The 57,671-nt window shown below is 60.4% G+C and carries 48 protein-coding genes and 1 riboswitch (2 of these 49 only partly in view); of the genes, 17 read left to right on the top strand and 31 right to left on the bottom strand.

Annotation, left to right across the window (positions count from 1 at the left end):
- The 3 genes in view from JK208_RS07605 to rpe are tightly spaced (at most 25 nt apart) and all read right to left on the bottom strand, a layout consistent with a single transcriptional unit that may run on beyond the window.
- Positions 1-282, bottom strand: the start of a protein-coding gene (locus JK208_RS07605; RefSeq protein ID WP_211575209.1) for a glycosyltransferase family 4 protein. The gene continues 864 nt to the left of window position 1, outside the view; only the first 282 of its 1,146 coding nucleotides appear in the window; it begins with the start codon at positions 280-282; its stop codon lies off the left edge, out of view.
- A 25-nt stretch (positions 283-307) separates the two neighbouring features.
- Positions 308-1,963 carry a heparinase II/III family protein gene (locus tag JK208_RS07600; RefSeq protein ID WP_211575208.1) on the bottom strand — a complete coding sequence of 552 codons (1,656 nt, stop codon included), beginning with the start codon at positions 1,961-1,963 and terminating at the stop codon, positions 308-310.
- The gene (rpe, locus tag JK208_RS07595; protein ID WP_099285643.1) at positions 1,960-2,637 is read right to left on the bottom strand and encodes a ribulose-phosphate 3-epimerase; all 678 of its coding nucleotides are present in this window, start codon (positions 2,635-2,637) and stop codon (positions 1,960-1,962) included. Before rpe ends, JK208_RS07600 begins: the two co-directional genes overlap by 4 nt.
- A gap of 156 nt (positions 2,638-2,793) precedes the next feature.
- Here rpe and JK208_RS07590 point away from each other — a divergent pair, with 156 nt between their 5' ends.
- On the top strand, positions 2,794-4,053 hold the full coding sequence (locus JK208_RS07590) for an AGE family epimerase/isomerase (RefSeq protein WP_211575207.1): 1,260 nt from the start codon (positions 2,794-2,796) through the stop codon (positions 4,051-4,053).
- A gap of 1 nt (position 4,054) precedes the next feature.
- On the opposite strand, the gene JK208_RS07585 is transcribed toward JK208_RS07590, so the two are convergent.
- The 3 genes from JK208_RS07585 to JK208_RS07575 form a co-directional block, all read right to left on the bottom strand.
- A complete protein-coding gene (locus JK208_RS07585) occupies positions 4,055-4,630 on the bottom strand; it encodes a YdcF family protein (protein ID WP_211575206.1) in 576 nt (191 codons plus the stop codon).
- Positions 4,630-5,868 carry an MFS transporter gene (locus JK208_RS07580; RefSeq protein ID WP_211575205.1) on the bottom strand — a complete coding sequence of 413 codons (1,239 nt, stop codon included), beginning with the start codon at positions 5,866-5,868 and terminating at the stop codon, positions 4,630-4,632. The genes JK208_RS07585 and JK208_RS07580 overlap by 1 nt, the downstream gene beginning before the upstream one ends.
- Before the next feature lie 128 nt (positions 5,869-5,996).
- Positions 5,997-7,424, bottom strand: coding sequence for a methyl-accepting chemotaxis protein (locus JK208_RS07575; RefSeq protein ID WP_211575204.1), 1,428 nt, complete (start codon positions 7,422-7,424; stop codon positions 5,997-5,999).
- A gap of 187 nt (positions 7,425-7,611) precedes the next feature.
- A riboswitch (TPP riboswitch) is annotated at positions 7,612-7,741 on the top strand.
- Positions 7,742-7,833: 92 nt separating this feature from the next.
- On the opposite strand from JK208_RS07575, the gene JK208_RS07570 reads away from it, so the two are divergent.
- Genes JK208_RS07570 through pnuC form a run of 3 tightly spaced genes read left to right on the top strand, consistent with a single transcriptional unit; the run spans position 7,834 to position 11,989 of the window.
- Positions 7,834-10,260, top strand: a complete 2,427-nt coding sequence (locus tag JK208_RS07570) for a TonB-dependent receptor (RefSeq protein ID WP_211575203.1) — start codon at positions 7,834-7,836, stop codon at positions 10,258-10,260.
- Positions 10,261-10,262: 2 nt separating this feature from the next.
- Positions 10,263-11,417 (top strand): phosphotransferase enzyme family protein, encoded by a 1,155-nt coding sequence (locus tag JK208_RS07565; protein ID WP_211575202.1) that lies wholly within the window; start codon positions 10,263-10,265, stop codon positions 11,415-11,417.
- On the top strand, positions 11,408-11,989 hold the full coding sequence (pnuC, locus tag JK208_RS07560; protein WP_211575201.1) for a nicotinamide riboside transporter PnuC: 582 nt from the start codon (positions 11,408-11,410) through the stop codon (positions 11,987-11,989). The genes JK208_RS07565 and pnuC overlap by 10 nt, the downstream gene beginning before the upstream one ends.
- Before the next feature lie 49 nt (positions 11,990-12,038).
- Here the strand turns inward: pnuC and JK208_RS07555 are convergent, their stop codons facing one another.
- The 4 genes from JK208_RS07555 to JK208_RS07540 are packed head-to-tail and all read right to left on the bottom strand — an operon-like array spanning position 12,039 to position 18,256.
- Positions 12,039-12,386 (bottom strand): hypothetical protein, encoded by a 348-nt coding sequence (locus JK208_RS07555; protein ID WP_211575200.1) that lies wholly within the window; start codon positions 12,384-12,386, stop codon positions 12,039-12,041.
- 12 nt (positions 12,387-12,398) lie between these two features.
- The gene (locus tag JK208_RS07550) at positions 12,399-13,865 is read right to left on the bottom strand and encodes an efflux transporter outer membrane subunit (protein WP_211575199.1); all 1,467 of its coding nucleotides are present in this window, start codon (positions 13,863-13,865) and stop codon (positions 12,399-12,401) included.
- Complete coding sequence (locus JK208_RS07545; protein ID WP_283092413.1) at positions 13,862-17,038, bottom strand: efflux RND transporter permease subunit; 3,177 nt, start codon at positions 17,036-17,038, stop codon at positions 13,862-13,864. The genes JK208_RS07550 and JK208_RS07545 overlap by 4 nt, the downstream gene beginning before the upstream one ends.
- Before the next feature lie 6 nt (positions 17,039-17,044).
- Positions 17,045-18,256, bottom strand: a complete 1,212-nt coding sequence (locus JK208_RS07540; protein WP_211575198.1) for an efflux RND transporter periplasmic adaptor subunit — start codon at positions 18,254-18,256, stop codon at positions 17,045-17,047.
- 114 nt (positions 18,257-18,370) lie between these two features.
- On the opposite strand from JK208_RS07540, the gene JK208_RS07535 reads away from it, so the two are divergent.
- On the top strand, positions 18,371-19,051 hold the full coding sequence (locus tag JK208_RS07535; protein ID WP_249201995.1) for a TetR/AcrR family transcriptional regulator: 681 nt from the start codon (positions 18,371-18,373) through the stop codon (positions 19,049-19,051).
- Here the strand turns inward: JK208_RS07535 and JK208_RS07530 are convergent.
- From JK208_RS07530 to JK208_RS07510, 5 genes are read right to left on the bottom strand one after another with little or no spacing between them, the layout of a single operon-like run.
- Entirely contained in the window at positions 19,048-21,597 is a 2,550-nt protein-coding gene (locus tag JK208_RS07530) for a lipopolysaccharide assembly protein LapB (protein ID WP_211575196.1), read from the bottom strand. The genes JK208_RS07535 and JK208_RS07530 overlap by 4 nt on opposite strands.
- Complete coding sequence (locus JK208_RS07525) at positions 21,594-22,316, bottom strand: MotE family protein (RefSeq protein WP_211575195.1); 723 nt, start codon at positions 22,314-22,316, stop codon at positions 21,594-21,596. The genes JK208_RS07530 and JK208_RS07525 overlap by 4 nt, the downstream gene beginning before the upstream one ends.
- A 7-nt stretch (positions 22,317-22,323) precedes the next feature.
- Positions 22,324-22,812: a DUF6468 domain-containing protein gene (locus JK208_RS07520; protein WP_211575194.1), complete on the bottom strand. Its 489-nt coding sequence runs from the start codon at positions 22,810-22,812 to the stop codon at positions 22,324-22,326.
- 14 nt (positions 22,813-22,826) lie between these two features.
- The gene (fliM, locus tag JK208_RS07515; protein ID WP_211575193.1) at positions 22,827-23,930 is read right to left on the bottom strand and encodes a flagellar motor switch protein FliM; all 1,104 of its coding nucleotides are present in this window, start codon (positions 23,928-23,930) and stop codon (positions 22,827-22,829) included.
- On the bottom strand, positions 23,927-24,400 hold the full coding sequence (locus JK208_RS07510; RefSeq protein WP_194261257.1) for a flagellar basal body-associated FliL family protein: 474 nt from the start codon (positions 24,398-24,400) through the stop codon (positions 23,927-23,929). The genes fliM and JK208_RS07510 overlap by 4 nt, the downstream gene beginning before the upstream one ends.
- Positions 24,401-24,463: 63 nt before the next feature.
- On the opposite strand from JK208_RS07510, the gene JK208_RS07505 reads away from it, so the two are divergent.
- Both JK208_RS07505 and JK208_RS07500 read left to right on the top strand, forming a co-directional pair.
- Positions 24,464-25,687: a transglycosylase SLT domain-containing protein gene (locus tag JK208_RS07505; RefSeq protein WP_211575192.1), complete on the top strand. Its 1,224-nt coding sequence runs from the start codon at positions 24,464-24,466 to the stop codon at positions 25,685-25,687.
- 192 nt (positions 25,688-25,879) lie between these two features.
- Positions 25,880-27,298 carry an amino acid permease gene (locus tag JK208_RS07500; RefSeq protein WP_211575191.1) on the top strand — a complete coding sequence of 473 codons (1,419 nt, stop codon included), beginning with the start codon at positions 25,880-25,882 and terminating at the stop codon, positions 27,296-27,298.
- A gap of 81 nt (positions 27,299-27,379) precedes the next feature.
- Here JK208_RS07500 and JK208_RS07495 read toward each other — a convergent pair whose 3' ends face one another.
- The 7 genes from JK208_RS07495 to pstC are packed head-to-tail and all read right to left on the bottom strand — an operon-like array spanning position 27,380 to position 34,955.
- A complete protein-coding gene (locus JK208_RS07495; RefSeq protein WP_349291970.1) occupies positions 27,380-29,488 on the bottom strand; it encodes a prolyl oligopeptidase family serine peptidase in 2,109 nt (702 codons plus the stop codon).
- Between the two features lie 31 nt (positions 29,489-29,519).
- On the bottom strand, positions 29,520-30,815 hold the full coding sequence (locus tag JK208_RS07490) for an ATP-binding protein (protein ID WP_349291969.1): 1,296 nt from the start codon (positions 30,813-30,815) through the stop codon (positions 29,520-29,522).
- 3 nt (positions 30,816-30,818) lie between these two features.
- Positions 30,819-31,541, bottom strand: coding sequence for a response regulator (locus JK208_RS07485; RefSeq protein ID WP_099285662.1), 723 nt, complete (start codon positions 31,539-31,541; stop codon positions 30,819-30,821).
- Positions 31,538-32,272, bottom strand: coding sequence for a phosphate signaling complex protein PhoU (gene phoU / locus JK208_RS07480; RefSeq protein ID WP_194261254.1), 735 nt, complete (start codon positions 32,270-32,272; stop codon positions 31,538-31,540). Before phoU ends, JK208_RS07485 begins: the two co-directional genes overlap by 4 nt.
- 6 nt (positions 32,273-32,278) lie before the next feature.
- Positions 32,279-33,085, bottom strand: a complete 807-nt coding sequence (gene pstB / locus JK208_RS07475) for a phosphate ABC transporter ATP-binding protein PstB (RefSeq protein ID WP_235993280.1) — start codon at positions 33,083-33,085, stop codon at positions 32,279-32,281.
- Positions 33,086-33,105: 20 nt separating this feature from the next.
- A complete protein-coding gene (pstA, locus tag JK208_RS07470) occupies positions 33,106-33,978 on the bottom strand; it encodes a phosphate ABC transporter permease PstA (RefSeq protein WP_211575190.1) in 873 nt (290 codons plus the stop codon).
- Positions 33,975-34,955, bottom strand: a complete 981-nt coding sequence (gene pstC, locus JK208_RS07465; protein WP_211575189.1) for a phosphate ABC transporter permease subunit PstC — start codon at positions 34,953-34,955, stop codon at positions 33,975-33,977. Before pstC ends, pstA begins: the two co-directional genes overlap by 4 nt.
- 365 nt (positions 34,956-35,320) lie before the next feature.
- On the opposite strand from pstC, the gene dps reads away from it, so the two are divergent.
- On the top strand, positions 35,321-35,860 hold the full coding sequence (dps, locus tag JK208_RS07460; protein WP_194261251.1) for a DNA starvation/stationary phase protection protein Dps: 540 nt from the start codon (positions 35,321-35,323) through the stop codon (positions 35,858-35,860).
- Positions 35,861-35,923: 63 nt separating this feature from the next.
- Here dps and JK208_RS07455 read toward each other — a convergent pair whose 3' ends face one another.
- From JK208_RS07455 to JK208_RS07420, 8 genes are all read right to left on the bottom strand, one after another.
- A complete protein-coding gene (locus JK208_RS07455) occupies positions 35,924-36,283 on the bottom strand; it encodes a hypothetical protein (protein WP_249201994.1) in 360 nt (119 codons plus the stop codon).
- Positions 36,273-37,520, bottom strand: coding sequence for a glycosyltransferase family 4 protein (locus JK208_RS07450; protein WP_211575187.1), 1,248 nt, complete (start codon positions 37,518-37,520; stop codon positions 36,273-36,275). Before JK208_RS07450 ends, JK208_RS07455 begins: the two co-directional genes overlap by 11 nt.
- A 133-nt stretch (positions 37,521-37,653) precedes the next feature.
- Positions 37,654-38,655 carry a hypothetical protein gene (locus JK208_RS07445; protein WP_211575186.1) on the bottom strand — a complete coding sequence of 334 codons (1,002 nt, stop codon included), beginning with the start codon at positions 38,653-38,655 and terminating at the stop codon, positions 37,654-37,656.
- 183 nt (positions 38,656-38,838) lie between these two features.
- Complete coding sequence (locus JK208_RS07440; RefSeq protein ID WP_349291968.1) at positions 38,839-41,802, bottom strand: glycosyltransferase; 2,964 nt, start codon at positions 41,800-41,802, stop codon at positions 38,839-38,841.
- 5 nt (positions 41,803-41,807) lie between these two features.
- On the bottom strand, positions 41,808-43,580 hold the full coding sequence (locus tag JK208_RS07435) for a tetratricopeptide repeat protein (protein ID WP_211575185.1): 1,773 nt from the start codon (positions 43,578-43,580) through the stop codon (positions 41,808-41,810).
- Positions 43,581-43,674: 94 nt separating this feature from the next.
- Complete coding sequence (locus JK208_RS07430) at positions 43,675-45,138, bottom strand: HlyD family type I secretion periplasmic adaptor subunit (RefSeq protein ID WP_194261246.1); 1,464 nt, start codon at positions 45,136-45,138, stop codon at positions 43,675-43,677.
- 2 nt (positions 45,139-45,140) lie between these two features.
- Complete coding sequence (locus tag JK208_RS07425) at positions 45,141-47,291, bottom strand: peptidase domain-containing ABC transporter (RefSeq protein WP_194261348.1); 2,151 nt, start codon at positions 47,289-47,291, stop codon at positions 45,141-45,143.
- A gap of 316 nt (positions 47,292-47,607) precedes the next feature.
- Positions 47,608-48,381, bottom strand: coding sequence for an SDR family oxidoreductase (locus JK208_RS07420; protein WP_211575184.1), 774 nt, complete (start codon positions 48,379-48,381; stop codon positions 47,608-47,610).
- A gap of 120 nt (positions 48,382-48,501) precedes the next feature.
- Between JK208_RS07420 and JK208_RS07415 the strand changes: the two genes are divergently transcribed.
- The gene (locus tag JK208_RS07415) at positions 48,502-49,419 is read left to right on the top strand and encodes a LysR family transcriptional regulator (protein WP_211575183.1); all 918 of its coding nucleotides are present in this window, start codon (positions 48,502-48,504) and stop codon (positions 49,417-49,419) included.
- A gap of 79 nt (positions 49,420-49,498) precedes the next feature.
- Positions 49,499-50,953, top strand: coding sequence for a YdiU family protein (locus JK208_RS07410; protein ID WP_211575182.1), 1,455 nt, complete (start codon positions 49,499-49,501; stop codon positions 50,951-50,953).
- An 18-nt stretch (positions 50,954-50,971) separates the two neighbouring features.
- On the opposite strand, the gene JK208_RS07405 is transcribed toward JK208_RS07410, so the two are convergent.
- A complete protein-coding gene (locus JK208_RS07405) occupies positions 50,972-51,178 on the bottom strand; it encodes a hypothetical protein (RefSeq protein WP_099285674.1) in 207 nt (68 codons plus the stop codon).
- A gap of 221 nt (positions 51,179-51,399) precedes the next feature.
- Here JK208_RS07405 and JK208_RS07400 point away from each other — a divergent pair, with 221 nt between their 5' ends.
- The 7 genes from JK208_RS07400 to mdoH all read left to right on the top strand — a co-directional run.
- The gene (locus JK208_RS07400; protein WP_249201993.1) at positions 51,400-52,665 is read left to right on the top strand and encodes an adenosylmethionine--8-amino-7-oxononanoate transaminase; all 1,266 of its coding nucleotides are present in this window, start codon (positions 51,400-51,402) and stop codon (positions 52,663-52,665) included.
- Positions 52,662-53,840: an 8-amino-7-oxononanoate synthase gene (locus JK208_RS07395; protein WP_211575181.1), complete on the top strand. Its 1,179-nt coding sequence runs from the start codon at positions 52,662-52,664 to the stop codon at positions 53,838-53,840. The genes JK208_RS07400 and JK208_RS07395 overlap by 4 nt, the downstream gene beginning before the upstream one ends.
- Positions 53,837-54,463 (top strand): biotin synthase, encoded by a 627-nt coding sequence (locus JK208_RS07390; RefSeq protein ID WP_211575180.1) that lies wholly within the window; start codon positions 53,837-53,839, stop codon positions 54,461-54,463. Before JK208_RS07395 ends, JK208_RS07390 begins: the two co-directional genes overlap by 4 nt.
- Positions 54,450-55,244 carry a methyltransferase domain-containing protein gene (locus tag JK208_RS07385; RefSeq protein ID WP_211575179.1) on the top strand — a complete coding sequence of 265 codons (795 nt, stop codon included), beginning with the start codon at positions 54,450-54,452 and terminating at the stop codon, positions 55,242-55,244. Before JK208_RS07390 ends, JK208_RS07385 begins: the two co-directional genes overlap by 14 nt.
- The gene (gene bioD, locus JK208_RS07380; RefSeq protein ID WP_249201992.1) at positions 55,241-55,906 is read left to right on the top strand and encodes a dethiobiotin synthase; all 666 of its coding nucleotides are present in this window, start codon (positions 55,241-55,243) and stop codon (positions 55,904-55,906) included. Before JK208_RS07385 ends, bioD begins: the two co-directional genes overlap by 4 nt.
- Before the next feature lie 162 nt (positions 55,907-56,068).
- Positions 56,069-57,649, top strand: a complete 1,581-nt coding sequence (locus JK208_RS07375) for a glucan biosynthesis protein (RefSeq protein WP_211575178.1) — start codon at positions 56,069-56,071, stop codon at positions 57,647-57,649.
- Positions 57,625-57,671: the 5' end (the start) of a glucans biosynthesis glucosyltransferase MdoH gene (gene mdoH / locus JK208_RS07370; protein ID WP_211575177.1), read on the top strand. The gene runs 2,140 nt beyond the window's last position; 47 of the gene's 2,187 nt are visible here — the first part of the coding sequence; it begins with the start codon at positions 57,625-57,627; the stop codon falls past the right edge of the window. The genes JK208_RS07375 and mdoH overlap by 25 nt, the downstream gene beginning before the upstream one ends.

Here is a 57,671-nt window from a genome sequence, read left to right as displayed (position 1 = left end):
CAGAATGCCGCTGATGGGCATATGGCCATGCACCAGATCCGGCTTTTCACGTCGGATCAGACGCAGCAGCGCGACAAAAGCGCGATACTGGGCAACCGGCGACAGCGATCGCGCCATGGGCACAGCATGCACCGTAAAGCCCTCGGCCCGTACGACATCTAGGTGGCTCCCTTCGGCGCAGGCCCCCTGAACATCATGCCCGGCCTCGCGCAGTTCCCGCATCAGCGGCAGCAGAAACTGCCTGAGTGCAAAATCCACATTCGTGATTTCAAGGATCTTCACGCCGACACCCTGGACACAAAACGGCTTATTCCGGAATACGTTCGAGCAACCATGTCACGCTCTGATGGGTCCGTTTGACCGGCTTCTGCGCTGCGGGTTTTTCAGACTCGGGAGTGCTGTCGCCCTCAGGCGGGGCCGCAACCTCGGCAACCGACTGCGGCGTAATGATGATCTGGCGGCAGGTTTCGCGTTCTCCACGCCCCAGATACACGTCGTTTTCCAGACGTACGACACCGTCGCGCTGCCTGAAACGCCAGATCGTCCCGCCGACCTGAAGAATGATGTCCTCGTCATCCTGCGTCACCGTCACATCCGGGTGGATATGAAAACGGATGGCGAAATCAATGTTGCGTTCGCCGTCGATCAGTTCCTGCCCGCGCAGATCCTCACCATCAGCACCGAAATACAGACGCCGCGTCCATTTCGCCCCCAGAGGCGCGTGATAACCGTCATGCGACAGGTCCAGCCAGTGCGCGTTTCCGTCCGTCTGATGGTCGCAGGAGACAGTGACGGGACGGCGCGTCATACCGCCATCAGGTCCGAAATCCGCGGACGACAGACCATCCGCGACGAGAACCGTATGGGCTGCACTGCTCCGCATGGCGTCACGCCACGCCCCGATCACGGCACTGCCGCAATTGACGAACAGACGGTGCCGCTGATGCGAGAACTCGAAAGACAGCGTTCCGGCATGGGCGGTTGTATCGAAACCCGCCGGAGCAGGTGGTCCGCTATCGACAATCAACAGCGATTTCCCGAGCGCAAGCCGCGTAAAGCGGCCCTGCGGCATGGCAGGCGCGATCAGCTTCTGGCGCGATCCCTGCGCCAGAACATCCTCCACCGCCGCACTGTGCCGTTCGTTCGCCCCGTTGAAGACCGCAAGCCCCCCATCTCCGTGCCGCATGGCCCGCAAAACAGGGCAGACCTTGTCCAGAGCCCGGTCGATAAACGGCGGCACACTCGCATGGGCCGTGCGGAACATGACGGACATTTCCGCCAGCTCACGCGCCACCAGAAATTGCGCCTCAGGACTACGCTCAATCACGGTCCCATCCGCGAGAACGAGGCGCTCCAGCTCCGCCGGTAGATAACGCAGAAAGCGGGACATGAATCCCGTCTGCTCCGGCATCGCCATCGCCGCGGCCAGAAGCCCCCGAAAGGCCATCAACCCACGCGCGCCCTGCGGCGGCAGCGGCAGAAGGGCCGCAATGGTGCGCCCCTCCACCAGCATCCGCTCCATCAAACGCTGCTGAAGTCGCGGATCAGCGGATGCCAGACAGAACTCATGGTTCGACAGCCACGACGCCAGACGCGATCCCGTCACACAGGCGTCGCGGACCAGAGGATCGGTCGGCGGGTGCGCCAGCCAGTCACTAACGAGTCCGCGCGCAGTCAGGCGTGCCCTGTCGCTCCCGAGCGTCCGCAGGTCCCGCAGCCAGCCGAACCCATGCAGCCATTCCCGCGCCGGTTCAGGCCAAGGGCCCCGCTCCCAGTTGCCGCTGGGCAGAACATAATCGTGCCGGTCGAAACGGAACTTCCCGCCAATCAGGCGCGCACCCTGCTCCGCATCTCCTTTCCAGGGATCACGGAACACATGCACCGGCCCTTCAGGGGCAGGCGCGCCAAACGGCAGACGGGCAAGAGAGAGACGCAGACCGCGAAGCCAGGGACTGCCTGTCATCCGGGCGTCTGTTCCACGAACGGTCCTTCAAGCGCCCGGATCGCCGCGTCCCGGTCCTCTTTTCCGAAAATCGCCGAACCTGCGACGAGCATGGTCGCACCGGCTTCGACAACGCGCGGCGCCGTGCGTGGGTCTATGCCGCCATCCACGGCCAGAATGATCTCACGACCGCTCTTGCGGATCATTTCCGCCAGCGTTCTGATTTTGGCAAGCTGGCTATCGAGGAAGCTCTGTCCGCCAAACCCGGGGTTGACGGTCATGACGAGGATGATGTCCACCAGATCCATAACTTCCGACAACGCCACGGCAGGCGTCGCCGGGCAGATCGCCACACCCGGACGGCATCCCAGCGCGCGGATGGTCTGAAGCGAACGGTGCAGATGGGGCGCGTTCTCGACATGGACCGTAATATGGTCGGCACCGGCTTTTGCCGTCGCTTCCAGATACGGATCGACCGGATCAATCATCAGGTGCACGTCGAATTTCGCGTCCGTATGCTTGCGCAATGCCGCAATCACCGGAGGGCCGAACGAGATATTCGGCACGAAATGCCCGTCCATCACATCAAGATGGAGCCACGGCGCACGCGCAATGGAGGCAATCTCTTCCCCGAGGCGGGAAAAGTCAGCAGCCAGAAGGCTGGGGGCGACAATGATCGAAGAACGCTCAGTCATACACTCATGTATCGGCAAACCCATCGCGCGACGCAAGCCACATCCGCATCGATGCGCATCTTCGTGAGGTTCATGTCTGCGTGTTCGCCACTTTGGAACCCCGGCCCGTCTGAAACGTCCTGATGCCCAAATCCGCCGATCTGCCCGGAGTGCCTCATGACCGATCGCCTTTCGCCTACCCTGCTCAGCCGTGACAGCTGGATCCGCCGCCCCTCACACCGGGCCTGGCTGGAGATGCAGGGCCGTCGCCTTCTGGACTTCAGCAAAGGTGGATGCGTGGACGGAGGCTTTGCGGGACTGGATCTGGAAGGCACCCTCCCCGAAAATGCCAAACCCGAAGCCACCCTGACCGCACGCTGCGTCCATGCCTATGCCTTAGCCGAGCTTCAGGGCCTGCCCGGAAGCGCACCGCTGGTCACACACGGTATTCACGCCCTGCGTACGCACTTCCGCGATGATGCCCATGGCGGCTGGCAACATTTCGCGGACAAGGACAATGACCGCAAACAAGCCTACCTCCATGCGTTCGTCGCCCTTGCCGCCTCTTCCGCCGTCCTGATCGGAGCGGAGGGCGCAGGCGAACTGCTCAAAGACGCCACCCATCAGATCGACACCCATTTCTGGAGCGAAAGCGAAGGCGTCATGCGCGAGAGCTTCGCGCCGAACTGGTCGGACGAGGAAAATTATCGAGGTGCAAACAGCAACATGCACTCCACCGAAGCCTTCATGGCCTTGGCGGACGTCACCGGAGACGTAAAGTGGCTGCACCGCGCCCGGCGCATCGTCACCCGCTTCGTGCATGAACTGGCTGCCGGGCAGGGTTTCGCCATGCCGGAGCATTTCGATCGCGACTGGACCCTCATGCGCGATTATCACAGCAACAAACCCAATGACGACCTGCGCCCCTATGGCATGACGCCGGGGCATTTCGTGGAATGGGCGCATCTGACCTTAAAGCTCGAAGCCGCCCTGCTCCGTCATGGGCTGGAGGCCCCGGACTGGATGCTGCATGACGCGCAGGCACTGTTCGAAACGGGCATGAAAACTGGTTGGAACGCCGATGGCCGGCCAGGAATGCTCTACACAATCAACTGGGAGCACGCGCCCCACAATCGCAGCCGCATTCACTGGGCTCAGGCCGAAGCGCTGACAGCCGCCATCAACCTCTACAAGCGAACCGGAAACCCCCATTACGAGCACTGGTACCGCACGATCTGGGACTATATCGACACAACCCTGATCGACCGGGATTTCGGAAGCTGGTTCAACGAAGTCAGCCCCGAAGGCGAACCCACCGAAACGATCTACAAGGGCAAGGGTGATCTGTATCACGCCTATCAGTCCACACTGGCTCCCATGATGCCTCTGGCGCCCTCGCTCGCCACCGCCATCGAACAGATCGGCGTTCCCTACTGAGTCAGCCGGGCGGCGCTTTCGTCAGGACGTAGACCGGAAGCGCCACGGAATCCCGAAACAGATACCAAAGCTCCGCCAGCCGGAACCGTGACGGGGCCGCACCCGATACCGCCGACACACCTGCCCGGCCCAGCGCCCATTCCGCCCGCAGAACATGGAACCACTGCGTGACCACGACCGCCCCCTGCGGATGCAGGCGTGCAACATGGAGGGCTGTCAGCCAGGTATTGTTCCCGTGCGAATCCACAATGATCGCGGCTTCCGGCACACCCCGCACCATCAACCAGTCCGCCATGATCCGGGCTTCGTCGCGACGATTGCCGCTCTCGATCGCACCACTCACCATGACAGTCCGCACAAGCCCGGCGCGCCAGAGCCGCAGTCCTTCCTGCAACCGTTCCTGCAACGCTGGGCGGGGCTTGCCTTTCGCAGTCACCGCCGTCCCGAAAATAACCGCCATTTCAGACCGCTCCGGAACAGCCGATACTCCGCGAAACGCCACGAATCCCATCCAGAGTAGAAACAGACCCGGCAGAACCGCACCAAACGTCAGCCCGCTCACAACCCAGCGCCTCATCAGGACACCGTTTCCTTATCCGTCTGTGTACGGTGCAGATAAAGCAGCGCCACCCCTGCCGCCAGAATCCCTGACAAAGACCCCACACCCAGCGCCCAGCGCGGCCCCAGCGAATTGGCTACCATCCCAACCAGCGGCGCCCCCAGCGGCGAGGACCCCGCGAAAACCGCAAAACGGATCGACACCACGCGCCCGCGCATGCCCGGATCGGTCGCAAGCTGCATGTAGCTGTTACTCACCGCCGTAAACGTGAGGGACGCCATGCCGGCCATGACCAGCGTGACCGCAAAAGCCCAGTATCCAGGCGAAAGCGCGCCCAGCAGACACGCCAGACTGAACACCACCGCCCCTTGCGGCAGCGCCGAAAACTTCATGGTCCTGCGGCTGGCAGCGAACAGCGCGCCCGTAATCGTCCCCACCGCCATGGCTGAATTAAGCACCCCGTAACCATGCGCCCCGACGTGAAAGACACTGACGGCCATGGTCGAAATATAAATCGGGAAATTCAGTCCGAAGGCGCCGAGCAGAAACAGCATGAACAGAATGGTCCGCAGGTCATCGCGCTTCCAGACATACCGCACCCCCGACAGCAGATCCTGCTTTTCCTGATGCGCGCTTTCCGGCTTTCGGGCCGAAAGACGGTGCAAATCCTGCGCCCGCAGGGACAGAAGCGACATCAGCACGCCGTAAAATGAAAACCCGTTGAGGATGAACGACCACCCCGAACCCAGTTCCGCAATGCAGAACCCGGCGACCGCAGGTCCGATCATGCGGCCTGCATTGTAAGACACGGAATTGAGCGCCACCGCATTCGGCAAGTCTTCCTCGCCCACGAGTTCACCCGCAAAAATCTGCCGGACCGGACTGTCGAATGCCGCAACACATCCACTCAGAAAGGCGAACAGATCCACCTCCCACAACCTGACCATCCCCGTCACCACCAAAGCCCCGAGTGCGATGGCCAGTGTACCGAGAGCAGCCTGTGTCAGAAGCAGAAAGCGATGCTTTTCCACCCTGTCGGCGATTTTTCCGGTCCAGAAAATCAGGAGAAGCGGCGGCGCAAGCTGAAGCGCCGTGACAATCCCGACTGCCGTTGCGTCATGCCGTGTCAGTTCCGTCAGGACCAGCCAGTCCTGCGTCGTCATCTGCATCCAGGTTCCGATATTCGAAACCAGCGCCCCCATGGCCCAGACGCGGTAATTCCGCCGCCCCAGAGACCGGAAGGCCCCGCCCATCATGGGCAGGCCCCGTCATTCAGCGCAGAAAGAAAGAGCGGACTGACAACCATGGGCGTCAGTGTCGGGAATATCGGCTCCGATGTCGAGACATGTCAGGAAAATGCGTCTTTCACTTTCCTGAAAAAACCTCAGAAACCCGCCGGAACCAGTTCACGGGGTATGGACCCCGGTCTCCTGCCTGCGGCCTGTGCCGGGCTGAAACGGAATTTGGACAGTTCGGCGAACAGATCCTTCGCCTCGTTGCTCAGATTCCGGCAGGCCACATTGACCTCTTCCACCATTGCGGCATTGCGCTGCGTCATCTGGTCCATTTCGTTGATGGCCTTGTTGATCGTCTCAAGACTCTCGGCCTCACCCGTCGTGGAGCGGGAAATGTCTTCAAGCAGCAACGTGATGCCGTCCACATGCTCACTGATGACCTTCATCGAGCGGTCCGCATCCCCGACGAGTTGGACACCCTCTTCCACTTGTCGGCCCGAAGACGTGATGATGTTGCGGATATCCTGCGCCGATTTTGCGGAGCGCTGCGCAAGCGCCCGGATTTCCTTGGCCACAACGTCAAAACCCTGACCGGCCTCTCCCGCGCGGGCTGCTTCGATCCCGGCATTCAGCGACAGAAGATTGGTCTGGAACGCGATTTCCTCAATCAGGCCCAGAATGCTCTCGACCTGTCGTGACGACGTCCGGATTTCGCCCATGGCCCGGTTGGCCGAATGCATGATCTCCGAAACCACGACGGTCTGCCCCCGCGTTTCAAGAGCCGTTTCACGCGCCCTCACCGCAGAACGCGCCGTTTTGCCGACCGTCTGGGTGATGCTGTTAATGGAGGCGGCAGACTGGGCCAGGGTAATGGCCTGACGTTCCGTCCGTCCACTCAGTTCTGTTGAAGCGGAGGCGATTTCGGCGGTTCCGTTAGCGATGACGGAAGTCGCATCGGAAATCTTGGCGATCGCCGTCCGATAGATCTGGATGAGCGTGTTGAAATTCTGCCGGAATTCCTCGAACCGGTCCTGAAAACCGTCGCCGAACATGAAGGTCAGATCACCTTCCTTCACAATCTCCAGCCCGGCACAGATGGTTCCGATCGTCTCATCCTGCACACGGCGAATCCGCTCGCTGCGGCCGGACAGTTCCTTCTGGATCTGCGCCGCACCGCGCGCTTCTTCCGCCGAATTTTCCTGAAGGGCCAACTGTTTCTGACTGTTCTCCCGGAACAACTGGAGAGAGCGTGCCAGCCGCCCCGCACAGTCATGGTGATGAAGGCACGGAATGGTGATGTTGAGAGCACCAGCCGCGACCTTCTCCGTCGCCGCCGTAATCTGCTCGAACGGTACGGCAATCACATGAATGGCGAACCGGGCGATCAGAAGTGTCAGTCCAACCTGAAACAGCAGCCCCATGCACTGCGACAGCATCTGTTCATGCTGGTAATGAACAAACAGACGATCGCAAAGCTGTTCGACAGCAAACTGTACTACGGCGATCAGAACAAGAAGCGCAAACAGCACCTTGATTTTCTGCCGGACATAGGCCGTTTTTTCAATCCAGTTGAGCATGATCGCCTTTATTGACCTCAGGTCTCACGCCCCGTTCAGGCACTGGCGTGATGTTTTTTGAAAACTATACATGTCGTTATTAATAAAGAATGAAGAATACTCTCGAAATTGTTTGCAACACTTCCCCTGCACGGCCCTGACAGAATCTGCTCATATTGACAATTTTCCGTCCCCGGAGGATTGCTGACGTTTCACCGTGGGGAGCCCCGACAAGGGGCTGAGATTCTGCTGGCATGACGCTTGTCCGTCATAGGGCGCAGTGACCCATTGAACCTGATCCAGTTCACACTGGCGGAGGGATGGTGGTCGCTGCCTGCCGGACGCATTTTCACGAACCCGCCAGCCAGCAGCTTGAACCCTTCCTGCCAGCGCTGAACTTTCATTGCTTGCAGGCGAGGCGTTTTCCATCATGGCCCACGGACACTCCGGAGACTCTGCGGTCCCCCGCCTGCGGTATCATGGCATCCTGCCCGCCCTGATCGGCACCACGGTCTGCCTGTCCGTCGCCCACGCGGCCGATACGACCAAATCGCCAACGCATCACACAGCACCCGCTCCTTCGGCCGCGACTGCACCGCGCCCGGCACCAGCCGAACATATTGTCGTTCACCGGCTTGCGGACAGCGCCCCCGGAAACCAGCCGGGAGGCGGCCTGATCCATCTGCAGGACGGCGTGAAATCCGTCAGTACGGTCAGTCAGGATTTCATTTCCAAACAGGCCCCGATGGCCACGGCCTTTCAGCTCGCGTCCATGCTGCCCGGCGCCAATGTATCCTCGTCCGATCCGATGGGATTTTCTCCCAATACCGATATCACCGTCCGAGGGCTCGATAACAGCGCCATCGGTTATGTGCTCGAAGGCATGCCGCTGAACGATGTGGCCGCCTATTCCGGCACGCCCAGCCAGTTCGCAGACAGTGAGAACTATCAGGAAATTGCCCTGTCGCAGGGCTCGGCCGATCTGGACAGCCCGGTCCTGAACGCCGCGGGGGGGTTAATGAACCTGACCTTCCGCGACCCTGCCAAAAAAGCAGGCGGCGACGCCAGCGTGTCTTACGGATCCTACAACACCAACCGCGAATTCATCCGCCTCGACACCGGCGATATCGCCCATACTGGAATCCGCGGCTTCGTCTCCTACTCCCACGGCGCGACCGACAACTGGCGCGGGCCCGGACGCGACGAAAAGCAGCATGTCGATTTCAAGTTTCTCAAGGAATGGGGGCAGGGCAACCGCGCCAGCCTTATCGGCACCTTCAACACAACCATCACAAGCTGGTATCCCGAGCCCACGATGGACACATGGAAATCGGACGGGATCAAAGGCCAGAACAACCTGCTGGCCCATTATGACAGCAGCAATCCGGAAAACGGCGCAAATTACTGGCGTCTGTGGCGGGACGGAGAGCGCACACTTTATGGCGGCGCTCCGGTCCATCTGACCCTGACCGACCATCTGACGCTGGACGTCACACCCTACGCGCAGCTTGCCTATGGCAACTGGCCGGGCGGAAGCACCCTGTCCGAAACCGGACTCTATCAGGGCACGCAGGCCCTGTCGGACACGCTGAACCTCCCCGGCGCGCAGGACGGCGTGGGCGTGGTCCGCGCGGATTACACCCAGCGCAGCTACCGCTCGGGCTTTACCAGCGCGCTTCACTATAAAACCGACTGGAACGATTTCGTCCTCGGGTACTGGTACGATTACGGTGACGACAACGAGCAGCAGCCCTTCACGGCGGTCCAGACCAACGGCTATGCGCCGGACATCTGGGCGCAAAACGGCCGCGACGTGATCCGCCTGTCCAACGGCGAACGCCTTCTGGGCGGCAGCTTTCACACCATTTCACAGACCAACGCGCTGTTCATCGGCGACCACATGTCTCTGCTGCATGACCATCTGGCCATAGACCTCGGGTTCAAGGCCGTCATGATGAGCCGCGATGGCACGAACAGCATGCCGGGCCCGCAATATCATGTCGGTTCCAACAGCATGGAGCCCCTGCCCCGCCTTGGCGTCCGCTGGCGCATTGACGCGGAAAACCAGATCTTCTTCAACGCCACGACCAATTTCCGCGCCCCGGACCAGAGCGCGCTGTACAACACCTATGACCCCTCTTCGGGCGAAATGTACGGAACCGGATCGGCTGACGTCCGGAACGAATATTCCATTTCCGAAGAACTGGGATACCGCCGCACGGGGCGCTGGATCATCGGTAGCCTGACGCTGTTCAACTACAACTTCACCAACCGCCAGGTTTCCACGCAGGCCGTCCAGAACGGCTCCATTGTCAGCACGACGATGAATGCGGGTGGCCAGACCTCACGCGGCGTGGACGTGGAAATCGGCCTGCGCCCCTGGCATCATTTCAGCCCCTATGTCTCAGGCGAGTACCTGCATGCCACGATCGACAACGACCTGATGTCGGGCGGCGACCTGCTGCGCACCCGTGGCCGCATCGCCGTGCGCAGCCCGACGCTTCAGGCCGCGGCCGGGTTGAGCTACGATGACGGGCATATCTTCGGTGTCGCCACCGTGCATTACACCGGCCACCAGTACGCGACGTTCACGAACGACGAGCGCGTTTCGGATCACACGACCGGCGATCTCGCCATCGGCTACCGCTTTTCGGACCATATCCATCTGCATCAACCGACCCTGCGGATGAACTTCATCAACATCACGAACGAACACTATCTTTCCGGCGTGGCGAGCCCGACCATGAATGCGAAAGACACAACCGGCGTGTATGGCACTACCATCGCCGGAAGTGCCCCAAGCTACTTCATCGGTGGCGGGTTTGCGGCCCTGTTCACCGCTTCGACGGGGTTCTGAGCATGGCGGAGGCTTCCGGACAGTTCGGCGTCAATGGTCCCGAAAGCAGGCGGGACTGGCCCGCACTGTCCGACGCAGAGGCTCGCAATGTCCTCTCCCGTTTTCCGCTTCCTTCCCCCGCAAGACAGGTCATTTGGCACGGACGACGCCCCTTTTCCTCCACGGGCGTCGTTCTGCTGGAGAATGGAAGCCGCGTTTTCCTCAAACGCCACGATCATTGCCTGCGCGATGCGACAGCCCTTGCGGAAGAACACCGCTTCATCACACATCTGGCTGAACAGGGCGTGCCGGTCGGCCAGACATGGCGCACCAAAAGCGGGGAGGCTGCACTCGATCTCAACGGATCCGCCTACGAAGTTTTTTCCATCATGCCCGGCCATGATTTGTACGAGACCGTGCAGTCCTGGGAACCGTTCCACAACGCCCGACACGCCTTTTCCGGCGGGCAGCGTCTGGGCCAGCTTCACGCGGCGTCCAGAAGCTTCGACGCCCCTGCGCGCCCTTCCCGCCGCCCGCTCCTCTCCACCTTCGAGGTCATCACATCTTCCGACCTGATGACCGGGCTGGAACGCTGGCTCCCACATCAGGCCGGGCTTGCCGAAGCCTTGACACACCACCGCTGGCGCGACGATCTCCCGCAGGCCCTCCTGCCCTTTCATGAACGACTGAAGCCACATCTCGGCACATTCCAGCCCCGCTGGGGCCATGGCGACTGGCACCCGTCAAACCTGTTCTGGACCGGCACCGGACCGGAAGCGCAGGTCTGCGGTATTCTTGATTTCGGCATGTCGGACCGCACCTGCGTCGCTTACGACCTCGCTGTCGCCATCGAGCGCACCGCTATCGCGTGGCTCGATCCCGAAAACAACTGTCCTGTCAGTCTCGACCGCCTCGAAGCCTTCCTGTCAGGCTATCGGACACACTATGCCCTTTCGGCGGAAGAACGCCGTCTGGTGCCGCTTTTCCTGCCTCTCGTTCACGTCGAATATGCCCTGTCCGAAGTCGCGTATTACGAAACACTCGTTCACGACAGAGCCGGGGTAAAAGCCGCCTATACGGACTATCTTCTGGGCCACGCCCACTGGTTCTCGTCCCCCACAGGCCAGCAGTTCCTGTACAAGCTGACGCATCTTCTCCAGACGGCGCCATGTCCCTGATCGAAATTCTGGGCGCCGTCCTCAGCGCGCTGGCCGTCTGGCTGACATCGCAGCGCAGCATGATCTGCTGGCCCGTGTCTCTGGCCGCGACAGGGCTGTATTCCTGGATTTTCCTTCACGCTAGGCTGTACGCCGATGCCGGGCTTCAGATCGCATTCTGCCTGTATGTCGTCTACGGCTGGCAGCACTGGCGCCAGATGGCGAAACCGGATGGTAGGATCCAAGTCCGCCGTCCGACACGCCCCACACTTCTGAAAGGGCTGCTCTGCGGCGCGACGGGAAGTGCTGTCTGGGCGTTCGTCCTTGCCCGCTTCACCAACGATCCCACCCCCATCATGGACGCCACTCTCACGGCCTACAGCATTCTCGCCCAGTACTGGGATACCATGCGCTATCGCGAAACCTGGCTGCTATGGATCGTGGTGGACAGCGCCTATGTGGCCCTGTTCATCAGCCGTGGCCTTTATCCGACAGCCCTGCTCTATGCCGGTTTTGTCGTGCTGGCAGCAAACGGATACCGGCTCTGGAAACCCGAAATTTCTGCCGGAGCGGCATCCGGCCCGCAACCCTGAATAAAAAAACCGCCCTGACAGGTCAGAGCGGCTTTTATCAAGAGAGCATTCAGTTGACCGGTTCATCCTCCGGCAGAGGCTGGATCTGACGCAGCTTGCCGTAGCGGTCATAATAAAAGACTGACGTTCCCCGCCGTTCGGCATAGCCGTCCGGCTGACCGTCCTTCGTCTGGAACAGCAGCCGGAAGGCATCCGGCTGCTCGATCACCTTGTCCCCCGGCGGACGATACCGATACCGGCTAAAATCGGCATGGCTCTTGGGCAGCGACGAGTTGTGATACAGGTCATGCATGCTCGGCTTCTTGGGACCGTCATCCGCATCCTGCGCCACAGCCGTACCAAGGGCCGCGCCTGAAACGGCAAGAACGGCCAGTACTGGGACAATCAACCTGCGCATGATGCTCTCCGGTCAGTGCGTTTGTACGGGCACCTTAGGCGAAACCGTCTTCTGGCTCCACCCACCACCGAGCGCGCGATACAATGTCACAATGTTCTGGAACCGCGCGGCCTTGACCATGATGTCGTTCTGCTGCGCCTGATAGAGGGTGCGCTGCTGCGTCAGGGTGGTCAGATAGCTGTCAATGCCTGCCTTGTAGCGCATGTTGGCCAGATCGAACGCCTGCTGCGACTGCGCCACCAGCTCGTCCATGTGGCGCTGCTGAGTCGTGTAGGTTTCCCGTGCCGTCAACGCATCCGAAACTTCACGGAACGCCGACTGTACGGTTTTTTCATACTGCGCTGCATTCTGACGGGACTGCGCCTTGGCCATCATCAGGTTCCCTTCGCTCTGCCCCCATGTCAGCAGCGGAATGCTGATGGACGGGGAGATGCTCCAGGTTTCGGCACCCGGCGTGAACAGCTTGCGGAACTGCAGCGAACTGGTGCCTTCCGAAGCCGTCAGCGTAAAGCGGGGGAAGAACGCCGCACGCGCTGCACCCACATTGGCATTGGCCCCGAGCAGGGTATGCTCCGCCGCACGGACGTCTGGCCGCTGCTCCAGCAAATCCGAAGGCAGACCCTCCGGCAGATCCGTGATCATGGTCTGCGATCCGAAAGGCGCCGGTTCCGGCAAAGTCGAAGGCAGCGGCGAGCCCACGAGAAGCTGAAGCGCATGCTCGTCATCCGCCAGAGCGCGCGTATATTGCGCCTCGTAGGCGGAAGCCTGCTCGACCTGTGTCTTGACCTGCGCCAGCGTCAGCGCATCCGTTTCGCCATTGTCATAGGAAAGCTGTGTCAGCCGCAGCGTATCGCGCTCGGACGCCAGCGTGGCACGCGTTACCCGGAGCTGCTCGCGATCAGCCAGCCACTGAATGTAGGTCGTCCCGATCTGCGAGACCGTCGTGATGAGAACGTTCCGCGCGTTCTCGACGTTGTTCAGCACCGTTTCCTTTTGCTGACGCGTCAGATTGCGGATGCGACCCCACAGATCGATTTCGTAAGACGAGAACCCGATCGACGTCTGATACAGACGCAGGGTCGAGATATGCTCACCAACGCCAGGCGCAAACGAGAAACCTGCCGTGTCGGATGGCGCCATGAACATCCCCTGCCCACCGGCCGAGATGATCGGGAACAGCGAGGCATTCTGGATCTCGTACTGGCCGCGCGCGACGCCCACAGCATCAAGCTGCGCTGCGATGTCGCGGTTGTTTTTCAGAGCCAGCGCCACGAGCGCCTTCAACCGCGGGTCGGTGAAGAAATCCTCCCACCCGAGATTGGACGCAGCCTGAGCCGCAGGCGTGTTCTTTGATGCCGTATCTGCAGGGTAGCTGTTCTGGATGGCCTGCGTGGGCCGGTGGTAAACCGGCGCCATGTTACAGGCCGAGAGCATCAGCATCCCGGCAAATCCGGAAGTCAGTCCGAGACGGGCCTTCATGCGCCGTGCTCCCCTTCAGCGACAGATGCCGCCTTGTTGTCCAGATGGGCGTACGGGTCTTTCCGGTCCCTGATCCGGCTGACCCGGAACAGACGCAGCACCACCACGAAGAAGACCGGGACGAAATAGACCGCCAGCAGCGTTGCCGAGAGCATGCCACCCACGACACAGGTGCCGATCGCCACACGCGCCGCCGATCCAGCCCCGGTCGCGATCGCCAGCGGAAACACACCGCAGACAAAGGCGATCGACGTCATGAGGATCGGACGCAGACGCTCGCGTCCGGCTTCCAGAACCGAATCTTCCAGACTTTCGCCACTTTCAAAGAAGGCTTTGGCGAATTCCACAATCAGGATCGCGTTCTTCACCGACAGACCCACCGTCGTGAGCAGTCCGACCTGGAAGTAAACGTCGTTGGCCAATCCGCGTCCCAGCGTCGATGCGATGGCACCCAGCACGCCGAGCGGGAGCACGAGCAGCACCGCGAACGGAATGGCCCAGCTCTCATAAAGCGCCGCCAGACAGAACATGATGACCACAACGGCCAGAGCATAAAGCGGCCCAGTCGATCCACCCGAAGCAAGCTGTTCGAACGACAGACCCGTCCACTCATAACCGATGCCGCGCGGCAGCTTGGCCAGAAGCTTCTCCATTTCCGTCATGGCCTGCCCCGAGCTTGCGCCCACGGCCGGCTGACCCTGGATTTCGTAGGAGTTCAGACCATTATAGTCCTCGACCTTCTGCGGCCCGTTGACCCAGTGCCCGGAGGCAAAGGCATTAAACGGCACCATCGTCCCCATCGCATTGCGGACATACCAGCGGTTCAGATCCTCCGGCGTCATACGCGCCCAGGCTTCACCCTGGATATAGACCTGCTTGACGCGGTCATTCCGCATGAACTGGTTGACGTAGATGGAGCCTAGCGCCCCTTCGATCGTCGTGTTGATGTCCGCATTCGTCAGACCGAAAGCATTGGCACGCTCACGATCAATATCGAGCTTGAACTGCGGCGCATCGTCCATGCCCAGCGGACGAACAGCCATCAGAAGCGGATTTTTCGCCGCTTCGCTCAGGATCTGGTTTCGCGCGGCCAGCAGCGCTTCATGGCCCAGATGTCCGGTATCTTCCAGCTCCAGATCGAAGCCGGTCGCATTGCCCAGTTCCATCACGGCAGGCGGATTGACGGCGAAGATCTGCGCTTCCGGGTCCATCCAGAAATGCATCATGATCTCACGCGACACGGTCATGGTCGTGTGAGCAGAACCCGGACGCTGGTCCCACGGCTTCATACGGATGAAGAACGCACCCGCACTCTGCCCCTGACCTGCGAAGCTGAAGCCCGTCATGGTGAAGACGGATTCAACATACGGACCGTAGGTCTTGAGAACGTAGTCGGTAATCTTGCGGTTGACGGCCGCCGTCTGCGCTTCGGTTGCCCCGTTGCGCATTGTGACCTGTCCGAAGATGATCCCCTGATCCTCGTCCGGCAGGAATCCGCCCGGCACGCGCATGAACAGGAACCCGACGAGCGCCGTCAGAAGAACGAACCCGATCATACTGACCACCGGCACGCGGATCAGCCATTTCACGCCGCCGATATAGCCGTTCGTCATGCGATCGAACGTCCGGTTGAACCAGGCTGCGGGCCCACGATCATGCCCCTTGTGGGTCGGCTTGAGCATGGACGCACAGAGGGCCGGCGTCATGACCATTGCCACCAGAACCGACAGCCACATGGCCGCGACGATCGTGATGGAGAACTGGCGATAGATCACACCCGTGGAACCGCCAAAGGCCGCCATCGGCAGGAACACCGCCGTCAGCACCAGCACGATGCCCACAAGCGCGCCCGAAATCTCGTCCATGGAGACGCGGGCCGCTTCTTTCGGTGACAGCCCTTTGTCCGTCATCACACGTTCGACGTTCTCGACCACCACGATCGCGTCATCGACCAGCAGGCCGACCGCCAGCACCATGGCCAGCATGGTCAGCGTGTTGATACTGTAGCCCACGATGGACATCAGCCCGAACGTTCCCAAAAGAACGACCGGCACGGCAATCGTCGGGATCAGCGTGGCGCGGAAGTTCTGCAGGAAGATCAGCATCACGATGAACACGAGGACAATCGCCTCGATCAGCGTTTCGACCACTTCATGAATGGAGAGCGTGATGAACGGCTCGGTATCCAGCGGATAGACGAGCTTCAGACCCTGCGGGAAATAACGGCTCAGTTCACCCAGACGTGCCCGAACGGCAGCCTCGGTTTTGAGCTGGTTCGCCCCTGGCGCAAGCTTGAGTGCCATCGCGGCGGCCGGATGGTTGTTGTAAGACGATCCCAGAGCATAGCTCTGCGCCCCAAGCTCGACCCGCGCCACGTCCTTCAGACGCACCTGACTGCCATCCTGCTGCACCTTGAGCAGGATTTCCTTGAACTGGTCAGGCGTGCTCAGACGGGTCGGACCAATGATCGTGGCATCGAACCCGATGCCCTTCTTGGCTGGCAGACCGCCAAGCTCACCCGAAGAAACCTGGATGTTCTGCGCCTGAATGGCGGACTGGACATCGCCGACCGTCAGGCCGAAATTGTAGAGCTTCGACGGGTCCAGCCAGACGCGCATCGCATATTCGGAACCAAACAGCGTATGATCGCCCACGCCCGAAACACGCGACAGCGGGTCGGAAATATTGGACGCGACATAATCCGAGATGTCCTGCCCGGACATGCTGCCATCTTCGGAAATGAAGGCCACGACCATCATGAAGTTCTTGGTCGCCTTCGTGATGCTCAGACCCTGTGCCGTCACTTCCGCCGGCAGACGCGGCTGGGCCAGCTGAAGCTTGTTCTGAACCTGAACCTGCGCGATGTCAGGGTTCGTCCCCTGCTCGAACGTCAGGTCAATCTCCATCTGTCCGCTCGCATAAGACGAGGCCGACAGGTATTCGAGATGATCCAGACCATACATCTGCTGAAGGATCGGGCGGACAACCGTGTTGTTCACCGTCTCGGCAGATGCACCCGGATACATGACCGAAATGGCAATCTGGGGCGGTGCAATGTTCGGATACTGCGCAATCGGCATGCGCGTGATCGCGACACCACCAACGAGCATGATGATCAGACCGATCACCCACGCAAAGATGGGCCGGTCAATGAAGAAGCGGGACAATGACATGCGGGGTTACTCCGCCTTTCCCGCAGGCGGTGCAGGAGGCGCTTCATGCGGTGCCACCTTTGCACCCGGCTGCACTTTCTGCAGGCCGCTCACAATCACCTTCTCGCCTGCCTTCAGACCGTCCGAAACGAGCCAGGACTCGCCGACCGTCCGCAGGACCTGAATGGAACGCTGGCTGACCTTGTTCTCGCCGTCCACGACCATGACATAAGGATTGCCCTTGGCATCCCGTGCCACCGCAACCTGCGGCACCAGCATACCGTGCGGATCAATGCCTTCCTGAATATGGGCATTCACGAACATGCCCGGCAGAAGCAGATGATCGGGGTTCGGGAAAACAGCACGCATGACGAGCGTTCCGGTTGCCGGATCTACCGTGACTTCGGAAAGCTGGAGCTTTCCACGCACCGGATATTCGGTGTTGTCTTCCAGCCGCAGACTGACCGCCGCATCCGTGCCATTCCGCTCCAGCTGCCCATCCGCCAGTTCCCGCTTCAGACGCAACATGTCGGTGGCGGCCAGATTGACGTCCACGTAAATCGGATCGAGCCGTGTCACAACCGCAACCGGCTGGGTCTGCCCCGCCGTCAGAAGCGCACCCGCCGTATAAAGCGTACGACCAATACGCCCACTGATGGGCGCACGAACATGCGTGTAATTCAGGTTGACGGCTGCTGCTTCCAGCGCTGCTTTCGCCTGTGCCACCTGTGCTTCGGCCTCACGCGCCGTTGCCAGCGTATTATCATAGTCCTGCGAACTCACGGCATGAGCCGCCACCAGCGGACGATAGCGCTTGAGCTGCCCGTCTGCCCGCGCCGACACGGCCTGTGCGTTCAGCAACTGCGCCTTTGCCTGATCGTAAGCGGCCTGATACGGCGCGATATAGATCTGGAAAAGCTGCTGCCCAGCCTTGACATCCGCACCCTGTTCGAAATCACGCGAGACAATGACACCATTCACCTGCGGACGGATCTGCGCCTGTTCGTAAGCATCCGTCCGTCCCGGCAGGGACGTCTCAAGCGTGACCGGCTGGGTCTTGAGCGTGACCACATCGACAGGCTGGGGCGGCATCTGGGGAGGGGGCGTTTTTTTCTGACACCCTGCCACCAGCAGCGGGAGCGCCAGAAGCGGCACCAGAAAACTGCCCCTCCCACCCCACGAACCGACCGGAGACAGGGCAGCAGAACAATTCAAAGACATTTTCTGAAAAGAAGGCATGATACGGCCGCTATCCTGTGATACAGAAACCCGCTAGTTTCCCGCGAGGACGGAAACTAGCGGGTTTCTTTGACAGACGTCAATTCGGTCTGTGAAATAATATCGGAGTTCATCTTGCCCAGTCAGTCGAGCAGCCAGTCCGAAGACCGGAAACAGTCCTGCTGTGGCCGCCCAGCGCAGCTCGACGAAGCGGAAAGACGCAACCGGATTCTCGACGCCGCCAGTTCGGTCCTGATCACGCACGGCTATCATGCCACGTCGATGGACAGCATCGCGTCCTGCTCGGGAATGTCCAAAAAAACTCTCTACCAGTTTTTCGACTCCAAGCAGGTCCTGTTCGAAACGCTGATCCTCGAGCGGCTGTTCGCTCCCATAAACTACACGCCCGTCCCCACAGACTCCATGGAAAAACAGCTTCTGGGCCTCATGACCAGTATTGCTGCCTGCATGTTCTGTGATGAGCGTCTGAGCCTGCTGCGCTCCGTCATTACGGAAACGAGCCGCAACCCCGCTGTCCGGCAACTGGTCGCAGATCTGTTTCAGCTCTCGGGGCGCGTTCTGCCCATTCAGAACTGGATGACCATTCAGTCCGAAGCAGGCAGACTGGACATTCCCGACATCACAGAAGCCTCGGACCTCCTTTTCGGCATGACACTCGGCGGCCCGACGCTGGGACGCCTCACACATTGCAAACCGAGCCGTTCAAAAGAAAAGCTCGAGGAATTCATGGCTTACGGCATCAGGGTTTTTCTCGAAGGGCATCGTCCCATCAGCCCTCCCCCGAAAGGGCATTAACCACCAGCCGAGACGGGTGGCGTCGCAGCACCATCCTTGCTCCCCGTCAACAGAGTGAAAACACCTTCAGAGGCTGTCCCTTTCATCGACGGACCAAACCGGGTCTGAAGATTTCTGAGCGTCTGCTGATCCTGCGCTCTGGACGCATCTCCGCCAATCCGAAGAATGAGAGCCTGCTGGTCAGGAGAAAGCAGCACCTTCGCCGCCTCGCCAGCCCCAGGCAGCGCGTCCAGCATGGGCGTCAGGGCCTCCACCGCCCGGGACCACTCCCCTGCCTTTTCAGCTATCTGGGCCCGCAGCGTCCAGGCCCGCGGATCCCGAATGGTGGCAAGCTCGCCCGCTGCTTCATCCGAACGATGATCGGCCAGCGCAATCTGCGCACGCAAAAGCGCAACCTCCACGGACTGACTGCTGCTGCCTCCCGGCAGAGCCAGCGCCGCATCAGGAGAGCCTTCGGCAAACGCCGAGAGATCCTGCCGCGCTGCCTTGGCATCTCCCATATCCAGCTCCAGCTTGGCTAGCCGGATCCGGACGGCCATGCCCTGCGCCCCACTCTGGAGATCCGCAAGCTTCCTCAGAGCATCCCGTTCCTGATCCGGCAGCCCCATGGCTTCATAACGACGCGCCAGACCATCGAGAATATCCCGCTGTAAGGAAACGTTCTCTGAAGCTCCGTTCAGCGCATCCTTCAGAAACGCAACTTCATCCATATTCTGCCTTCCCCCTGAAGAAGGCGCCTGCGCCATACGGCGGATGATATCCGCCTTCTGGGACTCAACCTCGGACCTATCGTCAGGATAGAGGCGATTCCATTCCTGAATCGCCGCAGCAGCACCTGCGAGATTGCCACCGTTCATCAGCGCCTCAATCTGCAAAAGCCGGGCATTCTTTTCCCGACCCGCGATCCGAAGTGCCGGCAAAATGCCATCAACCTGATCGGCCACAGCCTGCGACGGCAGGGTTTTTCTGTCCAATGCCTGTCGAAGCAGCGCTTCTCGCGCCACCGGCCAGACCAGGGGCGACGTTTCATGTGACAGCGCCTTCAGCTTCTCTTCTGCATCCGGTGCATTCCGGCGAGCCGCCAGAAGCGCTTTCGCGAGAGCCACCTGCGGATCATCTGGAAACTGCTCAAGAATTTTCGTCGCGTTTTCATTGCCATATCGCGCCACCCACTGGGCGGCAGACGGCATGAGACGGTCTCGCAAAGGGGCCGCATATGCCTGAAGAACAGGCAAGCCAGTCGCAATCAGGTCTGCCGTATGGCTATGGTCGCTTTCCAGCGTCCCTGATGCAGTCTGCCCAGCCCGACTGGTAGGCGGCATAAGCATGCGCATCATCCCGCGCCAGAGCTGATCCTCAGGAGTACTCCCTCCATCTTCAGTCAGATAGGATGAGACTTCGCGCTGGTTAAGCACGGCCGAAATCTGTTGCAACCGGCGCGCCTCAGGTTTTTCCGCGCCTTCAGGCCAGTCCTGTAATGCCACCTGCATGACTTCACCCAGAAGCGGTCCATTCCCCGCGCGCGCTGCCGCCTGAGCAACCCGCATACGAGCCTCAAACCGGTCAGCCGACGAAGCCAGAGCGGCAGCATTCACACTCCTTCTAAGCGCCTCGCGCAGTTCTTCTGGTGCTCCGGATCCCAGACTGACGCCACTCAGGGAGGAGCCATAGGGTTGAAGCCGGTTGGACGCCATCAAAGGAAAACTGCCCGGCCCCATCGTATCCAGAACCAGCTTTCCTGCCGCCTGACGCAATTCGATCTCGTCAGAATCAGCCGCAACCACCACACCCATCAGACTGCTTCGAACTGCAAAGCCGCTTCCCTGACGGCGCATGGGCTGTTCGATACGTCCCGATCGCGTCATTCCCAGCAGCAGCCTCCGACCCGAAGCCGGATCATCCAGTGCCACGACCTGTGGCAACCCATCCTGAACAGGCGATGTGAACGTCAATGCGTTTCCGTCCTGCCCCAGCAGCATATCAGCCTGAGGCTTTACGTCAGAAGCGATCGAAACCGTCCACCCCGCCCCCACAGGACGCAAAACCGGATCACGATCATCAGACACTCCGATGGTGATAACCGTTACATCAGGGAGAAGTCTGCTGGAGACGGACGTGAAGGGCCCGACACCAGACAGGCCTGCCGTATCAAGAGCATGCCGTCCGGCCGCCACAAGGACGATATTCTGACCGTTCCGAAAGGCCGCGACAGGCGTTAGTTCCCCAAGCGGCAGCCAAAGCCCGGTCGCATCGGGAATCTGCATGGACGCTACGGAAGGCGCATTCACAACCTGAGGCCGAGGTTCGGATAGCGGAGCAGAATGCGCTGATATCCGTTTCTCCTGCACGGCTTTTTCCGGATGCGAGAAAAGGGGAGCAGGATCGTTCAGAAACGACCATCCATCAGGCAACAGCTTCTCATCTGTTGCAGGACTGACATGGCCTTTCTCTGGTCCGGATTTTACACTGGACGTTCTGGTCTGCGCGGCGACTTCTCCTCCAAAGGAAGAAAAACCCAGAACTGCGGCCAGGATCGCCCTTTTCATCCGTTGCCACCCATCCGGGAGACAGGTCGTGCGTGGGAATTTGCCAAGAGCTGCGTCGCCAGAATGGCGCGCTGAGGCGACATTGCTTCCATGATGGCTGAAGCCTTGCGAGGGTTCATCCTGTTGAGGAGCGCCACACCAACGCGCAAATCAAGAATGTTGAAGATCGCAGCAGCATCTTCCGGCCTCATCGTCTGATAGATTTTGACGAGCCGATCCGCGTCATCGTTCCGCAACTGGTCCGTATGTTGCTCGCTGCTTTCAAGCGCAGTTCGGGAATTTTCCAGCGCAGTCATGCGGCGCTGGAGTTCTTCCTCAGCAGCATCAACAAGACGTTGACGGTCATTCAGAGCCGCATCCCTGCGATCCAGTTCTTTCTCCCGTGAAGCAAGTTGCTCAGCAAGAGCAGGATCAGCTGGCTGGACCAAAGAAGGCACATCTGCGGGTGCAGGCCCCTTGCATCCCCCTTTGGCACACAGATCATCGGTTTTCGGAGAAGCCACAGTGGCAGAAGGAACGGTTTCAGCAGGCTTGGGAGGCTGAACCTGAGGAGGCGCCACTACAGGCACAACAGGTTGAGGTTGAGCCATGGCGACAGTGGCCAGGGCGGACGACGGGGTGTCTGTATCGCCCATCAGATCGCCCGCAATCGCGTAAACCTTAACCCCGAGAAGAACAATCATCAGGCCGCAGGCGAGATGCAGAATACGGAAAAACATGCCCTGGTTATCCCTGCTTCTGACGCAGAGCGCGCAGAAGCTCACGCTCGGCCGCACTCTTGCTGCCACTGGGTTTCATCGTCCGCACCTCCTCCGGCTTCAGACGGAGCGCTGAACGAAACGACGTTTCCTCAGGCATTTCTTCAACCCGATGCGCGGCTTTAGCTGCGACACGCCCGGCGGGCAGCAGAGATTCCAGCTGCTGGGCAAGAGTTTCCGAGCGGTCACAGAGCATAGCCAGGTCCCGTTTCAGGCTCTTGCCGGACTCAACCGTCTTGCCCAGAGCACGACCTACGAGTTCCGTGGTCTGACGCAGATGATCAATGCCGGACTGAGCCTGAGCGCTGCTGGACTGAAGGCTGGAAATCAGGGCGTCGAGTTGGCCCCGGTCACGCCGCAGCACGGACAGGGCCCGCCCCAGATAAAGGCTGTAAAAAATAGTCACCAGAAGCAGCACTGAAAGGGCAATTTCGATCCCAAGCTGAAATCTGTCCATGAAATATGCTCCGATCAGCTATAGGATGCGGCACGATCAGTACCGGGTTTCTGGTTAAGAACTTCTTCAATCTTGACGGCCACCTGTCCCTGCTTTCGCCCGACACGCCCTTTAAAAAGAACATGTTCGCCACACCGCAGAGTGACGGGAGCGTCAGGTTTTCGGCGGAGAACCAGTTGATCTCCCGGGGCGAGCTTCATGATTTCTTTCAGACCCACGGTTTGCTCTTCCAGAACGGCATCAAGGGTCAGATCCGTTTGCCAGAGCTCCTCCGCCAGATGGCTCTCCCACATCCCGTCATGGCCGAATTTCTCTCCCATGAACTGCTGAAGCAGAATGTCCCGAACCGGCTCGAGTGTAGCGTGCGGCAGAACAACGTCCACGTCCCCGCCGCGCCCTTCCATATCAATGCCGAACCGTGCGGTAATCACACCGTTCCCGGCCCGGCAGATCATTGCGAAACGTGAGTTCATTTCGAGACGCTCGAAATGAAAATTGACCGCACAGAGCGGGCTGAAACTTGTTTCCAGATCATCAAGAATAATTCTGACCATAGGCTCGATCAGGGCGCGTTCAATGGCTGTGTGATGTCGGCCCGTCTGTCGGGCGATCGCCGGACCATCGTTTCGGACATGGCCGCCGAGCAGTGCATCGACAATGCTGTAGATCAAAGAAGAACTCAGTACGATGATACCGTAATTGTCCCATTCTTCCGCCTTGAAGACCGCGAACATGGCCTGCCCCGGAACGTTTTCGAGATAATCTCCAAAACGTTGGGAACCCAGCCGGTCCATGGACGCTTCAACATTGTCGCTTGTGAAATTCCGCAGGCTGGTGGTCAGGATCCGCGTGAAACGGTCAAAAACAACTTCGAGCATGGGCAGGCGCTCGGACGATATGCCAGACGTACTGACAACACGTTCGATTCCGCTGCTGTGCGAAGGGCCGCTGACTGCCGAATCGTTCCCAAAAAAGCTGTCGATTTCGGCTTGGCTGAGAACCTGATCGCTACCTTGTTCAAAAGCAGAAAATCCGTTTCCGGCGAGCGGGAAAGCCGCCGCAGGTATCCCGGGATCCTGATCTGCAAACGTGGTGTCGGCCTGTTGGTCGTCGCTCACTGAACCAGCACCTCTACGAAAAAGAGATCCCTGACCCGAAGAGGCGCCACGATATTGGTGATCTGGGCCAGCATTGTTTCCCGCAAACGATAGATGCCGCTTCCGGAAAGCTCCGAGGGCTGCATCCCATGCAGGCAGGTCTGGAAAGCATCCTGAATCTGAGGCATCAGGGCGGCGACATTTTCGGCATTCTTCCCGTCTTCAACCTCCAGCCGCGCGCCGATCCGGACATATCGTGTCCGATCAGATCCGGAGTCGAGATTGGAGAGAATGGTCGGGATTGTAATGGTCGTCCATTTCACAGGCTGGGCAGCAGTCTTGGCGGCCGGGGTTGCCGCGTGATGAAAATGCTTCCATGCAAAGGCTCCACCACCCGTCAGAAGCAGGCATGCGAGCACTGCAAGGATGATGATCTTGCGCTTACCCCCCTTCTTGACCGGGGTTTCGTTTTCCGGAGTCTCCGTCGTCACCGTTTGCCTGCCTTCTCGTTCGGACAGTGCTCATCATCTGCGTAAAAGATTAACAGTGGGTTTATGATGCTCAGGAAAAGGCAAGTCTTCCTTCAGACGGGAACTATGATCCTGAGCCTCACGGCCCTTGCGGGCTGCGCGTCCCAGCGTTCTCCTTATAACCGCTATTATTCTTCAAGCGGGGCCTACCGCGCACCGGGACCGGCCGAAGATCCTTGGCGGCCTTACATCCTACAGGCCGCCAGCCGCTTCTCGATTCCGCAGGACTGGATCCGGGCCGTCATCCATCAGGAATCGGGGGGCCACCAGTTTCTGGACGGACGGCCCATCACCTCCCATTCCGGGGCCATGGGACTGATGCAGCTCATGCCACAGACCTACGCCGACATGCGCTCGCGCTATGGTTTGAGGTCGGACCCTTACGAACCTCATGACAACATCATGGCCGGCACCGGCTATATCAGCATCCTCGCGAGAAAATACGGAGCCCCGGCCTTTCTTGCGGCCTACAATGCAGGGCCGCAGCGACTTGAGGAGTACCTTTCCGAGGGACGCCAACTCCCCAACGAAACCGTCAATTACGTTGCAAGCATCACACCTCATCTGGGCACGCAGATTGCCATGACAGGCCCTCTGGCCACCTATGCCAGCGCCGATCAGTTGAATGCCTCCCAGTCCGGAGCCTCCTATGGCGGACTGCCAGCGGCCCGGAGCACTCCTGCGCCCGTCATGACGGCCTCGCGCAGCGTCGAGCAGGTCTGGGCAAGCCGACATGTCACGAGCGCTGCGGCCCAGACACCGATTGCAGAACCGATCGCCGCTCCCAGTGCCGTGCCCTGCAATCCGGACGACGCCTACGATCCGAACGTCCCCTGTGCCATCCAGCCTGTTGGGGCCTCTCAGCTCCCTCCGCCCTCTGCCACGGTCGCGTCCCGTCCTCTCCCTGCGCCTCCCGTCATGCAGACGCCGCATACGCTTCCGGTTCAACCTACGGAATCGACCACAGTGGTCGTGGGCTATCACCGGCCAGGAAGCTATGGGTCCTGGGCCGTTCAGGTAGGGGCCTTTGGCAGTATCGGACAGGCGAAATTCGCCGCTACCATGGCACGGCAGGCAGCTTTCACACCGCTTCAGTCTGCTCGAATCGAAGTCCACCCTACACCAAGTCATGGCACCACTGTCTGGCGCGCGCGCCTGACAGGGATCAGCCGCGTTGGAGCCGCCGAAGCCTGCTCAACTCTTTCCGGACAGGGAATGGCCTGCATGGCCGTTCCGCCGGGGCATTGAAGGCACAGTCAACAGCCCAGTTTCACCCATGCAATCAATCCGCGTTGGCAATGTGGCGACTTTCGCCTATGTTTCCATGCATGAGACACATAGCTGCCGCGCATGAAGCGTAGGCCCACCCGGCCTCCGCCTCTCGTCACGCCCCTTCAGCTTCACCGAACACCTTCCCAGACGACTTCTCAGGACGCGCAGATGACGACAAGCCCGGCTCCCGATCACACCCCGACCCATCAGACAGGGGCCATCAGCGAGGAAGGCTATCACAAGGATCTCGGACGCCGTCATGTCCAGATGATCGCTATCGGGGGTGCCATTGGTACAGGACTGTTCCTTGGAGCAGGCTCACGCCTTCAGATGGCTGGCCCCTCTCTTGCCATCATCTACGCAGTCTGCGGCGTTTTTTCGTTTCTGATCCTGCGCGCACTGGGCGAGCTTGTCATGTATCGCCCGACCAGCGGCAGCTTCGTGACCTATGCGCGCGAATTCCTCGGTGAGCGCGCGGCCTATATGGCGGGTTGGCTGTCCTTCCTGAACTGGGCGATGACCGGCATCGTCGATATCACGGCCGTTGCCCTCTATATGCATTACTGGGCGGTTTTCCTGCCGATTCCGCAATGGGTTTTCGCTCTTGTAGCACTGACGATCGTCGGCACCATGAACATGATCGGTGTGCGCTACTTCGGCGAGATGGAGTTCTGGTTCTCCCTCATCAAAGTCGTAGCACTAACGCTTTTCCTGATTGCAGGCGCCCTCATTCTCGGCACGCGCATGCCGGTGGCCGGCCACACGACAGGCTTTCACCTGATTACTGAAAACGGCGGTATCTTCCCGCATGGACTGTTTTCGGCCCTCATGCTGCTTCAGGGCGTGGTGTTCGCCTATTCCGGCATCGAGCTGCTGGGGACAGCCGCAGGCGAATGCGAGGATGCCCGTGAAATCCTCCCGCGCGCCGTCAACAGTGTGATCTGGCGCATTGCCCTGTTCTATGTCGGCTCGGTCATTCTGCTGGTCTGCCTGCTGCCCTGGACCGAATATCATGCTGGCACCAGCCCGTTCGTGACGTTCTTTCAGGCGCTTGGCATTCCGGGCATCGGCACCATCATGAACATCGTGGTGCTGACGGCCGCGCTTTCCAGCCTCAATTCCGGCCTGTATTCCACCGGGCGGGTGCTTCGGGCGCTGTCTCTCGGTGGCTCCGGCCCCCGTGCCCTGAGCAAGCTGAACAAAAGCTCCGTGCCTTATGTCGGTATTCTCACCACACTGGCCGTATATCTGGTGGGCGTGATGCTGAACTATCTCATCCCGTCCCGTGTGTTTGAAATCGTCCTGAATTTCTCGGCGCTGGGCATCATCAGCACATGGGGCTTCATCCTGCTGTGCCAGCTCCGGCTGCGGGCCGCGATCAATCGCGGGGATATCATGCCAACGGGCTTCAACATGCCCGGCGCGCCTTATACGACATGGGCGACGCTGGGTTTTCTGGGCTTCGTCCTGGTCATGATGGCCTTTGACTACCCGGACGGCACGATCACGATCGGCGCCATCCCGCTGATCGGCGCCGTTCTGATCGGGGGCTGGTGCCTGCTGGATCGCAGCCGCCGCCACGGCTAAGATTCCGTTTTTCCGGCTTTTTGCATTAAAAAAGGGCGCTCAACAGAGCGCCCTTTTTCATGTCCGCGTAATTGCGGAGACTTATTTCGCCCGCCCCAGTTCCGACCATAGATATGCATAGCTGAGTGCCTGCGTCTGGGCGATTTCCTTCTGGCTTGCTCCGAAACCATGACCGCCCGCAACCTGCTCCCAGTAATAATAGGGCAGTTTGAGTTCGCTCATCCGCCGAGCAAAACGCCGCGCATGAACCGGGCCGACACGGTCATCCTTGGTGGTCGTCTCAATGAACGGTACGGGATATTTCACATCGGGCCTGAGGTTCTGAAGCGGCGAAATTCCGCGTAGGAACGCCTTCTGTTCGGGGATGGAGACCGTTCCATATTCCCCGACCCACGACGCGCCCGCCGACATGTGTTCGTAGTTCATCATATCCAGCAACGGCACTTCAATATCGACGGCCTTCCAGAAATCCGGATGCTGCGTGAACTCCACGCCCATCAACAGACCGCCATTGGAACCGCCCTGAATCGCCAGATGCTGCGGCGACGTCACTTTGCGGTCCATCAGGTCCTTCGCCACGGCAGCAAAGTCGTCATAAATCCGCTGGCGATTGGTCTTCAGACCCGCATCGTGCCAGGCCGGTCCGAATTCTCCACCGCCGCGGATATTCGCCAGAACATAAACTCCGCCGCGCGCCAGCCAGTTATTACCGATCCCGGCCGAATAGAACGGGAAGAGCGGCACTTCAAACCCGCCATAAGCGTAAAGAAGTGTCGGGTTGGTTCCATCCAGCGCCATGTCCCGGGGATGGACGATAAAATACGGGATGCTGGTGCCATCCTTCGAACGAACTTCCTGCTGTTCCACCGCCATCTTCGAGGCATCGAACTGCGCTGGCAGCGTATGGAGCTTCTGGACCGAAGCCGTATCGCTGTTGATCTCCCAAAGCGTGGTCGGGCTCAGAAATCCGGTCGAGACGGCATAAGCCACCGGGCTGTCTTCGTCAGTACTGGCAAGTTCAACAGACATGTTCTGCGGCAGAGGCAGATCCCGGTGCGTGAAGGTCGCCCCCTCAGGCGTGTAGATCGAAATCTTGCCCCGCACATTGTCATAGAGCGTGACGATCAGATGACCATGACTCGTGGACGCCCCCTCGATCATCTGACGGCCCGTCGGTGCCACCAGAAGCTGGGGCGCGACCGTTGCCGCAGCCGGATCGACCAGCACCACGCTCCCCTGGGGGAAAGACTGCGCTCCGACCTTCCAGTCTTCCTTGAGCTGAATCACCAGACGACCATTGAACAGCCCGGCAACATCAGCCTTCAGGGGAATGGCAACCTGCGTCACCTGACCGCCCCGATACAGGAACAGCTTCGACGAAAATGCATCCAGACCTTCGCGGATCAGCGTGGCCTGATGCCCTGCGCCGTCATGCAGTACTTCCGGTCCGACTTCGACGTCCTTCCGGTTTCCAGTAAAGACCGTCTGCGCCTGATCGAGAGACTGGCCGCGCTTGAGAAGCTTCACGATGTACGGATAGGACGATTCCGTCACATCGGCAGACGTCCAGGGATAGCTGACCAGAAGCGTGTCACGGTCCAGCCAGCTCGAATCCTGCTTGGCATGCGGAAGGTTGAACCCGCCCTCAACGAATTTTCCAGTCCGCAGATCGAATTCCCGCACGGTCTTGGCATCCTCGCCACCGTCGGAAAGATGAAGCAGGCAGAGATTCTGCTGGCTATGCAGGCAGTCCACCCCGCCATAAACCCAGTTACGCTTTTCCTTCGCCGCCAGCGCATCCAGATCCAGCGCGACGGTCCATTCCGGATGATCGGTCGCATAGGAATCCGGCGTCGTCCGGCGCAGAACACCCCGCAGATGTCGGTCATCACGCCAGAAATTGTAGATCATCCCGTCGATCTGAATAGGAGAGGCGAGACGATCATGCGTCTGAAGCAGTTTCAGGGACGTCGCATACAGGCTCTGGTAAAGCGGACCATGCCCCAGAAGGCGCAGGGTACGATCGTTCTGATCCTTCACCCAGGCCATCGCCTGCGCGCCATTGATGTCGCTCAGCCAGGCAGGAATAGTGTCGGGAACATCCGCCGCATGAAGCGGCGTGAACATGCTGCCCGTCAACAGAACGGCCAGAGCGGCCCGGTGAAAACTGCGGAAAACTGTCACAGTCACAATACCTTCTGATTGTTTCAGAAAGAAACTGTCATTCCACCAGCGAAACCGCAAGTGTCGCCCCCGCAGCGGGCAGCCAGACCAGACAGGTCGTACCCTTGCCCGGCGCGCTCGCAATCCGCAGACGCCCACCATGCCGGTCCAGAATATGCCGCACGATGGACAGCCCCAGGCCCGTCCCCTGCCCGGCTCCATCGGTGGGCGCACCGACACGATAAAAACGCTCGGTCAGGCGCGGCAGATGATGGGCCTCCATCCCGCAGCCATTGTCCTCGATCCCCAGAATGACGCCCCCATCCGCAGGCCACCGATCATCGGGGATGACAGCACGCCGCGCCGACAACGTAATGGTCAGGGGCTCGTCTTCCTTTGCACCATAGCGCAGGGCATTTTCGATCAGGTTGAGCAACACCTGGACCATTTCATCCTCGTCGGCCCGCACCATGAGGTCGTCTTCGATTTCGAGAGTCAGCGTGCGTCCTTCCCGCTCGAAACGCGGCGCAACCTCCCCGAGCACAACCGCCATCAGATCCGCCACATCCACCAGATCGCGCGGGCGCTGATGCTCGTGCGCCTGAACGCGCGACAGATACAGAAGGCGGTCGATCAGCCGCTTCAACCGCTCGGATTGCTGACGCATGATATCGAGAAACTGCTGTCGCATGACCGGATTTTCCCCGGCCGCGCCCTGCAATGCGTCAATAAATCCGCTCAGCGACGCCAGCGGCGTACGCAGTTCGTGGCTGGCATGCGCCACAAAGTCCGTCCGCATCCGGTCCGCAGCCCGCGCCTCGCTATGATCGTTCAGCACGACCAGAACACGCTTGTCCTGCCCCTTGCCGCCCGGCAGACGGCGCAGCATCAGGTGAAGCGTTCGCGGAACCGGGACATCAAGCGTGAACGTCGTCGAGCAGACAGGCGGCAAGTCACTCCGGCTGCTACTCTCCCCTATCCCGGACGGTGCCGGAACGCGCAGTGCCGCGGAGAGGGCCGAACGGGCCGCCGGATGACGCAGGATCGCGCCCACCGTTTCCCCGAACTGGGACGCCGCCTCTTCATTGACCTGCACGATCGCCCCCAGCCCATCCAGAACCACGGCACACGCGGGCAACGGATCGACCAGCAGATCGGCCGGAGAGACAGGTTTCAGATAATCGTCAGGAGGCGACGTCGGAACGCGCGGCTGCCGCAGCAGGAGCCAGACCGCCAGCACCCATCCCGCGAGCGCCACACAGACGAGAACCATGCCCACCTGCAAAGGCAGCGTGTCCGCTACAGGCGGAAGTCCCCCTCCCGGCAGCGCTCCGGAAAGTGCTCCCGACGGCACCCGTCAGGCGCCGTCCGTCGTCGGGCCGTCATCCAGCGCATAACCGGCCGCACGCACGGTCCGCACCAGATCCATCTCGCCCGGCCCATTGATGGCCTTGCGCAGACGCCGGATATGGACATCGATCGTCCGGATCTCGACATGAATGTTCTGCCCCCAGATCCGGCGCAGCAGGTCCTCGCGGGAGAACACCTTGCGCGGATTGCGGATAAGCAGGTCCAGCAGGCGGTATTCCGTCGGCCCCAGAGACAGCATCCGCCCGCCACGCTCCACGCGGTGCGTTTCGGGGTCAAGCGTGATATCCGCAAAAGACAGACGGTCGTAGGAAGACTGGTGCCGTCGCAGCAGGGCGCGCAGACGCGCATCAAGCGTATCGACACTGCACGGCTTCATCAGATAATCGTCCGCACCCGTGTCCAAGCCACGGATCGCATCCTGCTCGGCCGAACGCGCCGTCAGCAACAGCACCGGCACGTCACGCAGCGCAGGATTGGCCCGGATGCGACGGCACACATCCAGTCCGGACAGACCCGGAAGCATCCAGTCCAGCACAACGGCATCCGGACGGGACGTCTCCAGCGCCAGAAGCGCCGCTTCTCCGTCTTCCGCCGTCTCGACGCGATAACCGCGCTGTTCGAGATTGTAGCAGGTCATCAGCAGCAGGGCAGGATCGTCCTCGACGAGAAGAACGAGTCCCTTGGCACGTGCGGGGGATGGGCTCTTCACCGAACGTCCGGCTCCTGCATCGTTTCCGTCACAGTCAGGGCGGAAGCCGGGCCACCGCGCGGACGCAGGGACGGCAGATTATCGCCGGTCACGGCGTAGAAAACGCGCTCGGCGATATTGGTCGCATGATCGCCGATCCGCTCAAGGTTCTTGGCGATGAACAGCAGTTCCGTGCAGGCGCGGATGTTGCGGGCATCTTCCATCATGTACGTCACGAGTTCACGGAACAGGGCGGTGTAATATTCGTCCACCGCACGGTCCGAATGCCAGACTTCCATGGCCCGGTTGGAATCCTGCTGCGTGATCGCATCAATCGAACGGCGCAGGTTTTCCTGCACGAGGCGTCCCATGCTGCGCAGACCCGAGAGCGAAATCTGGTTTTCCGGCATCCGTATCCGCAGCGAACGGCGCGCGATGGAAGACGCATAATCGCCGATCCGCTCCAGATCGCCCGTAATTTTCAGAGCCGCCACGATCTCGCGCAGATCGCCCGCCATCGGGCTTCGCAGCGCCAGAAGACGGATGGAAAGACCTTCGACCTCACGTTCGAGCTGGTCCACTTCCGGGTCCTGACGCGCCGCCGCATCGGCGGCTTCCTCGTTACGGTCCGCAATGGCGGACAGCGCGAGGGCAACCTGATTTTCCACGATGCCGCCCATCTGCGCCATCATGGAGCGGAGCTGACCCAGCTCCTGTTCGTAGCTTTTGACGATGTGGGATCTGTCAGCCATGACGCGTTATCCAAACCTGCCGGTGATGTAGTCCTGGGTCTGCTGCTGCTTCGGATTGGTGAACATCCGGTCCGCGCTGTCCACTTCGATCAGACGCCCCATGTAGAAGAACGCTACCTGATCCGCACAGCGTGCAGCCTGCTGCATGTTGTGGGTCACGATCGCAATCGTGAATTCTTCCTTAAGCTCGTCAAGCAGTTCTTCGATACGCGCTGTGGAAATCGGGTCGAGCGCCGAGGTCGGTTCGTCAAGCAGCAGGACTTCAGGCCGCGTCGCAATGGAACGCGCAATGCACAGACGCTGCTGCTGACCGCCGGAAAGACCGGAAGCAGGAGCGTTCAGACGATCCCGGACTTCGTTCCACAACGCCACGCGCGTCAGAACGTCCTGAACACGCGCATCCATGTCCGCCTTGTTCAGCTTTTCATGCAGACGCACGCCGAACGCGATATTGTCATAGATCGACATCGGAAACGGCGTCGGCTTCTGGAACACCATGCCCACGCGCGCGCGCAGAATATTCAGGTCGAGATCGTGATCCAGAATATTGCGCCCGTCGAACATCACTTCGCCGGTCGCGCGCTGGCCGGGATACAGGTCATACATGCGGTTGAAAATCCGCAACAGAGTGGATTTACCACAGCCGCTCGGCCCGATCATGGCCGTTACCCGACGGGCCTGAAAATCCACCGAAATGTCGTGCAGGGCGTGGTTTTCGCCGTAATAGAAATTCAGGTTGCGGACAGCCAGCGCCACTTCAGGGATCTTCGCCGCCTGCGGATCAGTCTTGGTCATCATGGAATCCTGTGTCATCCCCTGCAGTGTTCCCGAGGTCATCCGCGTCGCGCCGAGACGCGGACGGCAATATTGATGGCCAGCACACCCATCGTCACCAGAAGCGCACCGGCCCAGGCAAGCTGCACCCAGTCTTCATAGGACGCACCGGCATACTGGTAGATCGTCACCGGCAGGCTCGCCATCGGGCGGGTGAGGCTGAAAGACCAGTTCTGGTTGCCCAGCGACGTAAACAACAGCGGCGCCGTCTCACCGCTCACACGGGCCAGCGCAAGAAGAATGCCTGTCAGAACGCCCGTCTTGGCAGAGCGCAGACATAGAGAAAGCGTCACCCTCCAGCGCGTCGCACCCAGAGCCGCGCCCGCTTCGCGCATGGCGGTCGGGACGAGACGCAGCATGTCTTCGGTCGTGCGAACAATGATCGGCACAGCCAGAATGGCCAGAGCAACGGAACCAGCCAGCGCAGAGAAGTGTCCGAACGGGGCAACCATGACCTGATAAACGAACAGACCCACCAGAATGGACGGCACCGACATCAGCACGTCCGAGACGAACCTAACGCAGGATGCGAATTTGTTCGTGTCCGTGCCGTATTCTGAAAGATAGATCCCGCACCCAAGCCCGAGCGGCGTCGCCATCAGCAGCGCCAGAAACGTCTGGATCAGACTGCCCACAATGGCATTCGCCAGACCGGAAGACGAGCCCGGCGGTCCCATCGGTTTCATGATCGCGGCGGCGGACAGTCCGGCAAGCCCGCGGGACAGAAGGGTCCACAGAATGGACGCCAGAACCAGCACGAGAATGCCCGCCATGACCATCCCGAAAGCGGTGGCCACATGATCGGCGCTCCGACGACGGGCCGCACGAGGGTTGGGCTTCCAACCGTTGGTTGAGACGACGGTATCGCTCATTTCGTATTCCCCCGCAGCATCCGCGCCAGCGCCAGACTGGCGAATGACAGCAGCATCAGGATGAAGCCCAACGCCAGAAGCGCCGAAAGCCGAAGAGATCCAGCCGGACTTTCCGGGAACTGAAGGGCGATCAGGGACGCGACCGTGCTGCGCGGCGCAAACAGCGACCAGCCGACAGCCGTCACGTTTCCAATTACGAAGGTTACAGCCATGGTCTCGCCCAGCGCGCGCCCCATGCCCAGCACGATCGCACCGATCATACCAGAGCGGGACCACGGCACCACAACCTTCCACATCACGTCCCAGCGCGTAGCCCCAAGGCCATACGCGCTTTCACGCAGCATATTGGGCATCGCGGCAAAGACGTCGCGCATCACTGCCGTCATGAACGGCGCAATCATGACCGCCAGAACCAGACCGGCCGTCATGAGACCTGTTCCGAACGGCGCACCATGAATAATGAATTTGATGCCCGGCACATGCTTGAAATGATGGGTCAGGAAAGGCTGGACCGTCCGCGCCATGAAGGGAACGATCGTGAAAAAGCCCCACATACCGAAAATGATCGACGGCACGGCGGCCAGAAGCTGCACCGCCGTTCCCACGATGGCGGCAATCCGGGGCGGCGCCATCGCCGTCAGCCAGAATGCCGTGCCAAACGCCAGCGGCAGCGCAATCGCCACACCGATCAGCGTACTGACAATCGTTCCAAACAACGGTGCCCAGGCACCATAGAGATCCGCGACCGGATTCCAGACATCGCTGAAGGCAAAGCCCAGACCAAACGTCCGAAACGCCTGGCCTCCCCCAATGCCCATGAGGACCACAAGGCCGCCCAGCACCACGAGAACCAGCAGCGCCGATGCCGCCACCAGAAAATGGAAGGCGGTATCAGGACCGCTGCGGCGGCTTCCACTTCTGGAAGCACCGGCCGTGTCGCGGGCCTCTTCAGACGGCGTGGCTGTGGCAAGGGTCATGCGTGAGAAGCTCTGACTTGAAAAACGGGCATTATCCGGCGACCGAAGCCACCACATCAGTGCATTAGCCCTCCTGTCAGGGAAGAACAACCGGAACAGGAACGACACCGGATGAAAGATTTATGTCATCACCGCACCAAATGCCTGAAACAGGCCTTGGCAAACCTTGGAAAAAGCCGGGGATGAGGGCCTGTTCCAAAACAGAAAACCATCAGGTCAGAAATGGGAACACCTTCAACGGAACCTCCCTAAGGATAACACGTTTGGGACACTGACAGCCCCGCATCAAGCGGAGTGCCAAGACATCTCAGCGGCTCTGACGGCCCCCTGAAACGGGCCTCAGACCAATGCTCAGGAGTATTCTCATGGTTTCCAGAACAGACCGTCACGTGACGCAGAACAACACTGCGGACAACACCAAGAATGTTTCCATCGAAACGCTGAACGCCCGCCTGTCGGACCTGATCGATCTGGCGCTGATCACCAAGCAGGCTCACTGGAACCTCAAGGGCCCGCAGTTCATCGGCGTCCATGAAATGCTTGATGGCTTCCGCACCAGCATTGACGGTTATTCCGACACAGTTGCAGAGCGTGCCGTACAACTTGGTGGAACAGCACTCGGGACCGTGCAGGATGTTTCCAAAAACAGTGCCTGCACGCCTTATCCGAACAACATCTATCGCGTTGCCGATCATCTCGCCGCCCTGATCGACCGCTATGCGACCGTGGCGAACAACGTGCGTGAGTCCATCAAGACGACGGACGAAGCAGGCGATGACGACACGGCAGATATCTTCACGGAAGTATCCCGCGGCCTCGACAAGCATCTGTGGTTCCTTGAAGCCCATGTTCAGGAGCCGACAGGCCAGATGCGTGATGGCGACCACAAGGGCAGCCGCGGCTGATCCGAACGGTTTCGCCGAAAAATGAAGAACGCCCTGCAGGCTTCCTGCAGGGCGTTCTGACGTTCAGAGGCAGCGTTCGAGATGCTCCCGCGCAAAGACGAGTTTTTCGTCTTCATGAAGCGGTTGCGCATCTGAACATGACGGGGCAATCAGAGTCGCAAGATATTCGAAGTCGCGGTTCTGCAACGCCTCCGGAATGGCGTCCGGTTCTTGCTGCACAATCCAACCCTTCGTTAACTCCCGCAGATTACCCCATTCCCTTACGCCCTCCGGACATGGCGGAGGCACCATGCCTGCTTTTGTCGCCACGGCCAGGTCGTGAATATCCGGCTCCGTCAGCAGGGCGGGTTTAGACAAAGAGTCTTTTTTGCAAACCCAGCTCCGCAGAGCAGTTTTCAAAACTGAAATGACTTCATTGTCCATCATCCCCGGCTCCTTTCCTGTTTGTGATCCTGCTCACAAGGTCGTCATACCGACTCAGATAGTCATCCAGACAGAGCTCCGCTTCGGCATAACGCCGCGCCTCCTGCCCCAGTCGGCGTGCGGTTCGACGCTCCTCCAGAAGCTGGAGCGTGGCCTCGGCAATTGCCGATGAGTCCAGAAACGGCACCAGACGGCCCGTAACATCATGCGTGATGAATTCCCTGACCGGTGCCGTGTCGCTTCCGATGATCGGGCATCCTGTCGCCATGGCTTCGCGCAGGGACCAGGACGCAACGAACGGATAGGTCAGATACAGATGGGCGTCGGACCGCCGCAGCAGGGCCCGGAAATCATCGTACTCGACCTTGCCGACAAAATGGACGCGATCGAGATCCAGCTTGCCTTCCAGTTCGCGCAGCATAAACTCGCGCCAGCTTCCGCCGCCGGGAGGAAGCGTGCCGTAGCTGACCTTGTCGCCGCCCACGAGAATGATCTGCGCGTCTTTGCGTTCGGCCAGAATGCGGGGTAGCGCACGCATGACCACATGAAAACCACGATAAGGCTCAAGATCACGAGCGACATAGGTGACGAGGGCGTCTTTCGGCGTGATCCGCACCCCGTTGATGACAAGATTGCGCCGTCTGGCCTGCGGCTCGGGAGAGCAGAGGTCCAGATTGACGCCTTCCCGCAGCAAAGAAATCTTTTCCTGCGCCCATCCGGGATAGGTGCCGCGCTGGAATTGTGTCGGACTTTGACCATATCCGTTTTTCAGACAGAGGGCCTGCAGATTGATTGAATTCTTGACCCTTACCGCGGCCGCCAGTTCCGGCGACGGCGGGAATTCCGGGTCGAACCCCACGTCATTCTGATCCGCGTGGTAGAAAAACTCGAAATATCCGAGGATCGGGCAGTCAGGAAAAACGTCGCCCAGATTGAGCAGTTCGCCCCAGCCGTGATGTCCGACGATGATATCCGGCTCATAGCCCAGCCCCTTGAGCGTACGCGCCGCGGTGGCTACGGCTTCGGCACGGAGCAGGCCATATTCGAACTCCCTCAGATGAGGGTGCGTCTCCATCGAAGGCAGACGCGGCACGCGGTAGATGGCGCGTCGGACGCCAGGAATATGATTGTTGTTCGCCTCCGAAATGAAGACGATCTCATGATCCTGCGCGAGAAGATGCCGGACAAAATGCAGGAACTGTCCCGGGAAATTCTGATGGACGAAGAGATAGCGCACGACGTCTCCGGAGCGACTGAAAGCCTCCGTGAAGTCCTGTTCGCGCACGGAGAAGACAGCAGATGGCGGCAGTTTTCAAAAAATCCGGGAAAGAAAATCTTCTTCCCCGGTTACTGTGTCAGACCTGAACGGATCAGGAGGCCTTGACGGATTTGCGCTTTCTGGGCGTGGCAGGTTTGGCCGGAGCATCAGCCGCTTTTGCAGCGCGGGGCTTGGGAACAGCCTTGATAGGGGCCGTCGGCGCCGGTGCCTCTTCTCCTGCGGGCACGATCTCCAGCAGAAAGGCTTCCAGAGGGGCGAGGCTTTCAGCTTCCAGCGCTTCGGTTCCATCCACGGGGCCAAGACGCGTCCCGTCGATGAAAGATGCGGTAAGACGGATCTTGGACGTCTTTGCGGACTCGCCCTTCAGACGGACGCGCAGTCCAAGGATCGGCAGAGCCATGCCGCGCGATCCACAATACTGACCACCTTCAGCCCAGGGAGACAGCCAGCCTTTGCCCAGAACGGCCTGATATTCGATGTCCGACGCAGGAACACCCGTCTCGGGAGCAATGCTGAAACCCTCGATCCAGCCCTGACTGCCCGGAACGCCCATCCAGTGTCCGATACCGCTCGTTACGTCACCACGACGCTGGATATGCGCGGAAATGTCTTTCGAAGCGGCGGCTTCGACAGGAGCGGCCACAGGCTCGGCCACGGCTTCCGGTGCCTTCGGCACTGGGGACACAGGCGCAGAAGACACAGGCGCAGCTTCCGAGACAGCCGACTGCATCGGGGATGCGGTGACGGGGCCAGCCAGTTGTGCAACCTGCAGGCGTGGGGCGGCATGTGTGCTGCCCGGTTCCTGATAGGTCGTTACAAGAACGGCGGCCGGGCCGCGCATAACCCGGACGAGCGCCGCGCCGTTCGAACCGCCAATCCAGCCATCCTCTTCGAATGTGCTGACGGTCACGATCCCCGGGGGTGTTCCCGGCGCGCGGGAAATTCTGACGCCCGGCAGTCCGGCGGGGCCGGCAGGGGCCTGACCGGCTGCATGAAAAATGCAGAAAATCCCTGCATCCAGCACCATCATATGCGCACCGGCCTTAAGGTCGATGACCCGGTTCTGTCGTGATGCTTCGGCGGCGTTAGACATTCCCTACTCCCAATTGCGTCCGTTCTTGCGGGCAATAATACTGGCATGTTCCATGAACTGTCACGAATGGTCGTCACAGTTATGAACGGTATCCCGACGATGTGTTACAACGGCCTTCGACAAATACCGGTTCCTGTTCAAACAGCATAATGGACTGTTTCGTTAGAAAAGGTAAACCACCCCTCACCGCGCATCTCCCCAGCGTCTGAGCAGCAGCATGGCAAGCTGAAATGGCGGCATTCCAAGCGGTACGGCCAACCCGGTCCCGCTGCGATTGACCCGTTCTCCCTGCGCGCCCAGATCGAAGCAAACAGCCTCCAAACCGCTGCGCCAGATCTGTCCCAAGGCGTAGCACCAGGTCTCGGGCGCGATGGAAGGAATCAGCCCGACATCCGGCTTCTGCTGGCAGATGAGAGCCTGCACCTCGTCTTCGCGATATTCCCCCGTCACCCGCACCCCGAGCGCCATCAGGGCATCGTCGTCATGTGTGTGTCCGACCAGCGAGAGTTCAATTGGCAGACGATGTGTCTGGATTTCCGCCGCAAGTGCGAGCAGCGTGTCATATCCCTTCCACTGGCTGATTCCGCCCACCACACACACACGGAGCGGCTGTGCACTGACAGAGTGACGGCCTGTCCGAATGAACTTACGGAGCGCGCTGTCATCTTCCAGCGCAACAGCCTCAATCGTCAGGCCGGGGAAATGCCGCCGGATCCGCCGCACGGTGTCCTCACACGGCGCCATGAGCCGACGGGCGCTGGACAATTCCCGCCCTGAACGGGCCACGAGATCGGAGACTGAAATGTCTTCCCCAAGATAACCGCCCCAGCGTGTCACACACTGTTCACATCGGGCGATGTCAGGTTCACCGCAATAACGGCCTTCTCCATCGCAAAGCGAAATACGCGGGCAGAACCAGACGTGATCGTGAATGAACACGTCATACGGCACGCCCAGCCGCTCATGCAGCGTTCTGATACAGGGCGCATGACCGATCAGATGATGCCATTCAACGGCTTCAACATGCACGTCCCGGAGCACGTCGAGCAAAAGCGGCAGTTCGTCGGGAAAGCGAAATTTCAGGTTGGGGAAGCGCTTGCTGTCCAGAGCATCTTCCACACGACAGCCCTGTTCATGGGGACGCAATGCCAGCGCAAATCCACCCTCGGCTTCAAACGCTTCCGAGCGCTCACGCACCACGCGCCCCACGCCGCCTCCGGCGTCATGCTGCACCATCAACATCGTAGCCCTGCCCCGAGCCACACGGATCAGACGGGCAATATCCAGCCTGCGTCGCGTGTCGTGCAGCGGATCGGCCTCAATGAAGCGCTGCACCAGCCGGTCATAGCCGGGATGCAGAGCGTTGAGGATCTTCAGGTTGCGGGCGCCGAGAGACTTCCGGGACGTTCCGAACGACGCTGACCCGACATGGGCCACAAACAGATCGGGCGCAGCTACATGCCGGAACCCCTTCGCAGACGCCCGAAGGCAGAAATCGTTTTCCTCGCCATAGCCCTGCGCGAACAGATCTTCACGAAATAGGCCGATCTCGGCCAGACACTCCGCAGAAATCGCCATGCAGAACCCGTGAGCCGTCGGCAGATCCGGCACGTTGCGGGATGCCGCATCAGCGTGCATGAACGTCGCCTGACACAGCCGGTCCAGAGCCCGCATCTCCACAAGCGAAGGGACCGGATTGGGACGGTCCACAGCGGGATAAGACAGGATCGTCGCATCATTGGAGAAGGGAGTGACTGTCCCGACATCCGTAAAGGCCAGCCTCGCCCGCAATCGCTCGACCCAGCCTGCGGGAACGAGCGTATCGCTGTTGAGAAGGAGGATATCCCGCCCCTCAGCCGCCCTCATGCCGTCATTAGCGGAGATCGGAAAACCGCAGTTCCGGAAGTGACGGATCAGAATAATCCGTCCCTGCTCAGCCAGTTGGTCGAGCTCTCGCGCCAGAAGGGGTTCTGGAGTAGCGTCATCTACGACAATCACCGGGACATCAACCGGACACGTCGACAGCACGGTGCGTAGACAATCCATCGTTCGGCGCAGATCCGCATAAACCGGGATCACGACCGCACAGCCGGGGCTGGCACGGGGCCGATGTGGGCGCATCTTCCACGCTCTGACCTTTGTGGGACGTAACCCGATGGGGAGAGTGTCAGTAAGTCCTGAAACCAGTTGCCCCACGCGCGGATCGACGGGGGCACCCGTCAGAAGACGCCCGTTCTCGTCCCACAGTTCCAGAAGATCCATATCCTTCTCGGGGAGGCGGCTGGCCGGAACATGAAAGGCCCTCGTGCGCGCCAGAGGAATATCGCTGTCCACGTCCTCCGAAAACGCCTCAGCCCAGACAGTGGTGCCATCCCAAAGCAGGATACGAGGACTGTATTCGGGTTCAGCGGGCGTCCAGATCCAGCCTCTCAGTCCGTTAGCGGCAGCTTCAACAAAGGATTCACACCGCGTCAGCGCGGCAATATCCAGTGGACTGCCCAGAACATGCCGACGTCCCACCTTAATTTCCAAAGAGCGGGCCGAGCGCCAGTCTTCCGGCAGGTCGTATGTGCCGCTGCCCGCGCCCTGAAGGTGCTCCTGCCCATCCAGAAACAGCCTGAACGTTCGGGCAGTCTCGACAAAGACGGTGCCTGTATTGGACGCCGTCATCCAACCCGGACGCCCTGCCGCAGACGCGATCTGTCCTGCCAGGGGATATGTCTGCGGTGTGGCGTGAAAGTGCGAGAGGGCCGCCTGCATCCTGCGTGCAGCGTCCTCCATCCGCTGAAGTCGCACGAGACAGATAACTTCCAGAAATGCCGCTTCCCGCAGATCGAAATCCTGCCGCAGTTCCTCCATTCGCATGAGGCAATCAGAGACGCGCCCCGCAGACAGACAGGCCAGACCGACAGACCATTTCAGATTGGGATTATGCCGGGACATTCTCTCGGCGCGCTCAAGCCAGAACAGGCCGAGGGATGTATTGCCTGCCTGAAGTGCCGCCTGTCCCCGGGCGAAAGCATCCTGTGCCCGGCGGCTCATGGCCTCCTGCCACCGGCGCCGGTCTTCTGCACTGACAATCCGGCCAAAACCCGCGAAGGATGCGTCCGGTTTGCGTCCGCTGGACGCGGGAGGATCAGAAGACACGCAGATCAGTCATCGTCGTCAGGCTGCGCTTCGTCCAGAAGGGCCAGTTCCGCTTCGGCATCCTTGATGTTCTGCGCTTTCGCCCGTTCCAGCCAAATGCGTCCCTCCACCGGGTCCGTCACGCCTGCCAACCCGCGGCAGAGGTAACGACCCAGCATCATCTGGGCCAGACCGTTGCCGCGCTGGGCGGCCTTACGGAACCATATCTGTGCCTGAGGCCGGTTCTCGGGAACATCATGACCGCCGCCGTAAAGCGCAGCCAGCGAGAACATGGCATCCACATTGCCGCTTTCCGCCGCCCTGCGATACAGTGTCAGGGCTTTTTCATGGTCCCGACGCCCATTGATGTTTCCATCAACCAGCAGCCCGGCAACCATAACCTGAGCTTCGGCCATGCCGGCATCCGCCGCTTTTTCCATCCAGTACAAGGCCTGTGTCGGATCCGGCTGAACGTCACGACCTTCCAGCAGCATCCTGCCATACCAATACTGAGCATTGACCACACCATCCGCGGCCTTCTGCATCCAGCGCGCAGCCTCACGGCCATTCTGCTCGCCAGTAACACCTTCGGCGTAGCAGACGCCGAGATTGTAAGCTCCGATCAGATCACCTTTTTCCGCTGCTTTCTCAAACCGGGTGTGCAGAGCCTGCTTCTCATCAGGGGTCGCGGAAGCGCCTGCAAGGATCAGGTTTCCAAAATCGGCATCGGCATGCGCATCGCCTGACTCGGATGCAATTTTGAACCAGTGCGCTGCGACATCCGGGTCCTGATGCACCCCGTTCCCTGTCAGATACAGCAGTCCCAGAGCCCGTGCCGCGCCCGCATGTTTCTGTTCGGCTGCCAGACGATACCACTTGGCCGCTTCAACAAGATTGGGTGGCAGGTCGCCGCCGTTGGCACACAAATCACCAAGGAGGGCCGCAGATTGCGTATCACCATTCGTCGCAGCGCGCTTCAACCAGGTTTCCGCACGCCCGTAATGTCGGCGGATCCCGGTCCCTTCCAGAAGCATCAAACCGTAGCGGGCCTGCGCGGTGACGATATTGCGCTCGGCCGCTTCATGGAAATATGTGGCGGCCTTGCCAAGATCACGCGGCACACCCGAACCCGACTCATACATTCGGCCAAGAATGTCGAACGCTGTTCCAAGACCGCCTTTCGTCGCTTCCGTCAGATGTTGGGCAGCAGACGCAAGCGCCTCACCTGTCCGCGCATCATCGAGAATGGAAAGCGCTACCCCCAAATGACCCTGCGAACATCCGGCGGCGGCAGAACGGTCATACCAGGAACGGGCCTGTGAAAGATCGCGCAGATCGTCTGGCCCGTTCGTCAGGATATAGCCCAGCAACGCCTGTGCGTCGGGCGATCCGGCCTCGGCAGCGATCCGGGCCCAGTGAAGGCCGAGGTGAAAATCCGGGCGTCTGGGGCCCGCTGAGGGAACGTGAGAAAGATCAAGCCCAGCCTGCGCAGGCCGGATTTCAAATCCTTCCGGCAGCCCGACCGTATAAAGCGTTGCCAGAACGAAGGCTGCTTCGATATGCCCCGCCTGTGCCGCCTGATAGATCCAGCGTGCCCCTTCTTCCAGGCTGGGAGGCACCCCAATCCCATCCAGATAGGCCCGCCCGACACGGAATGATGCTTCCGCGTCGCCTGTCGCGGCCAGACGGCTGAGAAGAGCAAATCCCTGAACAGCCTTGCCGGTTTCCGTCAGACGGATGGCATGATCCAGCTTCCCTTTCGAAGAAAACAGGGCAGCAAGGCGAGATTTGAACGACATGGGCAGCGCGGATCCTGAATGACTGTCGTGCTGGAACGCCTGGACTTTAACAGGCGTTCCCCTTGAGCGTTTTTAGGAACGCTCCATGTATTTGTTATGGCTCCCTCATGCCATTGGTGAGCGCGGGCGTAATCTTGTTGAACAGATACTGCAGCACAGTCCGTTTTCCGACATCGATATCGGCAGTCAGGGACATACCCGGCATCGGATGGAAGAACGAAGGCTGACCGTGCAGCGTGTAACGATCAATCCGCAGACGCACACGATAGATACCCGACGCAGTGGAATCTTCGGAAGACTGGCTTGCATTACCACCAGCGCCATTGCCCCCCTGCGATGAAGGCGTGAAGGCATCGGCACTGATGATACGAACCGTCGCTTCCGCACCACCATACTGGTCATAGGGGAATGTCGCGAACTTCAGGAGCGCATGGTCTCCGACCTGAACGAAACCCACGTCCTGCGACCGCATTACGGCTTCCATCTCCAGCCCATATCCCGTGGGAACGAGGGTGATGAACTGACCCGCTGACTGCAGCACAGACCCAACCGAGCCCTGCCCGATGGTCAGGACGATACCGTCTTCCGGCGCCCGCAGGAGAACGAGATCCTGACGCAGACGGGCTTTTTCAAACGAGCTGCGATACTCCGCCAGATGGTGCCCGGCCTCCGTCAGTTCCGAATAGATCTTGGCCTGCCAGTTACCGATATAGCCTTCACGTTCGGCCTTCATGGCGGCCAGCTTTTTTTCGGCCGAGTTGGCGCTCTGCTGGGCAGCGATTTCCGAACGCTCGGCTTCCATCAGATCGGTCTGGGCCCCGAGGGTCGACAGGCGGGAACCAACCTGATCAGCCTGTTCGCGCTGACGCATCTGCAGGACTTCGGACGCAACGCGCATCTTGCTGCCATACATGGCCGCATTGGCGCGATAACCCTGAATATCACTTTCAAGACCCGCGATCTGCTGATCGTAATTGTCGACATGGCCCTGATATTCCGCCTTGCGGCGCAGGAAAGCAGCGCCCTGCTCCACGGATGCCGGATCGTTCAAATTGACTTTGTACTCCTGCCCGGCAGCTTCCGCTTTCAGACGGTCATATTCAGCCTGATAGGCATCGCGCTGCACCCGCATGTTCGTGATGTCGGCTTCGGTCACGGTCGGATCGAGATGAGCAAGCACCTGACCCTTCTTCACGAAATCGCCAACCCTGACGTCAATCGAGCGGATGATCGCCGTCTCAAGTGGCTGCACGACGATGGTCGGCTGTGTGGAAATCAGGCGACCGGGCGTTGAGACAACACGGTTGATCGGAAAGAACGCCATGGCGGCCAGGGACGCCATAAACAGCCCCCCGATCAGCAGGATGATGTAACGCGCCGAGGGTGTGGCCGGAAGATTGACCAGCCCTGCCGTTGGCGAATGGAATTCCAGCAGCGCCAGCGGCGTATCATCAGGCGCGAAGGGATCTGTGGCAGAGCGCGGAATGTGCTGGTTGAAGTCTTCGTCGGACTGTCGGGGGCCCCGGTCATCCTTCGGAATCATGTCGGAAGAGCTCATGATTACTCTCCTTCAGTCAGTTGCCCGGCAGAGCCAGGAACGTCGTTATCTGTCATGTGCCGGTTCTGCTGGAGCCAGAGCATCCGGTAGATCTCGCAGCGTTCGAGCAGAACCCGGTGCGGTGCGATATCGATCAGCTTGCCTTTGTCCATGACGGCGATCTGATGACAGTTCACAAGCGAGGACAGACGATGGGAGACGATCACCATCGTTCGACCCTTGCCGATCCGCTGCAGGTTGGCATTCACGAGCGCTTCGGATTCCGGATCCAGCGCCGAAGTCGCCTCGTCAAGGATCATGAGCTTCGGATCGCTGATGACCGCACGGGCGATTGCGAGCCGCTGCCGTTGTCCGCCGGAGATGTTGGTCGAACCTTCTTCAATCCATGTATCGTAACCGGCAGGCATGCGCTCGATGAACTCTTCGGCCCCTGCAAGACGCGCAGCCCGGATGGCGTCATCGATCGTCAGTCCCGGGCGCCCCGCCGTAATATTGTCGCGGATTGTGCCACGAAACAGGAAGTTGTCCTGAAGCACCACACCAAACGAACGGCGCAGATGCGTCAGGTTAATTTCCCGCAGATCCACACCGTCAAGACGCAGATAGCCGGTATAGTTGCGGCTCACACCCTGCAGGAGGCGGGTAATCGTCGACTTGCCAGACCCTGAACGTCCCACAAGGCCGAGCATCGTGCCCGCCGGGATATCGAACGTCACATCATTCAGGGCTTTGCTGGTCGATCCCGGATATGTGAAATCAACATTCATGAAAGACAAAGCCCCTTTGATAACGGGGCGCATGCCGGTTGTCAGGGCCTTGGTTTCCGTTGGTTGGTTTAGCACCAGGCCGGCCTCGCCAAGGGAAACGCTAACTTCGTTGAAAGCTTCCATCAGCCTGGCGAGATTGACCAGCGGACTGGCGACACGTCCGCCCAGCATCATAAAGCCCATCAGTGCACCCGCCTGAATCGAACTTGCATTCGTGAGAATCAGGTAAGCACCGATCAAAATAATGCCGCGATTGATGAAGATTTCGAACGGCATGGCAAGGGTCTGCGGCCAACTGGCCATGCGTCCGGCAGCCAGTTTCCAGCGCACCACTTCGGCTGTCCGCTCATCCCATATTTCACGCCGCGTGGCTTCCAGAGCAAGCGTTTTGACCGTCCGGATCCCAGCGACCGTCTCGTAGAGGACGGAGCCACGCTTCATGTCCGCAACAACCTGTCGGCCCATGACACGCGTCACAGGGGGCAGGAAAATCACCACGATAAGGCCGATGCAACCGGCGGCAGCCAGCGTCATCCAGGCCAGCGTAGAGCTGATCACGAACAGCACGGGAAGAATTACGACAAGCGTGAAAAGATCCAGCAGGGTTGTCATCAGCTGGCCGGTCAGAAAATCCCTGACCTTGAAGACGGACATAAACCGCCCCAGAATCTCACCCGTCTGCTCGCGTTCGTAGAATTCGAGCGGAAGAGCAAGCAGTCTGTTGAAGGCATGCAGCGAAATTCTGGCGTCCAGACGCGTAGACAGGATCAGGGACAGTTCGCGCCGGGCATAAGTCAGCAGGATTTCGTAAAACGAAAGAATGATAACAAAGCCACTCAGCGAGATGAGGGTCGCCATGGAATGGTAGTTCACCACCCGGTCAATAACCTGCATCACAATCAATGGTGGAAAAATCTGAAGAATACTCAGCACCATCGACCCGAAGGCGATGTCTCGCATGATCTTCTTTTCGCGCAACACCATCTTGACGAACCACAGCAGGTCGAACTTGGCGTCGGCCTCGGACTCATCACGACGGCGTTTGACCAGCAGGACATCACCAGTCCAGACCTGCATGAGCCGGAGTTCATCGACCGGAACCGGCGCGTCTCCATCGCCACCCATCGGGTCACGCAGCCAGACCACGCCTTTTTCAGCATCGGCGCGGACCATAAGCCCAGCCGATCCATCCTTGAACATCAGAACAACAGGCGGGGCATTGCGGATTTTGACCAGATAACGCCAGCGAAGACGCATGCCTTTGGCGACAGCGCCCTGGTCCGTCAGCCATCTTGCCAAAGTGGCAGGGGACGGTGAATCCTCCCCCGGCTCGGCCGCAAAATCGCGGATATCCAGTTCCAGACCGTGATAACGGGCTGCGGCCAGCACGGCATAAAGCCGGATGACGGTCGGACTGACTCTTCCGCCCGGGCCTGACAAGCTCTGGGTATGCTCCACGAAATGTCCTCTATGCTGTTGTCGCGCCAAAGGCGGACCAAAGGGCGGCACCAAAGGCAGGAACGCCAGTTCGTCTTCTCATGAATAGAGAAGACTCTCTTTTCCGTCACCACCCCTACAGGCCGGAACGGAAAAATACCTGATGCCAGCATAGTCCAGAAGGATCAAAAACTCATTAACAGCTTCAGGAACAGTCCCGGCATTGCAGGCGTATTTTTCGTACGCCTGCAATGCCGGGAACCCATTACTTCGTCGTATAGCCACCATTGACCAGAATGGTTTGGCCGGTCATCCACCAGCCATCCGACACCAGACAGCGAACGATCGGGACGATGTCTTCGATATCGGTCAGGCCGGTCCGGCTTAACGACGACAGCGCGGCTGCGGTTTTGTGATAGGCCACCGCCTCAGGCGCTTCCTGACCATAAAAGAACGGCGTGTCCATCGGGCCCGGTCCAATGGCGTTGACGGAAATGCCGCGGCTTCCAAACTCCTTCGACGCCGCGCGCGTCACATGTTCGACGGCAGCCTTGGACCCGGCATAGGTTGAATAAAACGGTGTGTAGGCACCCAGCAGGGACGTGACGATCGTGAGCAGTTTGCCGTTGTCGTTCAGATGACGTCCGGCTTCCTTGATAAAGAAATAAGCCGCCTTTGCATTGACCGCGAACATCTCGTCATACTCGTCCTCGGATGTCTCGAGAATGGGCTTCTTGAGAACTTTTCCGGCCGTGTTAATGGCAATATCCGGCTTTCCGAAAGCCGAAACCACCGCTTCGAACAGTCTGGAATTCGCGCTGGCGGTGGTCAGATCGCCCTGAAACACCTGTGCCTGAACACCGAGCTTCGTAAGCGCCGCCACTGTTGCGTCCGCCTCTGCTTTCGTGGCGGCGCTGTTGTAATGAATGGCGATGGCAGCCGCGCCCTGAGCGGCGAGATCCAGAGCGATCAGTCTGCCGAGATTTTTGGCGCCTCCCGTAATGAGAGCGGTTTTTCCCTTGATGCTGTGATCGGCCATGAGAGGATATCCTCGCAGTAATGGATGATGACAGAGACTATGATTTGTCGATAAATCCGGAAAAAGTCTGAAATTCTGACATCATCCGTCAGATTTTCCGAACAAAACACGGAAAACATCATGGACCGGATCGACCTGCTTCGTATTTTTATCCGGGTTGCGGAAAGCGGCAGTTTTACGCATGCGGCCGATACGCTCCAGATGCCCCGTTCCACGGTTTCGACCGCCATTCAGGAACTGGAAAACCGGCTCGACACGCAGTTACTGGCCCGCACGACGCGTTCCGTACGGCTCACCGATGACGGGCAGAGGTTTCAGCAGACAGCCCTGCGGCTTCTGGGGGACTTCGAGGAAGCCGAGAACCAGTTCCGGCTTCACAGTTCGGAAACGCGCGGTCATGTGCGCGTCAACCTGCCCAGCCGGATCGGGCGGCTGGTGGTGGCGCCCGCCCTGCCCGCGTTTCTGGAACAGTATCCAGGGCTCGATATCGAGCTCGGCATGACGGATCGCAGTATCAATCTGGCCGAAGATGGAACCGATTGCGTGCTCCGGGTCGGCCCCTTGCAGGATTCCAGTCTGATCGGACGCAGGCTCGGACTGCTGCCAGTCTTCAATGTCGCAAGCCCGTCCTATCTGGAGCGTTTCGGCATTCCCCTGACGCCGGATGACCTGTCAGCCCATCAGGCCGTTCTCTATGCCTCCCCCTCCACAGGACGGATCGAGGCATGGGAATGGGAACGGGACGGACGGGAAGAAAGCCGCGCGGTTCAGGGGCGTGTGACGGTGAACAGTGCGGAAGGATTGGTCGCCTGCTGTCTGGCCGGGCTCGGCCTCGCGCAACTACCAGCTTATGACGTCCTGCCCCATCTCCGTTGTGGAGAACTGGTGGATGTTCTGCCGCAATGGCGGGCCGCGGCCTTGCCGATGACACTGCTCTTCCCACACAGAAAGCATCTCTCCCGCAAGCTCGAAGTCTTTACGGAGTGGCTGACGGGGCTTCTGGAACAACACTGCTTTCCCCATGAACTCCGGGACTGAACAAAGAAGAGAGGTCTTTCCTTTTGGTCTTTAGTGAGCCATCTAAAGACAGACTTTTCCAGTCCTGATTGGATCTCCGATGCAGCTTTCCCGCATCTATGCGTCCCTGCCCGAGCAGTTTTCCGCCCCCCTCACCCCGACGCCGCTCCGCAATCCGCAGATCGTTGCACTGAACGAGCCTCTGGCGCGGGAACTGGGACTGGACCCGGACTGGCTCCGCAACCCTCCGGGACTGGCGTTTCTGGGTCAGGGAAGTCGACCGGATGGCACATCTCCGGTGGCAATGGCCTATGCGGGGCATCAGTTCGGGCATTTCGTTCCAAGCCTTGGCGACGGCCGGGCGATGCTGGTCGGAGAAGTGACGGATCGGGCGCGGCGGCTTCGGGACATCCACCTCAAAGGCTCCGGACCGACGCCGTTTTCACGACGCGGGGACGGACGGGCGGCTCTGGGGCCGGTCCTGCGGGAATATATGGTGAGCGAGGCCATGCACGCGCTCGGCATTCCGACCACGCGCGCACTGGCTGCCCTGACAACGGGCGAGAGCGTGATGCGCGAGACGATGCAGCCCGGCGGTGTCATCGTGCGGATTGCGTCCAGCCATGTGCGGGTCGGGACGTTCCAGTATTTCGCGGGGCAGGGCGACACACAGAGCGTCCGCATTCTCGCGGATCACGTCATCGGGCGTCTGTACCCGGAGTTATCGGACGCCGAAAACCCCTATCTGGCACTACTGGAGGCCGTGACGGCCCGACAGGCCGAACTGGTGGCGCGGTGGATGCTGGTCGGGTTCATTCATGGCGTCATGAACACGGACAACATGTCCATTGCGGGCGAAACCATCGATTTCGGCCCCTGTGCTTTCCTTGATGCCTATGATCCGGCAAAGGTTTTCAGCTTCATTGATCAGAACGGCCGCTACGCCTACGGGAACCAGCCCGACATGGCTCTGTGGAATCTCGGCCGACTGGCGGAAACCCTCCTGCCGCTCTTGGACACCAACCATGAACGGGCGGTTGAACAGGCCAAAAGCGCGCTGATGCGCTTTGATGGCGTCTTCAACGAAACCTATCTCGGTGGCTGGCGCAGAAAGCTGGGGCTGGCTTTGAAAGAAGACGGGGATGCCCGACTGGCGGGGCGACTGCTGACGGCCATGCATCGTGGAGAAGCGGATTTCACGCTCACATTCCGCAGACTTGGGGACGCTGTGCGAAGCGGACGGGCTGAGGACGTCGTGTCGCTGTTTAGGCCGGGGTCGAAAATCGAAGACTGGATCGGGGACTGGAAGGCGCGGCTGGATCGGGAAGAGCGCTCCGCAGAGGCCTGTCATACCGACATGCAGGCCACGAATCCGCGCATCATTCCGCGCAATCACCGGATTGAGGAGATGATCCGTTCAGCCGTGGCGGGCGACTATGCGCCGTTCCATCGTCTGACCGAGGCGCTGTCGCGTCCGTTTGAAGATGGAGCTGACGGGTTCGAGGCCCCGCCGACAGTTCATGAACAGGTGAAAAACACCTTCTGCGGCACCTGATACGCCGCAAAAACAGGATCAGGCTGGCTGCGGCGTCAGCATACGGCTGCGGTTGAACAGGCTTTTGACCTGAGCATAAAGCGCGCCAAAGTCTGACATGCAGGCATTGTGCAACGCGCGCACGCTCTCATGCGTCGCATAGAACCGCAGGGTGTTCAGGCTTCCCGTCATGATGGCTGTCCCCAGAAAGACGCCATCGACATGAATGACCTTGGAACTCAGCATTGGTCTTCAACCTCGTCATGGCTCCCGCGTCGGGAGCACAAAATGTTTCCACGTTCTTTTAGGAACGCGTCACTAACGGGGCTCATGCCACATCGTTGCCTGACAAAACGTGACCCTTTTATGATACGGCGTCCCGCCTGCGGAACGATCCTGCCTTTCCTTATGGCGTCACAGGAGGCAGGGGGATGGACTCACCCCAAGCCATGCGGGAAAACGCAAGCATGTCTCGCACCCCTCATACCGCCGCTGACCTGCCCCATCTGTGGCTGCCCTATACCCAGATGCAAACCGCGCCTTTCCCTGTGGAAGCCATCCGTACCTCCGGCAGCCGGATCACGCTTGCGGACGGGCGTGAACTTGTGGACGGCGTGGCGGCGTGGTGGACGGCGTGTCACGGCTACAACCACCCACATATTTACGAAGCGCTGGTCCGTCAGGCCGGGCAGATGCCGCATGTGATGTTCGGCGGGATGGTGCATGAACCGGCGATCCGTCTGGCTGCACGGCTGGCAGAGATACTGCCGGGGGATCTGGAGCGCGTGTTCTTCACCGATTCCGGGTCGGTCGCGATGGAAGTCGCGATCAAGATGGCCGTGCAGTACCATATCAATCGCGGAACCACGGACCGGACGAAAATCCTGTCTTTCCGCGGCGGCTATCACGGGGACACGCTGGGCATGATGTCCATCTGCGATCCCGAGGAAGGGATGCACAGCCTGTTCGCAGGCGTGTTGCCCGAGCAGGTTCTGGCCGATCTGCCCGTGGATGCGGACAGTCTGGTGCGGCTTGAAGCCCTGCTGACGGAACGCGGCAGCAGCATCGCAGCGATGGTCACGGAGCCTCTCGTTCAGGGCGCGGGCGGGATGCTGTTCCATGACCCCGATGTTCTGCGCCGTCTGCGCGACCTGTGCGACCGGCATGGAATCCTGCTGATCCTCGACGAAATCTTCACCGGCTTCGGTCGCACAGGGACAATGTTCGCCTGCGAACAGGCCGGGATCGTGCCGGATATCGTGGCACTCTCCAAAGCCCTAACGGGCGGCACCATGGCGCTGGCGGCCACCGTGGCCCGGGGCGGCGTTTTCGAGGCGTTTCTGTCCGACAGCGCCGGGCACGCCCTGATGCACGGGCCGACCTTCATGGCCAATCCACTGGCCTGCGCGGTTGCCAATGCCTCGCTGGACCTGTTCGAATCCGAGCCAAGACTAGAACAGGTGGCGGCGATCTCGGCCCAGCTTGCGCGGGAACTCGAACCCTGTCGCACACTGCCCGGCGTCAAAGACGTGCGCGTTCTCGGCGCCATCGGCGTCGTGGAGCTTGAAACGCTGGACAACCCGGACGCCCTGCGCCGCGCCTTCGTGGAGCGTGGCGTCTGGATCCGGCCCTTCCGCAATATCGTCTACCTGACCCCCGCCTTCACCATCACTCCCGACGAACTCACACGCCTGACGACAGCGATCACGGACGTCCTGCAGGAGGGCGCATGAGCCTGTTCGACAGCCATTTCACGGCCACCCTGAGCGAGCGCGAAACCGCCGGAACGCACCGGACCCTACGTCCGGTAGTCCGGCAGGGCGGCATGATCGTTCGCGACGGACGGCGGATGCTGGATGTGTCGTCCAACGACTATCTGGGGCTGGCGGATCACCCGCTACTGCGCGAACGCGCTGCCGACTGGGCACTGCGTTTCGGCACCGGGGCGCGGGCTTCCCGATTGGTCAGCGGCACGCTGGACCTGCACCGGCAGGTCGAGACAAAAATGGCGGCCTTCAAAGGCTATGAAGACGCGATCCTGTTCGCCTCGGGCTGGCAGGCCAACGCATCCGTCATGCCTGCTTTGTGCGCCCTGTCCGTCGCGCGGACGGGCGCGCCGATGCTGGTGTTTTCGGACCGCCTGAACCATGCCAGCCTGCATCATGGCTGCGCGGCGGCTGGCGTGCGGCAGATCCGCTTCCGGCATAACGACCTGTCCCATCTGGAAAGCCTGCTGGACCGCGAAGCCGAAAAACCCGGCCTGCGGATGATCGTGACGGAGAGCGTATTCTCCATGGACGGAGACCGGGCGGACGTTCCGGCGCTGCGCGCGCTGGCGGACGGGGCGGGCGCGTTCCTTTATATAGACGAGGCCCATGCGACCGGCGTTCTGGGTCCGAAAGGGCGCGGCCTGTCCTGTGGGATGGCCGATCTGACGATGGGCACCTGCAGCAAGGCGCTGGGCGGGATGGGTGCCTATGTCGCGGGCTCTAAAGCGCTTTGCGACTATCTGGCGAACCATGCCTCGGGCTTCATCTACAGCACGGCCCTGCCCCCTGCGGTTCTGGGCGCGATCGATGCGGCACTTGATGTCGTGCCCGGTCTGGACGCAGAACGCGCCCGGCTGCTCGGACAGGCGGAACGGCTTCGGGTCATGCTGCATGGCGCGGGGCTGGCGACGGCGGACTCCACGACCCAGATCGTGCCCGTGCTGATCGGGGAGTCCGAACGCGCAATGACGGTGGCTGCCCGACTTGAGGACGCCGGGTTCCTGACCGTGGCCATTCGCCCGCCGACGGTCCCCGCAGGAACCGCACGGCTGCGGCTGGCACTCCATGCCGGATTGGACGATGATGCGATCGACCGCCTCGGGGAGGCCGTCATCGCTTTGACAAGAGACGTTGCATGACACGCGCGCTCTATCTCGTTCACGGCTGGGGCTTCGATGCGTCCTTCTGGGAGCCGCTGCTGACGCATCTGCCGGATGTGAGCGCGCAGGTCGTGGATTGCGGGTATTTCGGCTCCGAACATCGTCCTGCGCTGCCCGACACACCTTATCTGGCGATCGGGCATTCCGCCGGATCGCTGGCGCTGCTGGGGCAGGATCTGCCGGGATGTGAGGGGCTGCTGTTTTTCAACGGCTTTCCGCGCTTTATTGCTGCACCCGACTTCCCGAATGGCACACCCGAACGGGTTCTGGTCCGGATGCGCGCGCGCCTAAAACGCGATCCGGCTGCTGTGCTGCACGATTTCCGGGCCCTTTGCGGAACGGAAGCGCCCCTGCCCCATACGCCGAATGTAGACGCACTAGATCACGGGCTTGAGGCGCTTCAGCAGCAGGACCATCGGATGCAGGCAGCCAACTGGGGAAACAGGCTGCACTGGATTACGGGCACGGACGATCCATTCGGAGCCGCGCAGGCGGGATTTGCATCGCCGGGCGAACGGGTCGCAGGCGGGCATCTCCTGCCCCTCACTCACCCCGGACTCTGCGCGGACTTCGTGCGACGGAGGCTCGATGACGCAGGCTGACGATATCCTGCGCCGCAACAGCATCGCCGCACGCTTCGACGCAGCCGAGGGCTATGACGCCGCCGCGCATATCCAGCGCCGCTGCGTCACTGCGCTGATGGAGCGCATCCGGACGGCAACGACGGAGCAGACACCTGCCTCCATTCTGGAATTCGGCTGTGGAACGGGCTTCCTGACAGCCCGGCTTGCCGGGCAGTTCCCGCAGGCCTCTCTGCTGGCGAGCGATCTGGCCCCCGGCATGATCGCACGGGCCAAGCAGCACCTTGCCGAAAAGCCCATCCGCTTTCACGTCATGGACGCCGAACATCCGGACATATCCGGGCCGTTCGACCTGATTGCCTCCAGCCTGTGTCTGCAATGGTTTTCAAACCGGGCCGAGGGATTACGCAGGCTCTGCCATCTGCTCGCGCCACAGGGGCGGCTGATGGTCGCGACCCTCCTGCAAGGCAGTCTGGACGAGTGGAAACAGGCCTGTCTGGTGGAAGGCGCGCCTTGCGGCGTGCCGGATTATCCGTCCGTCCCGACCGTGGAAGCGGAATGGCCCAGCAGCGGTGCCGGATCGTGGGAGGTGCTGACGCTACATGATCCTGTCAGCAGCGCGCGGGAGTTCCTGCGCGGTCTGAGGCAGATCGGGGCGTCCCTGCCCCGTCAGGACAGCCCCCCCGCCAGCAGCGCGGCCCTGCGCCGGGCCATGCGACATTTTGACCGCACAAGTTCCGACGTGACCTATCAGATCGGGATCGGGACATTTGTGAAATCCGGAGAAGGACCACAGTTATGAAGGACATATCGACGCATTGGCAACGCGGCGTCTTCGTCACGGGAACGGATACCGGCATCGGCAAGACTCTCGTCAGCGCCATTCTGTGCCGTGCCTGGCACGCCACCTACTGGAAGCCGCTTCAGACCGGCCTCGCGGACGAGGATGGCGACACGCCAACCGTGCGGAACCTGGCCGGTCTGGACCCGTTCCGCATCATTCCCCCGGCTTATGCGTTTCAGGCCCCGCTCGCGCCACTTGCGGCAGGGGATCTGGAAAACGTGACGATCAATCCGGGACGGCTCGTCCTGCCTCAGGTGTCGGGGCCGCTTGTCGTGGAAGGCGCGGGCGGGCTGATGGTGCCGGTGCGTGAAGGCATAATGATCGTGGACCTGATCGAGCGTCTGGATCTGCCCGTCGTTCTGGTCACGCGCAGCGGGCTGGGGACGATCAACCACACGCTTCTGAGCCTTGAGGCTTTGCGACGACGCGGTGTTCCGGTTCTGGGCGTGGTTCCGGTCGGACCGCCCAATCCCGGAAATGAACGCGACATTGCACACTTCGGAAAAACGCATATCCTGTTCAGGGTTCCGCAGTTTGACGCGATAACGGAAATAGTCGTCTCTGAATTATCGGGTCACGTTCCGTCACTTGATGTCTTGCAGCAACAGATTTCACAATAATGTGTCATCTTGGGCGCATGCCATAAAAAGGCCGCGTCAACCCTTGTGAAATAACGTCCTCGTCATAGAAGGGCTCTTCGCAACGCAAGGCTTCCGGCGTATCGCTGGAACATCGGGCTTCGTTGCGGAGATGCCGACAGAAACAGGGATATTGGGAAAAGTATGAGTATCCTGCGCCGTGATCTGGTCAAGCTTGGGGCCGGACTGACCCTTCTAGGAACAGCCTCCCGTATGGCCCATGCCCAGTCCACAGCTCCTCTGGCCACTGCTCCTCTGGCTGCCACCAAGCCCGTTACACCCCCTGCACCGCAGGCGACCCCGTTTGACGATGGCACAGTTCGGCTGGTAGCGCAGCGCCTGTCGAAAAAGGCTTATTCCCCCCCGTCCCAAACACTTCCCAGTGCCATTGCGAACATGGATTTCGACCAGTTCCGCAGCATTGCCTTCAATCCCGATAAAGCCCTGTGGCACGGCCAGAATCTGGCGTTCGACGTGGAGTTTTTCCCACGCGGCTTCCTGTACAAGCCTCGGATCGGCATGAACGAAGTCACGGGCGGACAGTCCACCCCCATTCCCTACGACCCTGACGCCTTCACCTATGCCAACCCCGTTCTGCGCGTTACGGACGATCTCGGCTACGCCGGGCTGCGTCTGCGCTATGCCATCAACACGGCCGGCATGATGGAAGAATGCGCGGTCTTCCTCGGCGCATCCTATTTCCGGGCCGTGGCCAAGGGTCAGAATTACGGTCTGTCGGCCCGCGCTTTCGCAAACGGCACCGGCAACCCCAAAGGCGAGGAATTCGCGCTATTCCGGGAGTTCTGGATCGAAAAACCGGAACCGGGCGTTGAGTCCATTGTCATTCACGCGCTGCTCGACAGCCCGTCCCTGACCGGTGCGTTCCGCTTCACCATCCGTCCGGGCGATACGACCGTCTTTGACGTTCAGTCTTCGCTGTTCCCGCGTCAGGACATTACGGAATCCGGCATCGCCCCTCTGACGGGCATGTTCTATTTCGACGCGAACGCTCGCAATCACGTCGATGACTGGCGCCCTGCCGCGCATGACAGCGAGGCCCTCCAGATTTGGACGGGCGCTGGACAACAGCTCTATCGCCCCCTCACCAACCCGACCGACCTTCAGTTCTCGGCCTTCGCAGACAGCAGCCCGCATGGTTTCGGTCTGATGCAGCGCAAGCGCTCGTTCCATGATTACGAGGATCTGGCGCTCAACTATCAGAAGCGCCCGTCTCTCTGGATCGAACCCATCGGCAACTGGGGCGACGGCGCTGTCGATCTGGTGGAGATCCCGACCCCCAACGAGGTGAACGACAACATCGTCTCGTTCTGGCGCCCCAAACAGCCCATGAAGGGCGGTCAGGAATACAGCTACATCTACAGAATGTACTGGGGCTGGGACACGCCGTGGCCGACCCAGATGGCACGCGTTGCTTCAACGCGGATCGGAAGCGTGACCGATCATCCCGAAGCCCGATTCTTCGCGATCGACTTCACGGGCGCGCCCTTCCAGAACGTGCCACCGGGTACGAATTTCCATCTGATCACACAGGCCAGCCCTGGTACGATCCGCAATGTCGTCGTGGAACCGAACCCGGAAATCCAGGGCTGGCGCGCGACCTTTGAATTCGTGCCGGGCGATGCGAAGAGCTGCGAACTTCAGGCCCAGCTCGCCAATGATCAGGGTCCGGTTTCAGAAAAATGGATGTATCGTTGGACGCCGTGACCGAATTGTCTTCTCACGCCAC

This window comes from Gluconobacter sp. Dm-74 (assembly GCF_018256135.1).
GTDB classification, from domain to species: Bacteria; Pseudomonadota; Alphaproteobacteria; order Acetobacterales; family Acetobacteraceae; genus Gluconobacter; species Gluconobacter cadivus.
Note: the sequence above shows the minus strand (reverse complement) of the source record. Positions and strands in the feature narration are given on the sequence as shown.

Coding starts and splice junctions, on each gene's coding strand:
- JK208_RS07600 (WP_211575208.1), bottom strand. CDS start 1,963: ATGACAGGCAGTCCCTGGCTTCGCGGTCTGCGTCTCTCTCTTGCCCGT.
- JK208_RS07385 (WP_211575179.1), top strand. CDS start 54,450: ATGACGCAGGCTGACGATATCCTGCGCCGCAACAGCATCGCCGCACGC.
- JK208_RS07390 (WP_211575180.1), top strand. CDS start 53,837: ATGACACGCGCGCTCTATCTCGTTCACGGCTGGGGCTTCGATGCGTCC.
- JK208_RS07435 (WP_211575185.1), bottom strand. CDS start 43,580: ATGTCGTTCAAATCTCGCCTTGCTGCCCTGTTTTCTTCGAAAGGGAAG.
- JK208_RS07430 (WP_194261246.1), bottom strand. CDS start 45,138: ATGAGCTCTTCCGACATGATTCCGAAGGATGACCGGGGCCCCCGACAG.
- JK208_RS07410 (WP_211575182.1), top strand. CDS start 49,499: ATGCAGCTTTCCCGCATCTATGCGTCCCTGCCCGAGCAGTTTTCCGCC.
- pstB (WP_235993280.1), bottom strand. CDS start 33,085: ATGACACAGGATTCCATGATGACCAAGACTGATCCGCAGGCGGCGAAG.
- dps (WP_194261251.1), top strand. CDS start 35,321: ATGGTTTCCAGAACAGACCGTCACGTGACGCAGAACAACACTGCGGAC.
- JK208_RS07545 (WP_283092413.1), bottom strand. CDS start 17,038: ATGTCATTGTCCCGCTTCTTCATTGACCGGCCCATCTTTGCGTGGGTG.
- JK208_RS07395 (WP_211575181.1), top strand. CDS start 52,662: ATGAGCCTGTTCGACAGCCATTTCACGGCCACCCTGAGCGAGCGCGAA.
- JK208_RS07585 (WP_211575206.1), bottom strand. CDS start 4,630: ATGAGGCGCTGGGTTGTGAGCGGGCTGACGTTTGGTGCGGTTCTGCCG.
- JK208_RS07550 (WP_211575199.1), bottom strand. CDS start 13,865: ATGAAGGCCCGTCTCGGACTGACTTCCGGATTTGCCGGGATGCTGATG.
- JK208_RS07530 (WP_211575196.1), bottom strand. CDS start 21,597: ATGAAAAGGGCGATCCTGGCCGCAGTTCTGGGTTTTTCTTCCTTTGGA.
- bioD (WP_249201992.1), top strand. CDS start 55,241: ATGAAGGACATATCGACGCATTGGCAACGCGGCGTCTTCGTCACGGGA.
- JK208_RS07520 (WP_211575194.1), bottom strand. CDS start 22,812: ATGGACAGATTTCAGCTTGGGATCGAAATTGCCCTTTCAGTGCTGCTT.
- JK208_RS07455 (WP_249201994.1), bottom strand. CDS start 36,283: ATGGACAATGAAGTCATTTCAGTTTTGAAAACTGCTCTGCGGAGCTGG.
- pstA (WP_211575190.1), bottom strand. CDS start 33,978: ATGAGCGATACCGTCGTCTCAACCAACGGTTGGAAGCCCAACCCTCGT.
- JK208_RS07540 (WP_211575198.1), bottom strand. CDS start 18,256: ATGCCTTCTTTTCAGAAAATGTCTTTGAATTGTTCTGCTGCCCTGTCT.
- JK208_RS07590 (WP_211575207.1), top strand. CDS start 2,794: ATGACCGATCGCCTTTCGCCTACCCTGCTCAGCCGTGACAGCTGGATC.
- JK208_RS07445 (WP_211575186.1), bottom strand. CDS start 38,655: ATGTCTAACGCCGCCGAAGCATCACGACAGAACCGGGTCATCGACCTT.
- pnuC (WP_211575201.1), top strand. CDS start 11,408: ATGTCCCTGATCGAAATTCTGGGCGCCGTCCTCAGCGCGCTGGCCGTC.
- pstC (WP_211575189.1), bottom strand. CDS start 34,955: ATGACCCTTGCCACAGCCACGCCGTCTGAAGAGGCCCGCGACACGGCC.
- JK208_RS07580 (WP_211575205.1), bottom strand. CDS start 5,868: ATGATGGGCGGGGCCTTCCGGTCTCTGGGGCGGCGGAATTACCGCGTC.
- JK208_RS07525 (WP_211575195.1), bottom strand. CDS start 22,316: ATGTTTTTCCGTATTCTGCATCTCGCCTGCGGCCTGATGATTGTTCTT.
- JK208_RS07500 (WP_211575191.1), top strand. CDS start 25,880: ATGACGACAAGCCCGGCTCCCGATCACACCCCGACCCATCAGACAGGG.
- JK208_RS07575 (WP_211575204.1), bottom strand. CDS start 7,424: ATGCTCAACTGGATTGAAAAAACGGCCTATGTCCGGCAGAAAATCAAG.
- JK208_RS07405 (WP_099285674.1), bottom strand. CDS start 51,178: ATGCTGAGTTCCAAGGTCATTCATGTCGATGGCGTCTTTCTGGGGACA.
- JK208_RS07375 (WP_211575178.1), top strand. CDS start 56,069: ATGAGTATCCTGCGCCGTGATCTGGTCAAGCTTGGGGCCGGACTGACC.
- JK208_RS07420 (WP_211575184.1), bottom strand. CDS start 48,381: ATGGCCGATCACAGCATCAAGGGAAAAACCGCTCTCATTACGGGAGGC.
- JK208_RS07415 (WP_211575183.1), top strand. CDS start 48,502: ATGGACCGGATCGACCTGCTTCGTATTTTTATCCGGGTTGCGGAAAGC.
- JK208_RS07555 (WP_211575200.1), bottom strand. CDS start 12,386: ATGCGCAGGTTGATTGTCCCAGTACTGGCCGTTCTTGCCGTTTCAGGC.
- JK208_RS07505 (WP_211575192.1), top strand. CDS start 24,464: ATGATGCTCAGGAAAAGGCAAGTCTTCCTTCAGACGGGAACTATGATC.
- JK208_RS07570 (WP_211575203.1), top strand. CDS start 7,834: ATGGCCCACGGACACTCCGGAGACTCTGCGGTCCCCCGCCTGCGGTAT.
- rpe (WP_099285643.1), bottom strand. CDS start 2,637: ATGACTGAGCGTTCTTCGATCATTGTCGCCCCCAGCCTTCTGGCTGCT.
- JK208_RS07400 (WP_249201993.1), top strand. CDS start 51,400: ATGTCTCGCACCCCTCATACCGCCGCTGACCTGCCCCATCTGTGGCTG.
- phoU (WP_194261254.1), bottom strand. CDS start 32,272: ATGGCTGACAGATCCCACATCGTCAAAAGCTACGAACAGGAGCTGGGT.
- JK208_RS07565 (WP_211575202.1), top strand. CDS start 10,263: ATGGCGGAGGCTTCCGGACAGTTCGGCGTCAATGGTCCCGAAAGCAGG.